This window comes from Paracoccus marinaquae, assembly GCF_018860165.1.
GTDB classification, from domain to species: Bacteria; Pseudomonadota; Alphaproteobacteria; order Rhodobacterales; family Rhodobacteraceae; genus Paracoccus; species Paracoccus marinaquae.
The window spans coordinates 1-54,645 of record NZ_JAHKNG010000024.1 but is presented as its reverse complement, the minus strand read 5'-3'; the positions used below and the strand labels follow the sequence as shown (position 1 = coordinate 54,645).

Here is a 54,645-nt window from a genome sequence, read left to right as displayed (position 1 = left end):
CGTCGGCGATCGCCTCGAGGAAGGCGGCGCGGGCCTCGCGGCTCAGGTAGCCATAGCTCCAGAAGGCGTCTTCCGCCGCCTCGCAGGCGCGGTTCACCAGATCGACCGTGCCGACCGAGAATTCATGTACCGGGCCATGCGCCGGCTCGGAACGGAACACCGCCCCGCCGCCGACCCACGCGCCCGCGATCAGATGCTTGCCATGAGGGGTGAAGGTCATCATTGCCTCTCAGAATTCGAATGCTTCAACAGTGTTGCGGCGCCCCAGCGTGAAGGCGTCGGCAACCAGCACCATCGGTGCCAGATCGACCTCGGACGCGCCTGCGCGCACCAGCCGCGCCATCTGCGCGTAAAGCGCGGGATATTCGCCCATGATGCTGTCCTCGCCCCCCGCCGCCGCGCCGTCGATTTCCAGCAGGTTGCCGCCCATGCGCAGCGCGAGTCTGCCCGCATCGGTGACGAATTCCATGTCCCAGGTCTGCCTGCCTTCCTGCCGGAAATCGAAATCGGCGCTGATGCCTTGGGCGAAGTCCAGCCGCGCGGCGATCGGCGCCTGACGGTTGGCGGGGAAATCCAGATCCGCCTCGGCCAGATGCACGGGCATGGGCAGAATTTCGGTCAGGATCGACAGCGCGTTGATGCCGGGATCGAAAACGCCCATGCCACCGGCCTCGAAGATCCAGTCCTGACCGGGATGCCATTTGCGCACATCCTCGTGCCAGATGATCCGGCCCTCGCGGATGGTCCCGCCCGCCAGCCAGCGTTTCGCGGCGGCGACCGCATGGGCCATGCGCGAATGCCATGTGGCATAGAGGCTGACGCCCTGCGCGGCGGCCAGATCGGCCAGCGCGTGAACCTCGGCCAGCGTCGCGCCGGGAGGCTTTTCCAGCATCAGATGCCGCCCTGCCCGCAGCACCGCCTGTGCGGCGGCGAAACGCGGCAGCGGCGGCAGGCAGAGGCTGACCGTGCCGATCTCGGGGCGCGCGGCCAGCATATCCTCGATCCGGGTGAAGGCCTCGACGCCCTCGACCCGGCCCTGGCGGGATACGGTGGCGGCCAGATCCCAGTCCGGGCTGTCCGCCAGCGCCGGCACGTGCTGGTCCAGCGCGATCTTACCGATGCCGACAAGCGCGAGTTTCATCAGTGGCTGTCCTTGCCGACCGGGTTGCCGCGGCAGCCCTTGAGGAAATCCAGATCGGCGCCGGTATCGGCCCCCATCACATGGGCCTGATGCAGCCACGCGTAACCGCTGTCGGGGCGTTCATGGCTGGGTTTCCATTCCGCCAGCCGGGCAGCCAGATCCTGATCGCTGATCTCCAGATTCAGCCGGCGGTTCGGCACGTCCAGTTCGATCATGTCGCCGTCGCGGACCACCGCCAGCGGTCCACCCGCCGCCGCCTCGGGCGAGGTATGCAGGACCACGGTGCCATAGGCGGTGCCCGACATGCGCGCGTCCGAGATGCGCACCATATCGGTGATGCCCTTGCGCAGGACCTTGGGCGGAAGGCCCATATTGCCGACCTCGGACATGCCGGGATAGCCTTTGGGGCCGCAATTCTTCAGCACCATGACGCAGGTCTCGTCGATATCCAGCGCCTCGTCCTCGATCCGGGCCTTGTAGTCGTCGATATCCTCGAAGACGACCGCACGGCCGCGATGGGTCAGCAGATGTTCGGACGCAGCCGAAGGCTTCAGCACCGCGCCATTCGGCGCCAGATTGCCGCGCAAGACGGCGATGCCGCCATGATCGGTCAGCGGCTGGTCGGCCGGCAGGATCACGTCCTCGTTGTGGTTGATGACATCGCGCACCTCGTCCCAGATGGTCTGGCCGCTGACGGTCAGCGCGTCCTTGTGCAACTGCCCGCCCTCGCCCAGCCGTTTCAGCACCACCGGCAGGCCGCCGGCATAGAAGAATTCCTCCATCAGGTATTTTCCCGAGGGCATCAGGTTCACGATGGTTGCCACGTCGCGGCCACAGCGATCCCAGTCGTCCAGCGTCAGATCGACGCCGACCCGGCCCGCGATCGCCAGCAGATGAATGACCGCGTTGGTCGAGCCGCCGATGGCGCCATTGGTGCGGATCGCGTTCTCGAAGGCCTGTCTGGTCAGGATGTCCGAAGGCTTCAGATCGTCCTTGACCATCTGCACGATGCGCCGCCCCGAAAGCTGCGCCATCACCCGGCGGCGGCTGTCCACCGCAGGGATCGCGGCATTGCCGGACAGCGCCATGCCCAGGGCCTCGGCCATCGAGGCCATGGTGCTGGCCGTGCCCATGGTGTTGCAGGTGCCCGAGGACCGGCTCATCGACTGTTCGGCTTCAAGGAATTCCTCCTGCGTCATCTCGCCGGCCTTCACCGCCTCGGAGAATTTCCACAGATGGGTGCCCGAGCCGACACGCTCGCCCCGGAAATAGCCGTTCAGCATCGGCCCGCCGGTCACCACGATCGACGGAATGTCGGTCGAGGCCGCCGCCATCAGCAGCGAGGGCGTGGTCTTGTCGCAACCGACCAGCAGAACCGCACCGTCGATGGGCTGGCCGCGCATCTGTTCCTCGATGGCCAGCGCGGCCAGGTTGCGGAACATCATCGCGGTCGGGCGAAAGGTGTTCTCGCTGGCCGAAAACACCGGCACCTCGACGGGAAAGCCGCCGGCCTCCCAGACACCGGCCTTCACCTTTTCGGCCAGTTCGCGCAGATGGCCGTTGCAGGGGGTCAGGTCGGACCAGGTGTTCAGGATGCCGATGACCGGGCGGCCGTCGAACAGGTCATGCGGATAGCCCTGATTCTTCATCCAGCCGCGGTGATAGATGGTGTCGCGCGAGGTGCCGCCATACCATTCCTGCGAGCGCAGCCTGCGCGGCCATTCGGCGGGTGTGAAGGACATGGCGAACCTCAGAGGGCTGCGACGGCGACCGGGGCCGCGTCATTGGGTTGTTGGGTCAGCAGATTGCGCAGCGGCAGGCCGAAGGCGTCGCAGGCGATCTCGAATTCGTCGCCGGGACGGGTGGCGATGCCATCGGCGAAAGACAGGGTGGCGGTGCCGAAGAAATGCACATGCACGTCGCCCGGCTGGCGGAACAGGTCATATTTGAAATGGTGATGTTCCAGATTGCCGAGGCTGTGGGACATGTTGGCCTCGCCCGACAGGAACGGCTTTTCCCAGATCACCCGGCCATCGCGGATCACCCGGCTGGCGCCCTCGACATGGCCGGGCAGATCGCCCAGCAGCATCTCGGGGCCGAAACTGGCCGGGCGCAGCTTGGAATGGGCCAGCCACAGGTAATTGCCGCGCTCGGTCACATGGTCGGAAAACTCGTTGGCCAGCGCAAAACCCAGCCGGAAGGGGGTGCCGTCGGGGCCGATGACGTAGAGGCCCGCGATCTCGGGCTCTTCACCCGCGTCCAGCGCGAAGCCCGGGCTGGTCAGGGCGGCACCCGGCGCCACGGCGGCATGGCCATTGCCCTTGTAGAACCATTCCGGCTGGGCGCCGATCTGGCCCGCGCCGGGCTTGCCGCCCTCCAGCCCCATGCGGAACATCTTCATCGAGTCGGTCAGATCCTCGCGCGCCTGTTCCTTCTGGTGCATCGCGTCCCGCGTCGCGGCCGAGCCCAGATGCGTCAGCCCGGTGCCGGTCAGGTGCAGATGCGCGGGATCCGGGTGATCCAGCGGCAAGAGCAGGCGGCCTTCGGCAAGCGCCGCGGCCAGATCGACCGCCCGGCCCTGCCCCCGCGCCTCGACCTCGTCGGCCAGGCTGCGGCCCGCGGCGATGGCCGCCAGGGCCAGATCGCGGGTGCTTTGGGCGCCGGGGACCAGATGGGCGGCGCCATCCTCATCCGGACGTGCGGCGACTGCCCGGTCGCCGCCGGAAAGCGTCAGTTGCGACAGAAACATGGCTCAGGCTTCCTTGTTCTTGTTGTAGACGTCGAAGAACACGGCGGCCAGCAGCACCAGACCCTTGATGACCTGCTGATAGTCGATGCCGATGCCAAGGATCGACATGCCGTTGTTCATCACCCCCATGATAAAGGCGCCGACCACCGCGCCCACGATCTTGCCCGATCCCCCGGCCATGGACGCCCCGCCGATGAAGACGGCAGCGATCACGTCCAGCTCCACCGCGAAACCGGCCTTGGGCGTCGCCGTGTTCAGCCGCGCGGCATAGACCAGCCCGCCGAGCGCGGCCAGAAAGCCCATGTTGACGAAGGTCAGGAAGGTCAGCCGCTCGGTGCGGATGCCCGACAGTTTCGCGGCCTTGGCATTCCCGCCCACGGCATAGACCCTGCGGCCCAGCGTGGTGCGTTCGGTGATGAACACATAGACCACGGTCAGGATCACCATCGACAGCATCACGTTCGGCAGGCCGCGGAACCATGCCAGTTTCCAGGTCACGAACAGCAGGGCCGCGGCGACGATCGCATTGCGCAGCACGAACAGGCCGAAGGGTTCATCCTCGATCCCGTAGCGGGCGTTTCGGGCGCGGGTCCGCAGACCCAGCCACAAAAGGATCAGAACCGTGACCACACCCACCGCCAGCGCCAGCACATTCGGCTTGCCGACGCCGAACAGGTCGGGGATGAAGCCATTGGCCAGCGACTGGAAGCTGGGCGGAAACGGCCCGACCGACTGCCCGGCCAGCAGCCACAACGACAGGCCCCGGAAGACCAGCATCCCCGCCAGCGTGACGATGAAGGACGGGATCTTCCAATAGGCGACGAAATAGCCCTGCGCCGCACCGATGGCGGCGCCACAGGCCAGACAGGCGATCATCGCGACAAAGACCGGCAGGTCCCAGCGGACGATCATCACCGCCGCCAGCGCGCCGACAAAGCCCATGACGGATCCGACCGACAGGTCGATATGGCCCGCCACGATCACCATCAGCATGCCCAGAGCCATGATGATGATATAGCTGTTCTGCAGGAACAGGTTGGTGATGTTCACCGGTCGCAGCAGCACGCCGCCAGTGACGATCTGGAAGAACAGCATGATCGCGATCAGCGCGAACAAGAGCCCGTATTCGCGGATATGCTTGGCGATATAGGCTCCGATGCCGATACCGGTGCTGGCCTGCTCGGTCTGTTCCATGACCTTCCCCCTATTCCCTGACGATCAGCGACATGATGGCCTCCTGGCTGGCCTCGTCGGCCGTCAGTTCGCCGACAAAGCTGCCCTCGTTCATCACATAGATCCGGTCGCACATGCCCAGCAGCTCCGGCATCTCGGACGAGATCATGATGACGGCCTTTCCGGCCGCGCTGAGTTCGTTGATGATGCTGTAGATTTCGTATTTCGCGCCGACGTCGATGCCGCGTGTCGGCTCATCGAGGATCAGGACATCGGGTTCGGTGAACAGCCATTTGGCCAGCACCACCTTCTGCTGATTGCCGCCCGACAGGTTCATCACCTTCTGGAATACCGACGGCGTGCGGATCCGCAGCGTGCGGCGATAGTCCTCGGCCACCTCGGTCTCGCGGCTTTCATCGACGACACCGCGCCGCGCGACCGCGCCAAGATTGGCCAGAACCGTGTTGCGGCGGATGGTTTCCTCGAGGATCAGGCCCAGCGTCTTGCGGTCCTCGGTGACATAGGCCAGCCCCGCCCCGATCGCGCGGTCCACGGTCGAGACATCGGCCCTCTGCCCCCGCAGCAGCACCTGACCCGAAATTTTGCGCCCGTATGAGCGGCCAAAGACGCTCATCGCCAGTTCGGTCCGGCCCGAGCCCATCAGACCCGCGATGCCCACCACCTCGCCGGCGCGGACATTCATGGACAGGTCTTCGATCACCTGCCGGTCGGCATGTTCGGGATGCCAGACATTCCAGTTCTTCAACTCGAACATCGTCTCGCCCGCCCGCCTTTCCCGTTCGGGATAGCGATGCGCCATGTCGCGGCCGACCATGTCGCGCACGATCCGGTCCTCGGTCAGATCGCCGCCGCGCGCGTCGATGGTCGAGATGGTCGCGCCGTCGCGGATCACGGTCACGCTGTCGGCGACGCGGCGGACCTCGTTCAGCTTGTGACTGATGATGATCGAGGTGACGCCCTGCGCCTTCAGTTCCAGCAGCAGCTCCAGCAGCGCCTGGCTGTCGGATTCCGACAGCGCGGCGGTCGGTTCATCCAGGATCAGCAGGCGCACATTCTTCGACAAAGCCTTGGCGATTTCCACAAGCTGCTGCTTGCCCACGCCCAGACTGTCCACCTTGGTGCCCGGCGCCTCGCGCAGCCCGACCTTGGCCAGCAGCCCTTCGGTCAGGCGGAAGGTCTCGGGCCAGTCGATGACGCCGCCCTTGGCGCATTCATTGCCCAGAAAGATATTCTCGGCGATGGACAGAAGCGGCACGAGGGCCAGTTCCTGATGGATGATGATGATGCCGCGATCCTCGCTGTCGCGGATGCCGCGGAATGCGGCGGTGCCGCCGTCGTAATGGATCTCGCCGTCATAGCTGCCCGTCGGATAGACGCCGGACAGCACCTTCATCAGCGTGGATTTTCCGGCCCCGTTCTCGCCGCAGATGGCGTGGATCTCGCCCTCGCGGACCGACAGGCTGACATTGTCCAGCGCCTTCACGCCCGGGAATGTCTTGGTGATATTGCGCATTTCCAGAAGCGCGGTCATGGCGGCATCTCCGAAACGGGGGCCGCCCCGCGCGGGGCGGCCCGGTTTGCGCGCTTACTGGACCTGCTCGGCGGTGTAGTAACCCGAGCCGATCAGGATCTTCTCCCAGTTCGAGGCATCGACGCCCACCGGCTCCAGCAGGTAGGAGGGCACGACCTTGACGCCGTTGTCATAGGTTTCGGTATTGTTGATCTCGGGCTCACCGCCTTTCAGCATGGCATCGACCATGCCGACGGTGACGCGGGCCAGTTCGCGAGTGTCCTTGAACACGGTCGAATACTGCTCGCCCGCGAGGATCGACTTGACCGACTGCACCTCGGCGTCCTGGCCGGTGACGATCGGCATCGCCATGTCGCCCGAGCCGTAGCCCACGCCCTTCAGCGAGGACAGGATGCCGATCGACAGCCCGTCATAGGGGGCCAGCACGCCATGGACCTGCTTGTCGGTGTAATTCGCCGACAGAAGGTTATCCATCCGCGCCTGCGCCACGGCGCCGTCCCAACGCAGGGTGCCAACCGTGTCCATGCCCATCTGGCCCGAGACGATCTGGATATCACCGGAATCGATCAGCGGCTGGATTACCGACATGGCGCCGTCATAGAAGAAATAGGCGTTGTTGTCGTCGGGGCTGCCACCGAACAGTTCGACATTCCACGGCTTCTGGTCGGGGAAGCGTTCCTTCAGCCCGGCGACCAGCGAACTGGCCTGCGTGACGCCGACCTTGAAGTTGTCGAAGGTGGCGTAATAGCTGACATCCGGCGTGTCGCGGATCAGCCGGTCATAGGCAATCACCTTGATGTCCGAGGCCGCGGCATTGGCCAGCGCGTTCGACAGCGTGGTGCCGTCGATGGCTGCGATCACCAGAACGTCGACGCCCTTGGTGATCATGTTCTCGACCTGGGCCAGCTGGTTCGGGATGTCATCCTCGGCATATTGCAGGTCGGTCTCGTAGCCCGCTTCCTGAAACTGCTTGACCATGTTGTTGCCGTCGTCGATCCAGCGCGCCGAGGATTTCGTCGGCATCGAGATACCCACGGTTTCGGCCATCGCACCGGCAGCAAGCCACGATGCTCCGATCGCCAGCGCGACCGCGGCGGTTCTGATTTTCATGCTGTTCCTCCCTGTGACGGCACATCGCCGCCGTATTCTTCTGTCGCCGCCCGGCAAGGGGCCGCAGCAAAACCCTAGCAAGTCATCTGCATGATGGTAAAATGAGATCTGTCATAATCTGCATACCGGAATAGATATGCCGAATACTCCCGCCCGCCTGATGCTGAAGCCCGCGCAGCTGCGGCTGATCCATGCCATCGGTGAACACGGCCAGCTGCAGATTGCCGCGCAGGCCTGCGCGATGACCCAGCCCGCCGCCTCGCGGATGTTGGCCGAGACCGAGCGTCAGGTCGGCGCGCCGCTGTTCCTGCGCCAGCCGAAGGGCATGGAACCGACCGAGATCGGGCGCAACGTCCTGCGTCGCGCGCGGGTGATCCTGCGCGAGATGTTCAGCATGGCCTCGGACGTGACCGCGCTGCGCGGCGGTTTCGCCGGATCGGTGCGGATCGGCGCGGTCACGGGCCCGGCGGTCGGCTATCTGGTCTCGGCCATCCGCAGGATCAAGCAACAATCACCCGAGGCCGATATCACCGTCGATGTGATGCCCTCGCGCGAGCTTCTGGGCCATCTTGCGGCGGGCGAGATGGATTTCGTGCTGGCCCGCATCCTGCCGGAATTCGAAAGCCGCGACCTCGACATCCTGCCGATGCAGGACGAGAAGGTCAGCTTCCTGGTCCGCGCCAGCCACCCGATGGCGCGCGCCCATTCGGTCACGCTGACCGAGATGTGGGAATACGAGTGGATCATGCAACAGCGCGGCGCCCCGATCCGCGAGGCCACGCTGGGCGCCTTCGCCGCCGTCGGGCTGGCCGAGCCGCAAAACATCGTCAACAGCCCCTCGCTGCTGCTGACCATCGCCTATCTGGCGCATACCGATGCGGTCGCGCCGCTTTCGGACGAGGTTGCGCAACTGTTGAAGCAACCACCGGTCAGTGCCGGCTTCGCAACGCTTCGCATGGCCCGCGACATCCGGGTGCCGCCCTATTACCTGCTGAGCCTGCATCGGCGTCCTCTGTCGCCGCTGGCCCAACGCCTGCGCGGCGCGGTGGTCGAGCGGCTGCGCGATGGCGCCGCCAGCACCTGGCATGAACTGGGCTGACCTTGCGGCGCCCGACTGCCGCTTACCAGCCCTGCACCTGACTGCCGACCACCGGGGTCCTGACGGGTTTCGCCAGACCGAAGAACACCACGAAGCCGTTGCCGCCGCAGCGAGTCGAGACGGTCTCGTCCGGGGTCTGCGTCAGGCAGACCTCATCCATCAGGTCAATGTTGTTGGCCGCCCAGACGTTTCCGGCCGGATCCACCGCGACGCCGGTGAGGAACTGCATCCCCTTTCCGGCATAACCCGTCCCGGGCGGAGAGATCGTGTCGCCGGTCTTCGTGCCGGGGGGACAGGTCTCGATCCGTACGCCGCAGAGTTCGGTCAGCGTCTTTCCAAATCCGTTCGCGACCCAGACATGGTCGTTGCCATCGACCGTGATGCCCCAGGGGCCGCTGACGCTTCCACCACCGTTGAAGGGAGAGCCGGGCGCCTGCGTGCCGTCCGGACGTATCATGCTGACACTGCCCCCGGGGAATTCCTCGATGATGCGGACGAGGGCGATGAACTTTTCGACCGTCTCGTCTCCGGCGCTGGCCGAACCCAGCCTGCTTTCCAGTTCGCTCCTGATCTTGGTCCGAAGCAGTTCCAGCTTCTCCTTGGTGCCGGGCTCACCCAGGGTATTTGCAACCCAGGCATTGCCCTGGCTGTCGATGGCAATGGCGTGCGGGCTGTAGCCGACCTGCAGCTCTTCGGCCTTGCCGGGGTCATCCGCCGGGAAGCGCGTCACCGTGTTGGAATTGGCGTTGGAGACCAGAACCCGCCCCTGCAGGTCAAAGGCGACATGGAACGGCCCCTTCACCTGGCAGGTGCCGTCAACCGGCTTGTCGTCGACGGTGCGGCAGAGGATGCGCGCCCTGGCCGGATCGCCATCCGGCAGGTGGACGATCTGGCTCTTGCTGGAATCCAGTGCCCAGACATCGCCGTCGGGCGTCGTGTTGATGCCCTGCATGCCGCCAAGCTGCCCGTCCAGATGGTAGCCCGTTGACGGGGACAGAGGCTGTCCGGCCGGGTCGAAGACCGAGATCGTCCTGCCCTCGATGCTTGTCACCCAGACCTTGCCGTCGCCCGCGACCGTCAGACCCCAGCCGGGGAAATCCACGCCGCCGCCGGTATAGCCGGCGGTCATCGGCGAAAGGGGCCGGCCATTCGCCGCGAGTTCGGAAAGCGTCCCGCCGATCCCGCCGTACATGGTCGATTGCGAACCCGCCATCTGGTTGTTTGCCGCCCAGGCATCGCCATCCCCGTCAATGGCAATGCCGCCAAGGCCGCTCAGGCCGCCGCCCGCATAGCGCAGCGCAATGGTCCAGCTGCCCGGAGCGAAGGAAAGATAGGGCCGGAACGGAGCGCTGCGGGAACCGGGCCCCTGCGGGGCCGGATAGAGGTGATCAAACACCGCGAACAGATCCGCGGGCCTGTTCCAGGGATGCAGCGCGATCGCCTGCGCCGCGGTCAGGGTGTCGGACGGGGCGGGTCCTCCGGGTGGCGTGGACGCCTCGAACAGCCTTTCGCAGGCGTCAGGCTGAACGCGAGTGATGCACCCCGCCAGCAGGTTTCCGACCGTGGTCATCGTGGCCATCGAGGTGGTCTGGGTGCTGTTCAGGGGGTCCTGGATCACGGGGCCCAGCCCCCCGGTCGCGATCTCGACCAGATTGGGCACATTGCCGGCGGCAATCTGCAATCCGAGGGCATGTCCGCTGAAGGCATCACCCTGCAGAAACTGCGCGCCCGCCCAGACCGATGCCACGGTGGTCAGCTCGTTGATCGTCACCTCCGTTGGGGCGGTGGCGCCCAGCACTGCCATCAGCCCGATCGCCGGATTGTCCGCCTGCACCGCATCAAGCCTGGCTTCCCCGCCTCTGGCCGTCAGGTAGAGCACGCCACCATGCGTCGTCCCGGCATCAAATTCGAAGCGGAAGGCGCCGTCTTGATCCGTAGTCGCTTCGGACAGCTTTGCAGGCTCTGCCTCACCCGCGACCCACAGCACCACCGATGATTTCGCAACGGGACCGCCACCGCCAGTGACCTTGCCGACAATCTGCTCGGCCGAGGCGACCTGTCCAAGGGTCAGGGCTGCAAGAAGGGCAGCGGGTAACGGCAGGCGCATGCTGGTATCCTCCACAGGTGCGCCCAACAGCGCACACTCTTCCCAGGGCAGGCAGCATCAAGCGCCCACGCGCGAAAGCGATGAGTAACATCCTATCACTTCTCATCACAATCACGGCAATAATTTTGCCGGAAGGAGCGTCAGGACGATGGCCTTGAGCGGAGGCAGCCAACCCCACCTGCCGGTCAAGGATTTCGGGCGCACCGACCAGGCGCGGCGGTCCGTCGCCGAAGTGATCGACAGTCACGCCGACCCGCCAATACCGTGCATAATGACGTGTGCGCCCGGGCGATCCCGGGCGCACAAGGGCCGTTTCGTGCATCTACTTCGATGGACGCGCCACGGGGGTATGACTGCCCCTCAGGCCGCGACCTCCTTGCCGCCCGTCTGGTGGTCCGAGGCCGCAGCCTTCGCTGCAGGCAGAACCTCGTCGAGGAAGGCCAGTTGCAGGGAGATGTTCCGCTCGAACGCCTCGCCCGAGTGGAGTTCGAAATGATCGGTATCCAGCAGGGCGAAGCGCCCATTGGGGATACGTTCCGCCGCGATCCGCGCCGAACGGGCGGGAACGATGGTATCCCGGCTGCCGGCAAGGATCAGTGTCGGCGCCTTGATCCGGCGGACATGACGGATCGGACTGTAGAACGGCAGTTCAAGAAAGACGCGGGCACGGGCCCGGTTCTCCCACGGGGCGCCCTCGGGAACCATGCCGACATAACCCTCCCATGCGCCCGGCGCGCTCAGCGCGGCGACATCGCCCGGGCGGCCGACGGTCGCGGCATAATGCGGCTTGCCGAAGGCCCCGCCGATCAGGTCGCGGATCCCGGCCAGCGACAGGCGTGGCAGCGTCAAGGGCGGAACCTGCGCGATGCTGGCCGGCCCGCTGACATGCGGAACCTGGGCGATCACCGCGCCCACGCCGTGATCATGCGCCGCCGTCTGCAGCACATGCCCGCCCGAGAGCGAGACCCCCCAGAGGACCAACCGCTCGCCATCGACCTGCGGCAGGGCGCGGACATGCGCGATGGCCGCAGCCCAGTCCTGCAATTGCCGGCGCGGGCTGACCCATTGCCGCGGCTTACCTTCACTATGGCCAAAGCCGCGATAGTCAAAGGCATAGACGGCGTAGCCGCTGGCCGAAAACCTTTCCGCGAAAGCCTGCAGGCCGACATCGCGGATGGCGCCGAAACCATGCGCCATGACGATGACCGGAGGCCTGCTGACGCCCTTGGGCAGCCACAGGCTGCCGTCGCAGCGGTCGCCCTTGCTGATGAACCGGGATTCCACGGTTTCGATCTCGTAGCTGTTCATGATCGTATCTCCTTGGAAAAGAGGCGCTGCCACCGGGGCCGCGCCCGAGATTCAGGCCGCCCGCGACCATTCCAGCGCCGTGTCATCCACCGGCTTGCCGAACATCTTGCGGTCCTTTTCGAGGTGATGAACCACCTGCCAGTTACCGCTGCGCCCCTGACGCGGCATGACCGCCTCGCCGCGCTTGACATATCCGGCCTGAAGGCTTGCGACGATGTTCTCGTCAAGCATTTCACCGTCGGGCGCCCGGGGCGTGACCACATCGACCCCGCGCTTGTCCATCTCGTTCAGCTCGCGGCAGACATAATCCGCGGCCATGTCGATCTTCAGCGTCCAGGAGATGTTGGTATAGCCGAATAGCCAGGCGAAATTCGGCAGATCCTGCGCCAGAACGCCCTTGTAGGTCAGCCGGTTGCCGATCGGCGAGGGTTGGTGATCGATGGTCAGTTCGGTCCCGCCCAGCATCTGCAGTTCCAGCCCCGTCGCGGTGATGATGATGTCCGCCTCGAGCTCGCGACCGGATTTCAGCAGGATACCCTTTTCGGTGAAACGCTCGATATGGTCGGTGACGACCGAGGCCTTGCCCTCGCGCAGCACCTTGAACAGATCGCCATTCGGCACCGCGCAGAGCCGCTCGTCCCAGGGCATGTATTTCGGGGTGAAATGCTGCATGTCGAATTCCGGACCGACCTGCTTGCGCACCGAGCGCAGCAGCATCTTGCGCATGGTCTGCGGGAAACGGCGCGACAGCTTGTAGATCGAACGCTGGACGAGGATGTTGCGGCGGCGGGCGAACCTGTAGATCCAGCTTTCCGGCAGGACTCGCTTCAGCGCGCCCGTCATCTTGTCGATGGCCGGCAGCGTATAGACATAGCTGGGCGAGCGCTGCAGCATGGTGATCTCAGCCGTGTCATCGGCCATCGCCGGGATCAGCGTCACCGCCGTCGCACCGCTGCCGATGACCACGACCCGCTTGCCCTTGTAGTTCAGGTCTTCCGGCCAGTGCTGGGGATGGATGCAGAGGCCCTTGTAATCCTCGACCCCGGGGAATTTCGGCAGATAGCCCTGGTCGTGGTTGTAGTATCCGGTCGCCGAGACGAGGAAGTTGCAGGTATAGACCCGCTCTTCGCCGCTTTCCTCATGAACGGCCGTCACCGTCCAGCGGCGCTCGGCGCTGGACCAGTCGGCACCGGTGGTCTTGATGCCGAAGCGGACATGCTGGTCAAGGCCGAAGTCACGGGCGGTCTCGTTCACATAGGTCCGGATCGAGGGGCCGTCGGCCAGGATCCGGGTGTCGGTCCAAGGCCGGAAATCATAGCCGAAGGACATCATGTCGGAATCCGAGCGGATGCCGGGATAGCGGAACAGGTCCCAGGTCCCGCCGATGGCCTGCCGACGCTCGAGGATCGCGAAGCTCTTGCCGGGGCATTCGCTTTTCAGGTGATAGGCCATGCCGATGCCGGAAATGCCGGCGCCGATGATCAGGACGTCAAAATGGTTGTCGGTGTTGCTGGTCATCTGTTCCTCCCCAAACCGCATTCTCAAGGAGGCAATGTAGCGTTTTGCCGCAGCTTCATCTTGACGCTGCGGGACAAACATTTAACGTTTCGGGACATGAATTCCATGGTACGTTCTGCCGGGTTGCGGGGATACGAAGAGGTCATGCGCAGCCTCGGCGTTGATCCCGCGCCCTTGCTGCAGCGCCATCGCATTCCACCGGGGGCAATTCAGGATGACGATGCACTGCTGCCGCTGGGCACGGTGGCGCAGCTTCTTGAATCCAGCAGTACATCGGCCGATTGCCCCGATCTCGGGCTGCGCATCGCCGAGAATTATGACATCGCGAATCTGGGCGCATTAGGTGTGATGGTCCAGGGCGCCGAAACGGCCCGCGACGCACTGGAACTGGCATCGCGATACCTGTTCATCCACAGCCCGGGGCTGGTGCTGTCGATCCACGACCACAGCCCGCTGATCGAGGATGCGATCGAGCTGACCCTCGAAATCCGGTTGCCCGGCAGTCCCCCGCAGCGGCAGATGATCGATCTGACATTGGGCGCGGCGCACAAGCTCTTCGAGGTGCTGCTGGGCAAGCATTACGATCTCAGGCTCGCCACGCTGCCGCATGATCCGGTCGCCCCGCTCGGCCGCTATCGCCGTTTCTTCGATGCTCCGGTGGCCGCGGATCAGGCAGGCGCGACCCTGCACCTGATGGCGGCCACGCTGAACGCATCCCTGCCCGGCGGCAACCCGGCCCTGAAGCAGATCACCGCGGACTATCTGTCGCGCCATTTCCGGGTCCCGGGCGACAGGGTCAGCACCCGGGTGCGGCTGGCGTTGCGTCGTGTTCTGGGCACGCAGAAGGCCAGTCGCGAGGCCGTCGCCGAGATGCTGGCCATTCACCCAAGGACCCTGCATCGGCGGCTGAAGGAGGAGGGCACAAGCTTCGAGGAGATCAAGGAGACCCTGCGCAAGGATCTGGCGCTGCAATTCCTGACCGAGACCCAGATCCCCCTCAGCCAGTTGTCAGGGCTTCTGGGTTTTCCCGAACAGTCGGGGTTCACCCGATCCTGCCGGCGCTGGTTCGGCCGGACACCATCGTCGATCAGAAAGGGCAGCTGACCGGCCAGCGCAGGGCGGCCGTCCGCCGGGGCATTCACGGCTTAATGCAGCAGCCGGGCCTTCACCATCGGCCCGACGCTGCCGAAATCCATCTGCCCGGCATGACGCGCGCGCAATTCGGCCATGACCCGGCCCATGTCGCGGATGCTGGAGGCGCCAAGATCGTCGATGACCGCATCGACCGCCGAGACCGTCTCGGCCTCGTTCAACTGCCGGGGCAGGAATTCCTGGATGACGCCGATCTCGTCCATTTCCTTCTGCGCCAGTTCCAGCCGCCCGCCCTCTTCATAGGCCTTGGCCGATTCCATGCGCTGCTTGACCATTTTCGACAGGATCGCGATCAGGTCCATCTCGGTCAGTTCGCTGTTGTCGCCGTCGTCGCCGCGCGCGGCGATCTCGCGGTCCTTGACCGCTGCGCCGATCAGGCGCAGCGTGGACAGGCGCGCGCTGTCCCGTGCCTTCATGGCGTCCTTCGTGGCGGCTTGCAATCTGGCTCGCAGGTCCATGGGTCCGTCTCCCGGGGTTGTCCCTTGGGCGGGGCGCCGGTGCGGCACCAGCCCGAAAGCCCGCGATGTAGGCCCGCAGGCCGATGGAATCAAGCAGTGCGCTGAATCGCCCGCGGCACCCGCTGACGGCTTGACCTCGGGCGGAGCGCCCCCTATTGACCGGCTGATTTCAGACAGAGGTGCCGACATGGCCACAAAACCGACCGCCTGCCTAGCGCTTGCCGACGGGACCGTCTTCTACGGTCAGGGCTTCGGCGCCCCTGGTGAGGTGGTGGCGGAACTGGTCTTCAACACCGCGATGACCGGCTATCAGGAGATCATGACCGATCCCTCCTATGCCAGTCAGGTGGTCACCTTCACCTTCCCCCATATCGGCAATACCGGCATCACCCCCGAGGATGACGAGGCGACCGAGCCGGTCGCCAGCGGCATCGTCGTACGCTGGGATCCGACCGAACCCTCGAACTGGCGCGCGGCCGGCGAGCTGTCGGACTGGATGAGCCGGCGGGGCCGGCCCGGCATCGGTGGCGTGGATACCCGTCGGCTGACCCGTGCGATCCGCCAGCTGGGCGCGCCGCATGTCGTGCTGGCCCATGACCCGGACGGCAATTTCGACATCGAGGCGATGATCGCCCGCGCCCGCGACTGGCCAGGGCTGGTCGGGCTGGATCTGGCCCGGGAGGTCAGTTGCCGGCAAAGCTATCGCTGGGATCAGGGATCCTGGGAGTGGAGCAAGGGTTTCGGCCCCGCCACCGAGGGCAAGCCGTTCCGGGTGGTGGCACTGGATTACGGTGCCAAGCGCAACATCCTGCGCTCGCTCGTGGCGCATGGCGCCGATGTGACCGTGCTGCCGGCCACCGCCACGGCCGATGAGGTCCTGGCCTATGAACCCGAGGGCGTCTTCCTGTCCAACGGCCCCGGCGACCCGGCGGCGACCGGCGACTATGCGGTGCCGATGATCCAGGCACTTCTTGCGCGCGATCTGCCGATCTTCGGCATCTGCCTCGGGCACCAGATGCTGGCGCTGGCGCTTGGCGCGAAGACCGTCAAGATGAACCACGGCCATCACGGCGCCAACCATCCGGTCAAGGACATGGAAACCGGCAAGGTCGAGATCACCTCGATGAACCATGGCTTCGCCGTCGATTCGCAGACCCTGCCCGAGGGCGTCATCGAAACCCATGTCAGCCTGTTCGACGGCAGCAATTGCGGCATCCGGGTCGAGGACAAGCCGGTCTTTTCGGTCCAGTACCATCCCGAGGCCGCACCCGGCCCGCAGGACAGCCTCTATCTGTTCCGCCGCTTTGCAGAATCGATGCGGGCGCGGCGCGACTGACAGCCGGTGTTGCGGGCGCCGGCACGCTTAACCTCTTGTTAACCTCCGCCATGACAACACTGGGCCTTCCCGAGAGGAATCGCCCATGGCCGAGCCCGCATTCCAGCATCCGCCGCTCCTCCTCAGCGACGAGGACACACCACCGCGGGGTTCCGCCCTCGCCCCGCGCAGCAGGCTGCCGCTGGGGCAGATTCTGCTGGAGGACGGCGCGGTCGACCCCGGCAACCTGCTGAAGGCGGTGGTGATGCGGCAGCGCCAGAAGGTGCGGCTGGGTCAGATCCTGATGGCGCATAACTGGGTCACGCCCGAGGCGCTGACCCGCGCGCTTTCGCGGCAATGGCGGACGGCGGTTGTCGATCCGGCCATCACCCCGGGCGATCCGCGCCTGATCGACGCGGCAGGCGCTGGCTTTTGCCTTGCCAACGGCATCCTGCCATGGCGCCGGATCGGCGGTGTCACCTGGGTCGCCACCGCCCGGCCCGAGCAATTTGCCGATCTCTGCCCGAAACTGCCGGCGGAATTCGGGCATATCCAGATGCTTCTTTGCGAGGAGGAACAGGTCCGGACGGCGGTCCTGAAGACGCGGTGCAGCGCCATGATCCGGGCCGCTGAACTGAGCGTCCGGCCCACGGAAAGCTGCCGCACCCGTAACGAGCGGCGCAGCGGGGGGCTGGCCCTAACACTGATGGCGGTGCTCGCGATGGGCCTCTGGCTGATGCCGGTCATCCTGCTGACGGTGCTGAGCGTCTGGGCGGCCCTGACACTGGTCGCACAGACCGGGTTGAAACTGCTGGCCTTCGCCGCCAGCCTGCGGATTGCATCCGAACGGCGCGCGCTGCGGCGATCCATACCTGAGGGGCAACCGGCCGCATCGCAGATGAATGTGCCGCTGCCGGTGATCTCGGTCATGGTGCCGCTGTTTCGGGAAAGCGACGTGGCCGGCCGGCTGCTGTCGCGGCTGGCGCGGCTGGACTATCCGCGCGAACTGACCGACATCCTGTTGGTGGTCGAGGCCGGGGACAGCGTGACGCGACGGGCGCTGGAGGGAGTCAGCCTGCCCTTCTGGCTGCGGATCATCGAGGTGCCCGCGGGCCCGCTGCAGACCAAGCCCCGCGCGCTGAACTATGCGCTGAACTTCTGCCGCGGAGAGATCGTCGGCGTCTGGGATGCCGAGGATCGCCCCGATCCCGACCAGCTGCACAGGATCGCCCGCGGCTTTCACCATGCGGCGGCGGATGTGGCCTGCCTGCAGGGGGCGCTGGATTACTATAACCCGCGCAGCAACTGGCTGGCCCGCTGCTTCACCATCGAATACGCCGCCTGGTTCCGGGTCCTGCTGCCCGGCATCGCGCGGCTGGGCCTGATCGTGCCGCTGGGGGGCACGACGCTGTTCTTCCGCCGCGAGGCTCTGGAAGCCGTCGGCGCCTGGGACGCCTGGAATGTCACCGAGGATGCCGATCTGGGTGTGCGGCTGGCGCGTCGCGGCTGGCGGACGGAACTGATCGACACGACCACCGACGAAGAGGCGAATTGCCGCGTCCTGCCCTGGATCAGACAGCGGTCGCGCTGGCTTAAGGGCTATGCGATGACCTGGGGGGTCCATATGCGCGATCCGCGCGGGCTGTGGCGCGATCTTGGCGCCCGGCGCTTCTGTGCCTTTCAGGTCCAGTTCTTCGGCACCTTGTCGCAGTACCTGCTGGCCCCGGTGCTGTTGAGCTTCTGGCTGCTGAGCCTTGGCCTACCGCACCCGTTGCGCGAACCGCTGGCGGCTGTCTGGGGCGGTCACGCCATCGCGGGGCTGTTCGCCCTGTTCGTCTTTTCCGAGGTTGTCAGCATCACGGTCGGCCTATGGGCCGTGCGGGGCGCAAGGCACCGGCATCTGCTGGGCTGGGTGCCGACGCTGCATTTCTACTTCCCACTCGGCTGCCTTGCCGGATGGAAGGCAATCTATGAGGTCGTGGTCAGGCCGTTCTACTGGGACAAGACCGAGCATGGCATCTTTGACGACGCGGACATTACGGCGATCCCCGAGACTGCCGATGACGGCACGGTGCGGTTGCCGCTTTTCGGATCGATCGGCGGCCGCTCGCTGGCCGATCTCGCCGGTCAATCCGGCGACCGCCCCGATGCCCGGGGCGCGGGCTACGCGGCGAGGCCGCCGGTAACCTCTCATGCGGCCTCGGCCTGATCGGCCAGCCGGTGCGTCAGCCGCACAGGCGCCGGATCACCACCGCATCCGTGCCGGCAAGCCGATGCGTGTCATAGTCAAGCGCCGGCCAGTCAGTTGACGGCAGGCTGACCCGGTCGAAGGCCGTCATCAGCCGCGCCCGGGTGCAGTCGGCACCGCAGAGCTTCAACGCCTCGACCAGCGCCGTCGCCGCAATGCGGCCATAGCGGGACAGGGGGCGCTCGGACGAGGGCGGGGCCGGCCTCGGATCGGCGGCACTGACGCAGCCCCCGATCCCGTCCGGCAGCCGCGCCAGATTGTCCACCGTCGCGTAGATCGCTGCGGCCTCCGGCGGCTTTGCCAGCCGCGCGGGATCGAGGATCATCACCGCGCCACCGGTTGCCGGCGGGTCCGAGGGCCCGGAAAACCTGACCTCCGCACCGACCAGAAGCGGCGCCAGACGCAGGGCCATGTCGGGATCGGCCAGCACCGACACCGATCCGGCATCGCTGGCCACCGCCCGGACCTGAGCCGCGACGGTCGCGAATGCCCCGCGAATATCGGCGGGATCCTCGTCACCCAGCAGCGGGATCAGCGGAAAGAGGTCCGGCCGCCCCGCCTCGTCGCCGAGGCTGGTCGCGCCGATCGTGGCGAAAGCCGCCGCCTGCCCGGTCAGTGCGATCCGGCGCCCGAACAGGCCATGGGGCGCCTGCCGCGCGATCTGCGCCTCGAAGGCCTGCCAGAACGGCGCCGAGGCCGGGTCATTGTTGCCGCGGTGGAACAGGATCCTATCCTCGCCCAGTCCGCTTCGCTGCAGGACCGCGACCGCACCCAGATAGGCTTTCAGCGCGACGGGATCGCCCGGATCGGCAAGACCGAAACGCGGCATCGCGCCGCCCAGGCGGGTGCCGTCCGGCCGGACCCCCTCGGTCAGCACCCGGACCAGATCGGCCGTGCCGTAACCTTGCGCGGACAGCGTCTGCCAGTCGATCGCGGGCCCTGACTGAACCTCGGCCCCGCCGCCCGCATCCCGGCCATGACAACCGGCACAGGAAATTCCCCGGGCCGGAACCTGCCGGTTGCCGATCGCGACCGTCAGGCCGCTTTCGCCGGCGCCCTCGAACAGCGCCCGGCCGCGTTCCAGAACCTCATCGGCCGCGGCGCCAGACGGCATGACAAGCAGGGCTGCAAGGCCGACCAGGCGTCCCGTGCACCCCATCCGCGGCCTACCGCGTGAAATCCGAGGCCAACCGGAAGATCCGCTCGGGCAGCCAGGGATCGGCCTCCAGCCGCACCATCTGCTGCCGGCCCGCATGGCCCACGATCACGAACAGCTTGTGATCCTCCAGCGGGCTGCCGTCCCAGGCGCCCAGCCGGACCAGCAAGGGCAGGATTTCGGCGGGATCGCCGGTCAGCCGCAACCACCCTTCGGGGCTGCCGAAATCCTGATGGCGCTGCAACAGGTCCTGCGGCCGGTCACGCGCCGGATCCAGCGTCAGCGTGACCAGCCGCACCGGCGCGGCCAGTTCGTCGCGCCGGTCGTCGATATCGGTCAGGTAGAGATCCGCCATGCCGCACAGTTCGGTGCAGCGGGTATAGGTGAAATTCAGCACGAAGGCCCCCTCGCCCACCGCCTCGCGGAACCGCATCCGGTTGCCGAACTGATCGACGACATCGGCATCGGGCAGCAGCCCGTCGGCCGGGTCGATCAGGACACCCGAGGAATCAAAGATCGCGGCAGGCTGCGGTTCGGCGATCGCGGGACGGGATGGCGCGATGGCAACGGCGGCCAGCAGGATCGCCGCGAGGCAGGGGGAATGCGTCATCTGGAAACCTCGATCGTTGCGGGGGTGATGCTGATCCCGGGCGGCAGCCTGCGATCAAGCGCGATGCTGACCTGTCCGGCCGGCACCCCGCCGATCACGACGCGATGCCCGCCCGTGGCCTGCGGCCGGGCCACCACCCGGTCGCGCCAGCCCGTCTCCAGCGATTGCAGGATCAGCGGCAGTTCGGCCGGCCAGCGCTGCGTCAGCCCCGCCTCGTCCACGATCTGCAGATCCAGTGCCAGCCGGTCGGCCCCCTGCGGGCTGGTGCTGGCCCGCAGCCGCAGCGCCAGCCCGGCCGCCACATCCCCCTGCACCTCGAACCGGGCGCAGGCGGTAAAGCGGCCCGGCCCGGCCGAAACGACCAGTTCATAAGGGCCGCCATAGGCCAGAACGGTGGTGGCGCGATAGTCGCCCGGCGCCACCTCGCGCAGGCCCCCGGCCAGTTCGGCCAGGGTCAGGGGCCGCCCGCCGCGGATGCGAAAGCCGTTCATCGGCGCGGTGGCGTTGCCGCTGTCGCGCATGACCGGGAAGGCGCTGGACAGATCGGGATGCAGCGCCAGAACGGTGCCGCCACTGTGGCCGCGCGCGGTTTCGATCAGGAACGGACCCGAACCGGGTGGCAGGTCCGTGACCGGCGGGCCGATGCGGACGGCACGCACCGCCGCCGGCTCGCCCCGCTTTGCCAGTTCCAGATCGACGACCATCACGAAATCCAGCCGCTCAAGCAGAAGGAAGGCGCCGTCCTCGGCAAAGGCCACCTCGCGCACCGGCTGGGCGACCGGCGCGCGGTTCAACTCGATCGCCTGAACCACCGAGGCCGTCGCCACCTCGACGATGGAAACCGCCGCTGAATCGGGCGACCATGCCAGGGCCAGCCGGCCATCCGGGGCAACCGAGATGCGCGAGGCGGGCGCCGGCAGCGGCGCGATGATGCGCCGCGATCCGCCATAAACCACGGTCAGCCGGTCGCTGCCATCGGCGAAAAGCACCGCATCGGCGACCTCGGCATAACCCGCCGAGATGGCCTTGTCCGGACCCCTGACGGGCGTGCGTGGCGCCGCCTCGTCCTGCCGGACCGGCAGCGCCAGCCCGGTCTCCATCAGAACCAGAACCCCGTCGTAAAGGCCCTCATCGACATCGGCGAAGGCGGGTTGCAGGGCCAGGACGGTCGCGGGCAATTGCGGCGCGGCGCTGCCATCCGGCCGGATCAGGGTCCGCTCGCGCGCCATCCAGCCATTGGCCGCGACGACCATCGCACTGTCGCCGTCCAGGTCCGGCAGCGCCCGGGCCTCGGTGCCCTCGGCCGCGACGATCTGCACCCGGCCGCCTTGCCCGGTTGGCGCGGCGAAGGCAAAGGCCTCGGGCTGCGGAACCAGCGGGCCGGGCGCGCCGGACAGCCTGACCATGGCGAGGATATTGGCCGAGGCCAGCGAATGTTCCCAGTCGACGATCGAGACGGTGTTGTCCTCGTGCCGGATGCCATAGAGGGATCGGCCCAGATCGGTGCTGCCGCGCGGCAAAGCCCCCTGATTGACGAAATAGGACCGCGCCGCGTCGCGGCAGCGCGTGTTCGAGGCCTCGACCGGGCGGATCCAGCCGCTGAGATGCTCATCCTCGACAGGACGGCCGCTGTCGGGATCGCCGAGCCGCACGGTGACCCGGAACGGCACCCCGGCGGCCGGCCGGTCAATCGGGGCGCCCGCAACATCGCTCAGCGCAAGCTGGACCCGGGCGCCGCCCCCGAAATCGGGATCGGGGGCCTGCGCCGCCGCCCCGGCAACGCTGGCGGACAGCGCCGCGGCCGCGATCAGTCGAGGAACCCGCATGAGGTCCGGCCCCCTTCGGTCAATACGTCCAGAAGGCCCCAGGCGCCCGCCGCCTCGATCTCGCGCGGGCCATCGGTCCACAGATAGCAGCCCGACCGCACCGGTGCCGAGAGGGCCGCGGCAAGCGACTTGCCCGGCGTCACGAGGCCCGAATGCGGGAAGCCGAAGCCCGGGAACAGGTCGTCATAGTCGTTCCCCACGGTCACGAAGGCGCGCTGCCGCGCCCGGCCGCCGGGATGAACGATCCGGACCACCACCTCTTCGCCCGGCCTTGCCCAGAGCCGCAGCGAATTCGAGGACAGCGAATCCTTCTGCGCCCGGAAGGCCGGGTCGAACGCAAAGGCATTCAGATCCATATGTGCCTCGACAACCTCGTTCTGCGCCTGCCGCAGGCGGCGGTGGAAGGCCGGCGCCAGATAGCTGACCGCCTTCTCGCCCAGGTCATAGGTGTCGTCGCAGACCAGACAATCATCGACGATGGGCAGGAACGGCCCGCTTTCGGCGACGCCATAGGGCCACCAGCGGTTGCGGCTGCCGCTGTCCCACAGGTTCAGCCCGTCCTGATAGAACAGCACGAACTCGCGATAGCCGCGGCTCATGTCATCGGCATCGGTAAAGCTGATCCATGTATTCGCGCCGCGACCGCGATGCGCCAGACCCTGCATGCCCGGCGCGGCCGGGGTGAACTCGCCCGATCCGTCCGGCGTCTGCGGACGGCCGGGATAGCGGGCACCCTGCGGCTCGACCACGAGGGCGCCGAACAGGCCGTGCGGCAACTGGTTGAACAGGTCGGCCGTGGGCTTCAGCGGCACCGCCCCGAAGGCATAGGGGATGGCACTGACCGGCCTTGCCTCGGGCTGCGGGAACGAGGATTGCCCGGCCAGATCCGCGCCCAGCCCCGGCGCTTCCAGCAAGGCGGCGGCGCAATTGACCGTCATCTGCGCGACATTCTCAAGCGTGCCCCCCGGCAGCGGCCGGGTCTGTTGCCGTTTCTGCTGGACATGGCCCCAATAGGTCTTGCCCATGACCGTGATCGGGAACCGTCCCGCGCTGAAGTCACGGGCGGCGCCATCCTCGGAGGTGAGGACGTAATAATCCGGATCCGCCCCCGACAGGATCGCCCGGGCCGCCCCGACCGCCGCCGGCTGGCTGCCGTCGATCTCGGACGGCTCGATGTCCAGTCTGCCGCATTGCTGCAGGGCGTTGCTGCTGTCCAGATCGACCGGATCCGTCAGGTCCGGGTCCGAATTGGCCATCAGATACTCGATCAGCCGCCAGTCGATCCGCAGCAGACCCATGTAGTAGTCACCGCTCTGCACCCCGCCCGGCGGCTCGGAGGTGGTGCGGTTCACGCCGAAGGGCAGATGCGCCGCACCTCCGCGGGTCAGCATCGAAAGCGGCGTCGTGAAGGCGATACGGGCCGAGGGCCGGATGTCGATCCGGTCGACCTGATGGCGCCGGCGCGGCCCGGTCTCGGCCTCATCGACCTCGGACCATGATGGCTCGACATTCAGGCTGACGATCTTTGGCATCGGCGCATCGCCGAGACAGTCGGCCATCGGCCCCGGATCGCCGTTGCCGGCATGTCCGCAGGCCTGCATGGTCGGATCCACGCCCGCCGTCGGCTCGGGTGAAGTCAGGGCGTTGACGACCGACAGACGCAGGCAATCGCCGGCATTGGCCCGGATCACCATCGGCTCATCGCGGAAATAGGCCCCTGCGGCGGCGCGCAGCGGTGCGATCTGCCCGGCCGGAACGCCAGTCGCCAGCCAGGGCGCCACCAGATCCTTGGGCACATGCACCAGCGCCAGCCCGTTCGGATCGCGGAACCCGTCCCGCCACGAGGCATATTGCTGCCCGCCGGGCAGCGGCATGGCCACGGCATAGGCCTCGATCCGGGGAGCCTGCAACGGACATTCCATCGCCTGCCGCACCGCGATATCGAGGGGGCCGCGCCCGGCGACCTCGGCCGCCCGGCCGGGGTCCAGCGGCAGCAGCGCGTCGCCGACCACGCAATCGCCCGCGTTGCCCGAGGCAGCCCCGGCGCAGGGGCCGGAACCGTCCGAAAGTTCCTCGATCCGGCGCGTCTCGTCGCGGGCGGCAATCGATTCGTAGACCCGCATCAGCCCCCAGGCCCCGTTCCAGATCGCGTCCTGCGACCCGAAATGGAACATGTAGTCGAGGCTGGCCGTCGTATCGGTCTTCGCCGCACCCTCCTCTCCGGCAGGCTTCACCTCGCGGAACTGGACCGCGTATTTGCTGGGCGCGGCGGGAATCTCGAAATGCTCGGATATGCCGACCTCCTGCGCCGAGACGAAGGATTCGAGATTGTCGCACAGCGCCACCAGCCGGTTGTGACGATCCCAGTAGGCAAGGTCGTCGCCCGCCTTCAGCGTTCCGTCGCGCCAGCGGTCGTGCTGGCCGGCAATGCCGTCGCGGCCGGCGCGGCTGCAGCCCTGCCACCAGGTCTGCTGCGCATAATCCTCGTCCAGCAGCATCGAGGCGGCCGGATATTTCTGGTCGATCTGCCGGCGCCATTGCAGCCCTTCCAGATTGAAGGTGTGCTGCACCTCCTGCGCCCCCTGGATCAGCCGGATCTGGATCCGTTCGTCCGAATAGGTCTCAAGCAGCGGGGTCGCGGGGTCGCCATGGCCGCGATTGCGGATCAGCCCCTTGGCCTGCGCCAATGCCTCGTCCCGAAGCCCGGCCGGAACCGGTTCGGCATGATCGGCACCCGCCGGCTGGACCTCGTCGTCGAAGAACTCCGAACGATAGGCATGGGCCAGATTGCCGCGCGGATCGGGCGACTGGCGGTCGATGCTGCAATCGGGTCCGCCCGCGGCCTCAGCCAGATCCTGTTCCAGCGCGGAGTCGTATTCCGGCTCGATGCCCGGGGGCACCAGCCCCGAGCCGTCCGGGCCGGGCTGCGCCGGATCGCGGCGGCTGAACTGGGCCAGCATGTCCGGGGCCAGATCGCGATAGCAGTCGAAGGCCGTCTTGCGGCTGGCGGATGCGGAGCCGGGTTCGTCGTCATCCTCGTCTTCCACGAAGGCTGCATCGATCGGTTGGGCGGCGGCATCATCTTCATGCGGCGGATCATCCGGCCCATCCGCCTCATTGCCGCCGGCTTCGCCGATCCGCAGGGGCACCGGCTCGCCGCGATAATTGACCAGATAGGGATCGTGGTGGTCGGTCGAGATCGCCTCGGGCCGCTGCGGACCGCTGACCGGACGGGCGAAACCCTCGCCCAGCCCCGCGCGATAGCGGACGAAGGCGAAATGGCGCCGCAACTCCTCGACCTCGTCCTGTTCGATCAGGTCGCGCGCCACCATCGCCGGCGGCACGTCCGCCGCCTCGACCGGCACCAGCAGCCCGGAGATGACCTCGCGGGTCACATTGCTGTTGCAGAGTTTCTCGATGGCACTGTCGGCATTGACGGTTAGCGCGCTGGCACGGTGTTCGGCCTCGCAGACCAGCGTCGCCAGCCCCTGTGGCGAGGCCTCGCCGGCCGGCGGGGCCGACAGGACGCCGCCTTTGGGCAGGGGGCCGGCCGCCGCGACCAGATCATCCCTGCTGGCATCGGTCGGATCGTAAAGCAGGGCGAAATCGGCGATGGCCAGGGCAAACTCGCGATAGTCGGGATGCAGTTCCGGATCGCCGCCCGAGGTGACGATCTTGTGGGTGCCGACGCCCCCCGGCCCGCCTTCGATGCGGCCATTGGCATCGGCCGTCTGTTCCATGCAGGGGCGCCCGTCGCCGCTGTCGCCGGGGCAGACCTCCTTGCCCGCCGGCTCGATCACCAGCGCCGAATAGAAGCCATGCTGCTGGATCGAGGACGGCCCGAAATGGTCATGGCTGAACACCGTTCGCATGGTCCGGTCGGCCTTGTCGTCCGGATCGTCCTGATCCTCGATCGACAGGATCGGATCGGCGAACCAGCGCTGCACGGTGGTCTGGAACAGGAAGGGGAAGCGGCTGCGTTCGAGGCTCCAGAGACGATGGGTGGCGACGGGGTTCCATTCGCAGAAGGACATCGCCTCGGGGAATCCGGCCAGTTCCTCGGGCGTCAGCACGGCCCGGATGGCGGCCTTCAATTCGGTCATGATCTGTCCTGCGCGCGCATCGCCGGTCGTATTCCAGGCACAGAGCCGAGTGGCCAGTTCATCGGCGGCGAACGTACCGTCCTCATAGTTCCAGCCATTGCCCGAACCGTCGCCCGAGGTGACGTCGAACTTCACCAGATGAATGTGCTGGCCGATCGTGTCGGTGGGCGTGCGGACCTGGAAATCGTCCAGTTCCAGATCCTTCGGCAATTCGTTGGTGTGGCGGAACTCGACGCATTCGCCGGAATAGGCGCGAAAGAAGAACGGCTCTTCCCGCGCACTGGGGCCCAGCGACTTGTAGCGGTCGGACTCGCTGGTCAGCACGTTGATGCGGCCCTGCGGATCGTGCCAACCGGCCTTGTTGGTCACGATATCGACCTGCACGGCCGAGGCGGCATAGCGGCGGAACCCGCTGAGCGCCGGATCGGGCACGAGCGGCAGAAGATAGGGCGCGAAGGGATCGGTGCGCGAGGCCAGCGGAGCGGTCGGGGCACCGCCGTCAGGATCGGACGGGTCGAGCCCGGCATAGGAATCGGGCGCGCCGCAGGGATCGGCAAAGGGTGCCCCCGGTTTCGGCGGCGCCCCATTGACCGCAAAGCGCATCGGCGCGTCGCCCGTGGCCGCATTCGGCGCCGCGCTGACATAGCCGCCGCGCGTGGCATCGAAATCCGTCTCCTCGCCATAGGCGTCGCGCAGCTTCAGCTTGCGCCCCGGTTCGGGCGCGCCATTGTGGTGAAACGCCATCGCCGCGCGTTCCAGCGGCTCGCCGGCATTGTCCAGCGGCTTGATCTCGGCCTTGGTCAGCGCGCCCGAGAAATCGCCAAGCGCCAGCATCTTGGCCGTCACCCGATAGAGGCTGTCCTCGACCTTCCTGCGGTCCTGCGGGCTGGTCGCATCATCGATGGCAAGATCGCCGGCATCGGCGCTGATCCCCAGCTTGCGCTCGGCCCCGCCCGAGACGACATGCCGCGGCAACCCGCCATCCAGCCATTCGGCGCCGGTGTCGTCGGCTGCGGCCAGATCCAGCGGCGCCTGCGGGGCACGGTGGCCGGGCTGGCCGGCGACAAAGAAGGGAAAGCCCGGCACCGCCTCGTCGGCTGCGACCTCGGCCTCTCCCTCGCCGCCGACATAGGTCGGCAAGAGCGGCGCTGCCATGTCCGGCAGCGGCACCAGCGCCGGGATCGGCGTGCCCTCGGCATCTTCGACAAAGCGGCCATCCTCGTCCACCGAACCCCGGCGCGGCTTGATCGCGGTCAGCCGCCCGGCCGGGTCGCGCTCCAGAAGTTCCGTCGAAAGCCCCGGTTCAGCCTGTCCGTCGGGCAGCTTGCGCGAGCCGTCCTCCAGCACGTCATGGACCCGCCACAGCTCCCACATTCCCTGCGCGAAATGCGGGTAAAGATGACAATGGAAGATCGAATCCCCCACCGTCCGGTTGCGGTTGCCCGAGCCGAGACTGGCCCACCAGCCCTGCGGACCCGCGGGACTGTCTCCGGGCCGGTAGTTGTTCAGCCCGCCATTATAGATCCGGTAGGTGAAGCCCTGCCGCGGGGCGACGGTCTGCGAATCCAGGTAACTGCCCCGCCCGCCATCGTTCCCGCCGAACCACTGATGCGCATGCAGGTGAAAAACATGCGTCTCTTTCGGTCCGGCATGATAGTTCCGAAAGACCACCGGGTCGTTCAGATAAGAATGATGGACGTTCGAGGGATCGTCGCCATAGCCCTCCAGCAGGGCCGGATCGCCATTGGCCCAGCTTTCAAGAAAGAACTCTTCGTAGAGGCATTCCATGCAGTCGGCGGCGGGGCCGATCCCCTTGCGGTTGGCCAGTACCATCGCCCCAAGACCGCTGGCACCGTAATTGATCGCAAAGCCATCACGCACCCCGGCCAGTTGCGGAAAGCGGGCAAGCTCCTCGAAATTGCGGGTGTAGAAGCTTTTCAGCTCGTCATGAAAGACGACGGTGAATTCGCGGAAGGCCGGTGCGCCTGCCGCACGGATGATCGCGTTCAGCGCGTTGTGGACGATCTCATAGCGCCCGCCGCCCAGCGGCTTGAGGATATTGAGAACCGGCAGTTCCTCGCCATCGACCAGCACCATCTTCTCGTAATCCAGCGGCCCTGCCCGGTCATGCGGGCCGGGGCTGGTCGTGTCCGGGGTCCAGGCCGCATCAAAGGCCGCGCGCGAGGTCTGGCTGCGATACCATTGCGTGGCCGGGGCTTCGGCCGCCTGCGGCTCGACCGCGAGGCTGCCGAACAGCCCATGGGTCAGCGACCCGCCATCGCCCTCGCCACCCGCGGCGGCAGCAACCGAGTTGATGAAATAGGGGCCCTCGCGCTCGGCATGCCAGAAGCAGTCCACATAATCGGCCCCCGGCGCCAGTTGACCCAGACCGATGCAGGCGTCATCCACCCGGCCCGTGGCCGGATCGCGCAGCGGCCTCAGCCCGTCGATCACGAATGAGATCCCGCGCGTGCGCGGCCAGTCTGTCGCCTCGGGACCCTGCGCCAGTTCCGGCGCCTTGCCGCGCGTGTCGGCGGCACATATCGCCTCGACCAGCCGGTCACGGCCGTCCCTGTCAGGCCCAGCGTCGACATAGGGCTCACTCTCCGGCTCCGGGCCATATTTCGTTCCTTCGGACACCAGGTCGCGAATGCCATACTGGTCGATCCGAGGCCCATCGCCGCCGTCGCGGCAGAAGGTCTCGGAATAGCCGGGACGCCCATCCGCTTCATCCGCGCGCAGATAGTTGTAGAGCCGGACATGCAGCACATCACCGACATTCGCCCGCAGCGTCAGCGGCCGCGGCCGCTTGCAGTCATTCAGCCGCACCTCCCCCGCCGCCAGATCTTCGGGCCGGCGATGCATGCCCAGATCCTCGCGGCAATCGCCCTGAGGGGAGGATGCCGGCACCAGATCCCGCATCAGTGCGAAAATCTCTCCGAATGGATTATGCGAGCCGAAACGATTATAGACCAGCATCTGATCCAGCGCCGCAACCTCGGCACAAACCACCCGCCTTGCCCGCTGATCGTATTCCTCGATTTCGGTAAAGGCATTTGCTTCGAGACTGCAGAAATCGTCCCCCGGCGCCGCCGATGCAACCGAAACGCCCCCAATCGAGACAAGAATAAATACAATGAATACAGCAAATCTGGTCATCGTTCTGCTCCGGATAACGGATACGAGACTCAGAGAGGGTAACTCTTGCCAAGGGATTCGCGCAAGTTTTTTGAATTTTGCGGAACGCCGGTCGTAATTAATTGGAAATGATATCAATATAATAATAATATTTGCCTTGAGTGATTAAATTGGGCAGACTGAAGGGATCATGCCGGGCTTTCCGGAAACTCGCATCCCGAGGTGCGCGATGGCAAATCGTCTGCAGAATATCCCCGACTATCCCGTCTTCCGGACAGGCGCCGAGATCGAGGCGTTCTTCCTGCGGGCCGAACCCTTCATCGACTCGACGCGGCTGCAGGTCGAACTCGATCTTGGGCCGGACCTGTCCCGGCTGGGAAGCTTCCGGCGGCTTCTAGAAACCGCCGGGGATCTGGGCGCCACCTACGAGATCTTGGGCGAGTTGGAGCGCGAAACCTTCGGTGCCGGAAACGGACTGCCGCATCTGGCGCTGCTGCCGTCGGGCTGGGTGGCGCTGCTGCGCCATCCCGATGCCGGCGCGGATGGCGGAACCGCCCGGATCCGCCTGATGATCTGCCCGGCCGAACCCGAGGATGGCGAACGGATCTGTGCCAGCCTCGCGCAGCTTCTGCTGAGCCTGCAGGATGCGGTCGGCGGCGACAGCAGCCGCAGACGCAAGACCCCGCCGCTGCCGGGCCGGAATGAGGCCGCCTGGCCCGAGGCGCTGCAGCCGCTGTTCAGCCGCGATACGCTTGAAGAGGCCTATATCGCATTGCTGGCGCAGCGCGGCACCGACGAGGACTCGAGACCGCGCCCTTCACGATCCGACCTGATCGACCAGTATCTGCGCTGGCTGGCCGCCAGCCGGCCGACGGGCGATGCACTCGGCCGCGACCACCGGGCGGCACGGGGGCCTGCCCTTGTCCCGGCCGAGCCTGTGGATCTCAAGCACCACGTCATCAACATGCGCTTTGGCGAGTTGTCACAGGACGGACAGTTCCAGACCTCGCCCTCGGATGTCGCGACGATTGCCGAACGCGCCCGGGCCTGGATCGGCGCGGGTCGCGACCGCCGGTTGGCGATCTATGCCCATGGCGGGCTGGTCAGCGAGCGCAAGGCGATCGAATATGCCCGCGCGACGGCGCCCTGGTGGATCGGCAATGGCGTCTATCCGGTCTTCTGCGTCTGGGAAAGCGATGCGCTGACCACCTTCCTGCAACTCATCCGCGAGACCCTCGGCGGCATCCGCCGCGGCCCCTTCGATCTTGACGAAATGCGCGATGCCGCGGTCCAGCGGCTTGTGCATATGCTTGGCACGCCGGTCTGGGACGGGATGAAGCGCAGCGCCCGGCGCTGTTCGGCACCGGGCAACCAGCACGGGCTGACACTGTTTCTGGCCGAGTTGAAGCGCGCCTTCGGCAACAAGCCCCCGCCGCTGGACCTGGTCGGTCACAGCGCCGGCTCGATCCTGCTGCTGCATCTGCTGCCGCGGCTGAAGGCGGCAGGTCTGCCCGCGCGCAGCTTCCAGAGCCTCGCCCCGGCCGCGACCACGGCGCTTTTCCGGGCCGGGCTTGCCGGCCAGGCGGGCGACAAGCTGGCCTGCCGCATCTATACCATGACCGATGCCGCCGAGCGCGACGACAATGTGGCCCGGATCTATGGCAAGTCGCTTCTCTACCTCATCAGCCGCGGCTTCGAGCCGGTCTTCGGCGAAACCATTTCGGGGCTGCAGAAGGACCTGCTGGCCGACCCGGTCATGCTGTCGCAACTGACCGAATGGTCGGGCGGCGTCACGCGCGAGGCATTGGTCTTCTCGCCCACGCCCGCCGATGCACCCCGCCGGCTGCAATCCAGATCCGAAACCCATGGCGGCTTCGACAACGATCCGGCGACAATGTGGTCGGTGATGCGCTTCATCCGCGGCCCCGGCGACGAGGACCGGATCACCCCCTTCCCCGCCGACGCGGTTGCCGGCCAGCGCGGCGGTGCGGGCGAGATGGACATGGACCTGCCGGAAGAGGTGCGAACCTACCTGACCGTCGCCCGCGGCGGGGGCGGCGCCGGGGCCGCGCCGCCGGCTTCGGTGATCGCCACGGCGTCCGCCGTCCCGGCCTCGGCCCGGCAGCCGGCGCGGCTGGCCCTGACCATCGGCATCGACGAATATGCCAGCGCCAGCCGGTTGCAGGGCTGCGTCCGGGATTCGGGCACCTGGCGCGACCTGCTGGCCGAGCGCGGCTTCGACGTCACCCAATTCATCCGCCCCGAGGAAACCGGCCGCGACCAGTTGATCCGGCATCTGCGCGATTTCGTCGCCCGGGGCGCGGCCGGCGACACACTGGTCTGGCATTTTTCGGGTCACGGCATGGAGATCATGCCGGAATTCGGCAGCAGCAGCGATTTCGAGACCACCGGCCGCGATCAGGCCATCGTCGCCTCGAATGCCAGCGAGGGGCTTGACGCCCAGGTCGCGCATGCGCTGATCGACGACGATCTCTTTACCATCCTGCAGGAGGTGCATCCGCAGACCTCGCTCTATGTCTTCCTCGACAGCTGCTATTCGGGCTCGGCCACGCGGCTGTCGCTGCCCGGGCGGCCAAGGACCATGGGCACGCTGCAGCGCGCGGGCTATGTTCCCCACCGACACACGCTGACCGCGCCAAGCGCGCGCTCGGACAACGTCTACGAGGGCGCCCGGCATGTGCTGTTCAGCGCGGCCTCGGCCACCCAGCCGGCGCTTGAGAACGGCGCACCGCCCGAAGGCGTCTTTACCCGCGCGGTGCGCGAGGTGCTGGGCAGCCGGCCCGGGCCGATGACCAATAGCGAATTCCGGCTTCGCCTCCGCAACCAGATCACGGGCAACGACCAGACCCCGGGGCTGCATTGCGATGCGGCCCTGTTCAACCAGCCCTTCCCGCTGGCTTGAGCCATGGCCGGCCTGCCCCGCTGCATCATCCCCGACAGCATCGGCCGCGAGGCCGGCGTCGCCAGCCGCTGCTATCCGCTGAAGGGCAACCAGCCCGCGCGACTGCGACGCGGCGATGTCTTTACCGTCGACACCTCGATCCGGCTTTGCGACGGTGCGCTGTCGAACCTGTCGATCCCCTACGAGCCCTTGCTGCCCGGCCCCGCCGGCACATTGTTCGAGGTCGATGCCACCGATTGCGTCACCTCGGTCAGCCGCGGCCGCCCCGATCTGGATCGGCGCGGCCCGGATGATTTCGCCTTCGATCAGGGCCAGAACGAGACCCATTGCCGCAATGTCTATTTCACCGCCATGGCGACCTACGAGTCGTTCCGCCGCGCGCTTGGCCGGCCCGTGGCCTGGGCCTTCTGGCGCGAGGGATCTTACCCGCCGCTGCGGCTGATGCCCTTCGCCCAGCAGGCGCTGAACGCCTATTACGACCGCAGCGAGGCCGCCATCGGCTTCGGCTACAGCCCCGCCGGCGGGGACAGCGATCTTGCCGACCGGCGGCTGATCCGCTTTACCGCCCTGTCCAGCGACATCGTCGCCCATGAGGTGACGCACGCACTGATCGACGGGCTGCGCCCCGATTACGACATGCCCGTCCATCCCGATGTCTTCGCCTTTCACGAGGCGCTGGCGGATGTGGTGGCGCTGCTCTCGCGGTTCGAGCGGCCGGGCTATCTGGCCTATCTGCTGCGCGAATCCGGAATGACCTTCCTGCAGGGCCGATCGCTGATCAGCCTGGCGCCCGAACTGGGCAGGCTGGTGCGCGAATCCGGGCTGCGGTCCCTGGACGTGGACTGGACCTCGGCCGGCACCGACCAGCCCGGCAAGGATCTGCCGCGCTATGCCGACGCGCCGGATGCGCCGCATGCGCGGGGCGGGTTGCTGTCCTCGGCGGTGTTCGAGGCGTTTCTGGGCGCCCTCGACCGCCGGATCGGCCCGCTGATCCAGCTGGCCGCGCCGACCGGCAGCTCGGTCGGGCGCTATCTTCTGGAACAGGTGCAGGAGATCGCAGCCCGCACGGCCGAACATTTCCTGGCAATCTGCGTGCGCGCGCTGGACTATTGCCCGCCCGCCGCGATCCTATTCTCCGATTATCTTCGGGCCATGATCACCGCCGACCGGCTGCTGGCGCCGCGGGATCGCCACGGCTATCGCGAACAGCTGATCGACGCCTTCCGCCGCCGCGGCATCTATCCCGAGGGCATCGACGTCGTGTCCGAGGGCGAACTGGCCTGGAAGCCGCCCGAGGTTCCGGTCTATCCGATCCCCGGCCTCGCCCTGTCGGAACTGCGCTATGATATCAGCCCGATCCTGCCGCTGTCGGCGGCCGAGATCCGCCGCCAGGCGCGGGCGCTGGCCCTGGCCATCGACGCCGATCCGCGGCTGGCCCGGGAACTGGGCCTGCGCGACCCCGGCCTTGCCGGACCGGGGATGCAGTTCTCGGCGCCCGAGATCACATCTGTCCGCCCGACGCTGCGGGTCGGGCCGGAAGGGTTCATCGACTTCTCGATCATCGCCGAGGTCACCCAGAACTGCGATATCCGGATCGACGACCAGAGCGTCGTGCGGCATCGCGGCGGCGCCACGCTGATCCTCGATCCGCGCGGCACCCCCGCCCTGATCGTCCGCCAGCGCATCGACAACACCGCCCGCCTCACCGCCGAGACCGAATATGTCCGCAAGGCCATTGCCGAACGCCGGATGATGGTCGAGGATGGCCGCTATGTGCCCGACCGGGCACAACGTCGCGGGCTCTGCGCCGGACATTGACGCCGCGAGCCGCGCAACACCCGCCTGCCCTGCCTTTCGCCGGCCCTTCCATCCGCATCCTGTTTGCGCTACAGCCGCGCGACCGCATGGAAAGGATTCCCGAAGATGGGCTATAAAGTCGTCGTCGCCGGCGCCACGGGCAATGTGGGCCGCGAAATGCTGAACATCCTGGCCGAGCGCCAGTTCCCGGTCGACGAGATCGCCGCTCTGGCGTCGCGTCGCAGCCAGGGCACCGAGGTCAGCTTTGGCGACAAGACCCTGAAGATTCAGGATATCGAACAGTTCGACTTTACCGGCTGGGACATGGCGCTGTTCGCCATCGGCTCGGACGCGACCAAGAAATACGCCCCCATCGCCGCCAAAGCCGGCTGCGTGGTGATCGATAACAGCTCGCTCTATCGCTATGACCCCGAGATCCCGCTGATCGTGCCCGAGGTGAACCCGGACGCGATCACCGGCTACAAGAACAAGAACATCATCTCGAACCCGAACTGCTCGACCGCGCAGATGGTGGTGGCGCTGAAGCCGCTGCATGACCGCGCCCGGATCAAGCGGGTCGTGGTTTCGACCTATCAGTCGGTCTCGGGCGCCGGCAAGGACGGCATGGACGAGTTGTGGGACCAGACCAAGGGCATCTATGTCCCGGGTCAGGAGGTCGGGGCGAAGAAATTCCAGAAGCAGATCGCCTTCAACGTGATTCCTCAGATCGACGTCTTCATGGAAGACGGCCAGACCAAGGAAGAATGGAAGATGGTCGCCGAGACGAAGAAGATCGTCGATCCCAAGATCAGGGTGACGGCGACCTGCGTGCGCGTCCCGGTCTTCGTCGGCCATTCCGAGGCCATCAATATCGAGTTCGAGGATTTCCTCGACGAGGACGAGGCCCGCGACATCCTGCGCGAGGCGCCGGGCATCCTGGTCGTCGACAAGCGCGAGCCGGGCGGCTACACGACCCCGGTCGAATGCGTGGGCGATTACGCCACCTTCATCAGCCGTATCCGGCAGGATTCGACCATCGAGAACGGCCTGAACCTGTGGTGCGTCAGCGACAACCTGCGCAAGGGCGCGGCGCTGAACGCGGTGCAGATCGCGGAACTGCTGGGCAACCGCGTCCTGAAAAAGGGCTGACGCGCGGGCGTGCTTGACTGGATCGCCAGTTTCATCGAGGGCGGCGGGGCATGGGCCATCGCCGCCCTCATGCTGCTGGAGAATGTCTTTCCGCCGATCCCGTCCGAACTGATCATGCCGCTGGCGGGGTTCAACGCCGCACGCGGCGAGATCGCCTTGTGGCTGGCCATCGCGGCAGGCGCGGCCGGTTCGATGGCCGGGGCCTATCTGTGGTATCTGGTCGGGCTTGCCTTCGGGCAGGACCGCCTGCGCCGCGTCGTGGCCCGGCATGGCCGCTGGCTGACCATGACCCCGGCCCAGCTTGACCGGGCGCAGCGCTGGTTCGACCGTCATGGCAGCGCGGTCGTGTTCTTCGGCCGCTTCATCCCGACCGTGCGCACGCTGATCTCGGTCCCGGCGGGCATCGCGCGGATGCTGTTGCCGCGCTTCCTGCTCTATACCGCGCTCGGCAGCACGATCTGGTGCGCGGCGCTGGCCTTGGCCGGGTACTGGCTCGAGGACCGCTATGAAGAGGTCAGTTCATGGCTTCATCCGGTCTCCAATGCGATCATCTTCGGGCTGATCGCCCTCTATCTGTGGCGGGTGATCCGCTGGCGGCCCGCTCGCTGAGAAGTGACCGCGACGCGCGCCAAGCCCCTTGCCGCAACCGCGCAGCGCGCCAAACTGCCCCGGACAGGTATCGCACGAGGGCATGATGACGGTTCGCATTGTTTTCCCGGTTCTTTTCGCAGTTTTCGCGGTGCCGGCCCTGGCCGAACGGATCGAGGGGCAGGCGCGGACCGAGCATGTCACGGTCTTTCCGCAGGGCGCCGCGATCCGCTGGCAGGTCGATCTGGAAGCCGCTGCGGGCACACATGAACTGATCCTGCCCGATCTGCCGCAAGGCCTCGACCCGGCCAGCCTGCGCGTCGAGGCCGAAGGCGCAAGGATCGGCTCGGTCTCGCTGCAGACGGCCCGCGCATTGCCCGGCGAGGCGCCCGAATCCGCCGCCGTGACCGAGGCCCGCACCCGGCTGGGCGACGCCCGCGACGCCCTCATCCGCTTTGATGCCGATGTGGCGGCGCGTCGGGCCAGCGCGGAAGCCTGGCGCGAGCGGGCCGGGATCACCCGCGACCTGATGCGCGGCGACAGCCGGGTTGATGCCGACGATCTGCAGGCGATGGTGGATGAGGCCGGCGGCATGGTCGCCGACTATCTGGCCCGCGCCGCCGCCGAGACCCGCGACGCCGATCTGATGGCGAACCGCCGCGACGACGTCCTGCGCGGCGTCGAACAGGCCGAGCAACATCTGGCCGCGGTCATCGACGAGGCCGAGGCGCATGACACGCTGCTGGTGGCGCTTGAGGTCGCGCAGTCACCCGCCCGGCTGACCCTGACCGGATTTACCGGCGCGGCCGGCTGGCAGCCCGCCTATGATCTTCGGCTGGACCGGGCCTCGAACCGGCTGCTGCTGGAACGGGGGGTGATCGTCCAGCAATCCAGCGGCGGCGACTGGCGGGACGTGACGCTGACCCTGTCAACCGCGCGCCCCTCGGACCAGTCGGCCCCGACCGAGGTCATGCCCTGGTTTCCCCGGATCGGCGATCCGGACCAGATCGCCCGGCCCCGGCTGCAAAGCAGCATGGGCCGGGCCGCGGACGATATGGCGGAGGCGGCGATGTTCGATGCCGAGCTTGCCGCTCCGGTCGTTGTCGAGACCGCCATTGTCGACACCGGCGGCCCGGCCGTGGTCTATGACTATCCGGCACCCGTCACGATCCGGAACAACGCCGATGCCCTGCGCCTGAAACTGGATGAAAAGACCCTCTCGCCCCGGGTCTTTGCCGAGGCCACGCCGCGGTTCGATCAGACCGCGTTTCTGATGGTCGAGGGAACGAACACCCTGAACGAGCCAATCCTGCCGGGCACCGCCACGCTGCACGTGGATGGCACGATGATCGGGCAGACCTATCTGGACCTGATCGTGCCCGGCGACGACCTGCGCCTCGGCTTCGGCGCGCTGGACGGTCTGACGGCCGAGTTGCGCATCCCCGAAGCCAGCGAGGGCGATCGCGGCATCATCCGCCGCAGCAACCAGCAGACGCGGACCGAGACCCTGATCCTGCGCAACCTGACCGGCGAGGACTGGCCGCTGCGCATCGTCGATCGCATCCCGGTCGCCACGCAGGAGGATCTGACCGTGACCTGGCGGGCCGCGCCGGAACCGAGCGAAACCGATCCCGACGGCCGGCGCGGCCTTCTCTACTGGCAGCAGGATCTCGCGGCCGGAGAGACCCGTGAAATCATCCTGACGACGGAACTGCGCTGGCCCGAGGGCATGGTCCTGCTGCCCTGAGGATCAGACCAGAGCCCAGCGTCGGCCGCCATCCTCGGCCTGCCACAACGACCCTTCGCGGATGTCATGGACCAGCCCGTGCAACGACATCTCGCCGCTTTCGACGGCGGTCTTGACGAAGGGGAAGGTCATCAGGTTCTCGATCGAGATCATCACCGCCTCGCGCTCCAGCGCGGTGATCTGCTGATCCTCGGGCAGGTCCTTGATGCGCTCGTAGCCGGGGCGCAGGATATCCATCCAGCGGCCGACAAAGCTGGACTCGTCCTCCAGTTCGGGCGCCTTGCCCGAACACATCGCATGGCAGCCCGCCACCCCGCCGCAGCTGGTGTGGCCGACGACGATCAGATGCGCCACCTTCAGCGCCTCGACGGCATATTCCACCGTGGCCGAGGTCCCGTGCGGCTCGCCATCGGGCAGATGCGGCGGCACCAGATTGGCAACGTTGCGGTGAATGAAGAACTCGCCGGTATCGGCGCCGAAGATGCTGGTCACATGCACGCGGCTGTCGCAGCACGAGATCACCATCGCCCGCGGTCGCTGTCCGTCATCGGCCAGACGGCGATACCATGCGCTGTTCTCGGCATAGGCCGTGGCCTTCCAGCCGTGATAGCGGCTGACCAGATATTGCGGCAATGGGCGGACGTGATGCATGGCTGACCTCGCGTGTTCCCTGCTTGATAGGCGGGGATTGAGGAAAATTCGAGGGGTTTCTTGCGTCCGGATCAAGCCTTTCTTCACCGCCAGCGGTCATCTTGTCCCGACCGTGTGGGGACACGATCCGTTGGAGGTGCAGGATGGCACAAATCACGGCCCTGGCCGTATCCGAACCCGTGCGCGTCGATGCGCGGCGCGTCGGCGACATCATCGGCGAGCTGGGCGAGACCGCGGCGCAGAACGTCATCGGCCTGGCGCTGGAACAGCTGGCCGGGACGCTGACGGCCACGGATGCGGCATTGGAGGCCGGCGATCTGGCACAGGCCGTGGCCCATGCCGACCGGCTGTCGCGTCTGGCATGGCAGATCGGCCTTCTGTCTCTGGCCGGGGTGGCCATGGACCTTGGCAGTTGCGCCGAACGCCGCGACATGGGCGCGCTGGCCGCCGTCCGGGCGCGGCTGATGCGGGTAGGCAACCGTTCGCTGACGGCGATCTGGGACCGGACCGGGCTGGGCTGACGGGGCCACGCCGGCCGCCCTTGCAGAGCAGGGCGCAAGCTGTAGTCTGGCGCGGCGAACAGCCAAGGAGCGAGACATGATCCCCGAATTCGCCGCCGCCTCGGACGACGCGCTTCCCATCTGGCCGGTCTGGAAAGGCGACGCGCCTCCGGCCGAGGCGAATGCCGGGGGATGGGCGGATGCCTGCGAGTTCACCGCGGCCGCCGGAGAGATCTGCCTGCTGCCCGATGGCCAAGGCGGGCTTGCCGGCGCACTGTTCGGTCTCGGCGATCGCGCCCGTGCCGGGCGTGACCGCTTCTGCTTTGCCCGCGCGACCGCCTTGCCCAAGGGCATCTGGCGGCTGGCCGCCCGGCCCGAGGGGTTCGATGTCACCGAGGCCGCACTGGGATGGCTGCTGGGGCAATACCGATTCACCCGCTACAAGGGCAGCCAGCCCGACTGGCCGCGTCTGGTCGCCCCCGACGGCATCGATGCCCCGCATCTGCAGGCGATCGCGGCGGCTGAGTTCCTGACCCGCGACCTGATCAATACGCCTGCCGGCGACATGGGACCGGAACAGCTGGAAAGTGCTGCCCGGTCGCTGGCCGGCGAAATCGGTGCCGAGATCCGCGTCACCTCGGGTGCGGCCCTGCTGGACGACAAGCTGCCGATGATCCATGCCGTGGGCCGCGCCGCCGCCACCGAACCACGGCTGATCGACATCCGTCTGGGCGAGACGGGTCCGCAGCTGACCATTGTCGGCAAGGGGGTCTGTTTCGACACCGGCGGGCTGGACATCAAGCCCGCCACATCCATGGGTCTGATGAAGAAGGACATGGGCGGCGCCGCCACGGCGCTTGGCCTGCTGAAGATGCTGGCCACGACCGGCGCGGCCGAGGGGCGGCGGGTCCGGGTGCTGATCCCGGCGGTCGAGAACAGCATTTCCGGCAACGCCTTCCACCCCGGCGACGTGCTGACCAGCCGCAAGGGACTGACAGTCGAGGTCAACAATACCGATGCCGAAGGCCGGCTGGTGCTGGCCGATGCGCTGGCATTGGCGGCAGAGGAACGGCCCGATCTGATGATCTCCTTCGCCACGCTGACCGGCGCGGCACGGGTGGCACTGGGCCCCGACATTCCGCCCTTCTATTGCGATGACGACGGCACCGCGCAGGCGATCTCGGCCGCGGCCATGTCGGTTGCCGATCCGCTGTGGCGGATGCCCTTCTGGGAGCCTTACGAAAGCAAGATCGAGCCCCAGATCGCGGATCTGGACAACGCCCCCGCGGGCGGCATGGCCGGCTCGATCACTGCGGCCCTGTTCCTGCGCCGCTTTACCGAAGGGGCGGGTCGCTATGTCCATCTGGACATCTATGGCTGGCAGGCCAGTGCCGCACCCGGCCGCGCCAAGGGCGGCGCCGGGCAGGGCGCGCGCGCGATCCTCGCCGCGCTGCCGGCGATCCTGCCGTGAGCCTTGACCGCCGCCTGACCCCGGCCACCGACCGGGTCGCGCTTGACAGCCTGCGCGGCATCCTCGACCGCCCCGCCTATACGCCCGGATACCCGGCGCGGCTGGCCGTGCCGCTGGCCGATCTGATGACCGCGCCCGATGGCCGCCGCGACCGGCAGGTGAATTTCGGCGCCGATCTGACGGTGATCGAGGAACGCGGCGACTGGGCCTTCGTACAGGCGGCACTGGACGGCTATTGCGGCTGGCTGCGCGGCACCGCGCTGACCGAGGATCTGCCGCCGATCACGCATTGGGTCAGAGCCGCGGCCACCCATGTCTATCCCGCCGCCGACATGAAGCGTCACCAGCTGCATGCACTGTCGCTGGGCGCGCGTCTGTCGGTCGCGGGGATCGAGGGAAATTTCGCCCGGCTCGCCACCGGCGGCCATGTGCCGCTTCAGCATGTCAGCGAAAGTCCGGCCAGCGATCCGGTCGAGATCGCCGAACTGCTGCTTGGAACGCCCTATCTCTGGGGTGGCAACAGCGACTGGGGCATCGACTGTTCCGGGCTGGCGCAGGCCGCGCTGACCGCCTGCGGGATCGCCTGCCCCGGCGACAGCGACCTGCAACGGGGCGCCTTCCCCGAGACGGCCGAGATCAGCCGCGGCGATTTGCTGTTCTGGCCCGGCCATGTCGCGCTGGCGGCTTCGCCCGACCTGATGATCCACGCCACCGCATGGAAGATGGCCGTCATCCGCGAAAGCATCCCCGACGCCATCGCCCGCATTGATGCAGCCGGCGACGGCCCCTTCCTCGGCGCCCGCCGCCCCCGTCCTACAGGTTGAAGACCCGTTCGGGCTGCACGGTTCCGCCCTGATAGCGGCCGATGCAGAGCGGCCCCGTGGCATCCGTGACCCAGACCAGTTCGCCCCATTCCGCGCCGCCCGTCACCTCGCCCGGATTGCCGTTGCGGATCCGCGTCGCCCCCTCCGGCGTCGCCCGCAGCATCGGCAGATCGGTCAGCGCGGCCTGCAACGGCAGAAGCTGCGCCTCAAGCCAGTCCCCGGCATCGCGGTCGACACGATCAAAGGCAACGCCATCCTCGACATCGAAGGGCCCCGACCAGGTGCGGCGCAAGTCCGCGACATGACCGAGACAGCCCAGTTCGCGCCCCAGATCACGGGCGATCGAGCGCACATAGCCGCCCTTGCCGCAGACCATCTCCAGCCGCCCCGTCCCGGCGCCTGCCTCCAGCAGCGTCAGGCTTTCCACCCACAGCGGCCGCGCCGCCAGTTCGGGCGCCTCGCCCTCGCGCGCCAGATCATAGGCCCGCTCGCCATCGACCTTGACCGCCGAAAAGGCCGGCGGCACCTGCATGATCTCACCGGTGAAGCCGGGCAGTGCGGCCTCGATCTGTGCCCCTGTCGGGCGCATGTCAGACCGGCGGAGAACCTCGCCCGAAGCATCGTCGGTCGTGGTCTCGGCGCCCCAGTTGACCGTGAAATCATAGCATTTCAACGCATCGGTCAGGATCGACACGGTTTTCGTCGCCTCACCCAAGGCCACGGCCAGAACCCCGGTCGCATCGGGGTCCAGCGTGCCGGCATGACCCGCCTTCTTTGCGTCCAGCGCCCAGCGGACCTTGTTCACCACCGAGGTCGAGGTGATGCCGGCCGGCTTGTCCACGATCAGCCAGCCGGTGATGTCGCGGCCCTTCTTGCGTGCCATGGAACCCTCATGAAAATCGAAGCCGGGCAGATAGCCCGCGCGCAGGGAACCGTCAACAGGCAGGCGTCATTCGGCCCGCGTCACCAGCCCGATGATCGGCCCCAGCGAGCGGCCGAAATCGGCCCGGTTCACCCCCGGCGCGTAAAGCCGGCTGATCGAGCCGTCGAAATACAACGCATCGCGCAGGCCCAGACCGTCGCGGAACAGGCGCCCGAATTCGTAGAACGTCACCGGCCGGTCCGAGATGGCGAACCACGCCGTCTGCCCGTCGGGTGCCACGCCGACGCCGTTGCGGATATAGCGGCTGTCGGAATCGACCAGAAAGCGCGGATGCAATTCACCGTCGATGACCAGCATCGGCCCGGATTGCGTGGCCAGCCGGCAATCGGGCTGCGTGCGGGCGAATGCGCGGCTTTCGATCACCTGGAATGGCCTCGCGCCGCCGGTGCAGAAGACCCCGTTCGGCAGCATGCCGAAATTGCCGCCGCCGGCATTGGGATTCAGCGGATGCCGTTCCTGCCCCTCGATCACCAGAAGGCCGACGGGCCGGTAATCGGGATGGAACATCCCCGCATTCATCGCAAAGGACAGGTTTTCACCCTGCCCCAGACCCTTGCGGATATTGCTGAAATTGTTCAGTGGCTGGCCGTCATCGCCGTCCTGCCACAGCCGCAGCGCCGGCTCCTGCGCGGCCTCGACCTGACAGACCACATAGCCCTGCCCGTCATGCTCGATCCGACCGCAGCCCTCCGAGGTCGCGGGCTGCACCATCGCAAAGATCATCCCCAGAGCGACGCCCAGTTGCCGCTGCAACTCAAGTATCATCGCCGTCATGACCCTCATCCGCCGCTTCGACATCGCGGCGCACGCGCTCATCCGCGAACATCCGGCGGGTGTCGTCGAGGCGATCGAAGGTCTCGTCCAGCTGGAAGCGCAGTTGCGGCGCGTATTTCAGCGTCAGCCCCTTGGCGACCAGATGGCGCAGCTCGGGCGCATTGCGGCGCAGCGCGGCCAGCGCATCCTCGGCATCATGCCCGCCCAGCGGCAGCACATAGGCCGTCGCCACCTTCAGGTCGGGCGAGGCGCGGACCTCGCCCACGGTGATCGAATGGCGGTTCAGATCCGGGTCATGCACATCGCCGCGCAACAGCACGTCGGACAGGGTGCGGCGGATCAGCTCGCCCACGCGCAACTGGCGCTGCGAGGGGCCTTGGCCGTGGGAAAAGCGGTTCTGTGCCATGCGTCCCGATGTAGGGGGTCGCGGCCCGCGCCGCAACGGGATATGAGGCGGGAAAGCACCGGGGGTGACGGATGAGTGATTTTCAACAGACCGCAACGGGTGACCTGCCGGGCATCGTGGTGACCGGCGCCTCGGGCCGGATGGGGCAGATGCTGATCCGGCTGATCCTTGACAGCGATCAGGCCCGTCTGGTCGGCGCCTTGGAGCGGCCGGGCCATGCCTGGATCGGCCGGGACCTGGGCGAGGCGATGGGCGGCGCGGCCTGCGGCGTGCCGGTCAGCGACGATGCCGTGGCGGTCATCGCGCAGGCGCAGGCGGTGATCGACTTCACCGCACCCGCCGCCACGGTGGCTTTCGCCGAACTGACCGCGCAGGCCCGCGCCGTGCATGTGATCGGCACGACCGGGCTGGAGCCGGCCGATCTGGCCAGACTGGCCGCCGCCGCCCGCCACGCCCCGATCATCCGCGCCGGCAACATGAGCCTGGGCGTCAACCTGCTGGTCGGCCTGACCCGCAAGGTCGCCGCCGCCCTAGGCGAGGACTGGGACATCGAGGTGGTCGAGGCACATCACCGCATGAAGGTCGATGCCCCCTCGGGCACCGCGCTGATGCTGGGCGAGGCCGCAGCCGAGGGCCGGGGCGCCCAACTGGCCGATCTGCGCACCCCCGCCCGCGAGGGGATCACCGGCGCGCGCACCGCCGGCAGCATCGGCTTCTCGGCCATTCGCGGCGGCGATATCGTCGGCGAACATGACGTGATCTTCGCCGGCACGGGCGAGCGGCTGATCCTGCGCCACGTCGCCACCGACCGCGCCATTTTTGCCCGCGGTGCCATCCGCGCCGCGCTCTGGGGGCAGGACAAGGGGCCGGGCGAATACGACATGGCCGATGTGCTGGGGCTTTCCTAAGCGGCACCGGAGGGACGGATGATGACCGAGACCTGCCTGTTCTGCCGGATCGCGGCGGGCGAACTGCCCGCCCACAGGCTTTACGAGGATGAGGCGATCCTTGCCTTTCTGGACCTGCATCCGGTCCGCGAGGGCCATGCGCTGGTCATTCCGAAGGCCCATCACGTCTGGTTCGAGGACCTGCCCGTCGATCTGGCGACCCGGGTCACGACCTGCGCCCAGACCCTTGCCCGGGCGATGAAGCGGCTTTACGGCGTGCCGCGCGTGGCGATGGTCTATACCGGCATCCACGTGCCGCATGCCCATGCCCATGTCGTGCCGATGCACCATGTCCATGACGTGACCTCGCGCGCCTATCTGAACGACGGTCTCGACGGGTTCTCGGCCCCGCCACAACTGCCGGCGGAACGCATGGCCCAGATTGCCGACGGCCTGCGGGCCGCGCTTTAGGAGGCCTGCGTGCGGATGCGTCTTGCGGTTGCAGTCACGATCCCCTGCCCCTCATTTAGGTCAGATGCGGACAGTCATCACTGGACGATCTTTCGGGTCTGATCGACTGACCGCCGACCTCGGGCCGGCTTGCGGATATGCCCGGCGCCCTTTCCGGCCACCCCTCGCCTTGGCTACAGATCAGGAACCCGGGCAAGTTTTGTCATGGTTCCCCATCTATGCGACAATGACTTCGGCAGTGGGCAGATGCGGTGGAGGGCGCAGTTGGTCAGGCAGTATATCCAATCACAAGCCCTCACAGGACTGGCTGAGGTTGCCCCCCGGTGGAAGGGGGACGCATCGGCGGCGTTGAAGCAGGTCGGGCTCGATCCGAAACTGATGCGCGACCGCGAGGTCAGGATCGATTTCTCGCAGTATTGCGAGCTTCTGGAATATTGCGCCGAACACTGGAACCTGCCCGATCTTGGCTTTCGCATGGCGCCCTATCAGCACCTTGAAATCCTTGGCCCGGTGGCGCTTGTCACGCGGATGGAAGCGAACCTGCGCGATGCCGTGCAGGCGATCCTGCGCAATCTCGTCGTCTATACGAATATCCTCGTCACGGCCATGGAAGAGCAGGAGGATGTCGCCGCGATCGTCCTGTCAGTGCAGCATCAGGCAGTTCCGACCCGGCAATACATGTTCCTCGCGCTGGCAGTCGCCAAGAACGTGCTGGAGCAGGCCGCGCGTACGCCGATCCGGTTTCTTGAGGCAAGCTTCAGTGAAATCGACAGCGGCACGGGACGGACGGCAGAGGCGTGGTTCGGCTGTCCCGTCCGCTTTGGCGCCGCACGCACCGCACTCTATTTCGACCGCGCCGTGCTGGACCTGCAGCTTGAACGACGGGATGCAGCCTATCATTCGATCATTCAGCGCTATCTGTCGACCGCGCGTGATGAGGCCGGCCTGAACATCACCGACAGGGCGCGCAACGAAGTCGCGCGGCAGATGGAGCTTGCGATCTGCACGCTGGAAAGTGTCGCCCATGCATTGCGGATCGAACCGCGCGGCCTGCAAAGGCGATTGAAGGCCGAGGGAACATCGTTTCGGGATCTGGTCGATCATTGGCGGCGGGACCGGGCGATGTCGCTGGTCACGATGACCCGGATGCCGCTTTCCGATGTGGCCGATGCGCTTGGCTATGCGCATCAGGCCGTGTTCACGCGCGCCTTTTCCCGCTGGCACGGCAATACCCCGCTGGCCTGTCGGCAGAAGGCAACCGGAGCGGAGCGGCGGGCATGACATCCCTGCCGCTGCCGCAGATTCAGACGGACGCCGCGACCGGCCCCCGATAGACCCCCGCGATGGCCCGGTTGCCGGAACGGCGCAGCAGGCCGGGCGCGAAGCGCGAGAGCTTCACCCCCGCACGGGCCATGCCGGTCGGAACGATTTCGTAGCGGTCGGTGTCGAGCCCCTTCATCACGCCGGTGACGATTCCGTCCAGCGTGGCCTTAGGGATGGTCAGGACATGGGCGCGGTTCTCGGGCGTGCGGGTCTTGTCCAGCTCATCGACCATGGGGCTGTCGAATTCGGCCGGGCAGATCAGTTGCACGGTGATGCCCATCGGCTCAAGCTCGTAGCGCAGGCAGGAGGTCAGCCCGACCAGTGCATGTTTCGAGGCGCAATAGGGGCTGTAGCCGAAGGCCCCGACCAGACCCGCCATCGAGGCCACATTGATCAGCCGGCCCTTTGAGCGCTGCAGATGCGGCAGGGCGGCGCGGGTGGCGTTGAGGACGCCGAAATAGTTGATCTCCATCACCTGACGGAAGACCTCCATCGGGACGTTCTGGAAATAGCCCTCGCGCAGGATGCCGGCATTGTTGATCAGCGCGTCGATGCCGCCCTGCGCCTCGGCCGCCGCGTTCATGGCCGCCGCGGCGGCTTCTTCGTTGGTGACATCCAGAGATTGCGTGTTGACCACTGCGCCGGGATAGGCGGCGGTGATCTCGCCCGCGGCGCTGGCCAGCTTGTCAGCATCGCGCGCCATCAGTGTCAGCCGGGCGCCCTGGCCCGCCAACGCCTTGGCGAGCGCGAGGCCGAGGCCGGAATTGCCGCCGGTGACGACGACATGCTTGTCCTTGAAGCTCAACTTGCTCATGTGAACTCTCCTCCCTGTGGGATCTGCGGGAAAGATGAATGCATCCGCTTCACGCGATGATGGCGCTGCGGCGCAGCCCCGGTTCAGGCCGCCTCGGTGTCGCGCAGCACGCCGTTCTGCAGGGCGGCAAAGCGTTCGGCCATGGCGGTGATGGTCAGGCTGGGATTGACCCCGATATTGGCCGGAATGCTTGAGCCATCGACGACATAAAGACCCGGCGCGCCGTGAACCTCGTGGTTCGCGTCGATCACCGAATCCTCGGCCGATCTGCCCATCGGGCAGCCGCTGAGGATATGGGCCGTGGTCGTGGTGCCGGCCAGCGATTCCGTCAGGAAGTTCATCGGCTGACCGCCCGAGGCCCTGGCGAATTCGCGCGCCACCTCATTGGCCAGCGGAAGATAGCTGGGCAGGCCCGCGCCCGGCAACTCGTCCGAGCCGAGAACCGGCTTGAAGGGTGAGAACCAGCGTTTGCGATAACGCAGCTTCACCGCATTGTCGTGGTCCTGCATGACGGTGAAGATGGTGATGCGTTCTTCCCAGTTCCTGGCAAACAGGTTGCCAAGCATCAGGCGCGGGCTGGTCAGGATTTTCCACACTGTCTTCAGGGCGCGGCGGCCCGGCTTATGGCCGTCCACCAATGGACCCATATAGGACTTCATGAAGCGATAGCCCCGGTCAAAGCGGTTCTGCGTGATATGGGTATGCTTGTCGGCATAGAAATCGCTGGAGATCGCGGTGCCGTCGATCATGTTCTGCCCCTTGGGGTGCAGCACGGCAGTCAGCGCCTCGGAATTGGTGCGCACGATGCCGCCCAGTGTGTCCGAGATCCCCGGCAGCGTGCCGAAATGATCGCGGTTCTTGAACAGCAGTTCCACCGTTCCGACGACGCCGGCCGAAATGATGACCCTGCGTGCCGTGATCGTGTCGATGGCCTTGCCGCGTGCCGGATCCACGAAACTGACGCGATAGCCGCCGCCCGGCAGGACCTCGATCCGGTCGGCCTTGCGGTCGGGCATGATCTTCGCGCCCTTCTTCTCGGCCAGATACAGATAGTTCTGATCCAGCGTGCTCTTGGCCCCGGTCGGGCAGCCGGTCAGACAGCCGGCGCAGAAGTTGCAGCCGGTGCGTTTCGGACCCTCGCCGTTGAAATAGGGATCCTCGACCTCCTTGTCGGGTTCGCCGAAGAACACCGCGTTCGGGACCGGGCCGAACGTGTCTTCTGCCCCCATGGCGCGGGCCGCCTGGCGCAGATAGCCGTCCTGCTGGGTCAGATGCGGGTTGACCGAAACGCCCAGCATCCGGCGCGCGGTTTTCAGATGCGGTGCAAGTTCGCCGCGCAGATCGATGCCCAGACGCTTGACCTGCGGGTCGTCATAGAATTCGTCCTTGGGCGGCAGCATGACCGCGCCCCAGACCAGACTGCCACCGCCGACACCGACGCCGCCGACCACGTTCACATGCTTGAACATGTGCTGCACGAAATAGCCGCGCATCCGCAGCGCCGGCATCCACAGCAGCTTGAACATGCTTTTCTTGGCGGCCTTGATGTCGTCCAGTCCGATCCGGCGACCCTGTTCGGTCACCGCCACGCGCCAGCCCTTCTCGGTCAGCCGCAGCGCCGAGACGGAGCCGCCGAAGCCGCTGCCGATGATCAGATAGTCATAGTCGTGACTGGTGCTGGCCGATGTGGCGGCATCCGGTTTGGTGATATCTGCCTGAATGGTGGTCATGTCTGCTCCTCCCGCCGGCGGTGCTTCACCCCGGCCTCTGTCTTGCGATTTGCTGGATGGGGCCGGGGTGGGAAGTTCCCGCCCCGGTGCCGCTCAGCGGCGTTTCAGGAACTTGGCGGCCGAGTTGGCCAGTCCGCCCCAGGGCGGGCCCATCTTCTCGAACCCGTTGATGAAGCCGACCTTGTGGACGGACCGGGCATGGCTCAGGCGGCGAAAACCGTCGATGCCGTGATAGGCGCCCATGCCGCTGGGGCCGACACCGCCAAAGGGCAGCGTGTCCTGACCGACATGCAGGACGGTGCCGTTGACGGTGACGCCACCCGAGATGGCGCCGTTCAGCAGCTTTTCCTCGACCGCCCTGTCCTTGGTGAAGACATACATGGCCAGCGGACGATCGCGGTCGCGGATATAGGCCAGCGCGTCGTTCAGCGTGTCATAAGGCTTGACCAGCAGGACCGGGCCAAAGATTTCCTCGTTCATCAGCACGCCGTCCTTGGGCGCGTTGATAACCACGGTGGGGCCGATCTTGCGGGCCTGGCCCATGCCCTCATCCTCATGCGTCAGCACGGTCGCACCTGCGGCACGGGCCTCTTCGATGGCATCGACCAGGCGCTGGCGGTGCCGCTCCGAGATCATCGAGGTATAGTCCGGGTTCTGCGCCACGGTGGGGAAGGATTTCTTCGCCTGCGCAATGACCGCCCGGGCGAAGGCCTCGACCTTGGCGCGCGGCACCAGCGCATAATCGGGCGCGACACAGATCTGGCCCGAATTGGAGAACTTGCCGAAGGCGACGCTTTGCGCAGCCTGTTCCAGCGGATATTCGTTGGCCACGATGACGGGCGACTTGCCGCCCAGTTCCAGCGTCACCGGAGTCAGGTTCTTCGCCGCCGATTCCATGACCTTGCGACCGACAGCGGTCGAGCCGGTAAAGACCAGGTGATCGAAAGGCAGGGAGCTGAACCCCTGCGCGACCTCGACGCCGCCGGTGATGACGGTCAGTTCGGCCTCGTCGAAATACTTGGCGACAAGGTTGCGCAGCAGTTCCGAAAAGCGCGGCGTGAATTCCGAGGGCTTGATCATCGCCCGGTTGCCGGCGGCCAGCGCATCGACCAGCGGCGTCAGCGCCGTCTGCATCGGAAAGTTCCACGGCGCGATGATGCCGACCACGCCCAGAGGCTCATGGCGGATGCGGGCCGAGGCCGGCTTGAAGGCCAGATCGACCGGGCGGCGTTCGTCACGCATCCAGCGCTTGAAATGCTTGCGGGTATGGCGCAGCGCGTTCAGCACGGTGACGATCTCGAAAAGCTCGGTCTCGTGGTTCGAGCGGTTGCCGAAATCCGCGTTGATCGCCTCGACAAGGGCGGTGTCGTTCTCGACCAGCATCTTGCGCAGCCGGTCAAGCCGGTCGCGGCGCAGCTCGTAGCCGGGCGCGGGTTCATCGCGCGAGGCGCGGTGCTGAATGTCGAACAGCCGGCGCGTTTCGTTTTCCGGCTGCGGAAGCGTGGCAACAACAGTGGCCTGCATGGTCAGATCCTCCAGATGCATTATGTCCGATTGTGCTCAGAATAGGTCAGGCCAGGATGTATCGCTTGACGCCTGAGCACAGATTTTTAGCTTTGCGCGACAGGCCCCGGAGAGATGCGAGCGATTTCGGGGCCCCGAGCTGCGACAGTCAACAATGACCCGTCGCCCTCATCAGTCAGGCCATCGCCGAGAGCTCAGGGTTCCCGGCCGCGCGGCCCAGACTGGCGGCAGTTTCAACCGGGCGGGTGACGACATTGGCCCCGCGCCCGGTTCGTCAAAGCCGGTTGCCGGACCGGGTCTGCCCTGCTTCAGGTCAGGTCGCGCAGTTCGCGGCGCAGGATCTTGCCGACATTGGATTTCGGCAGCGTGTTCAGGAAAGTGACCTGCTTTGGCACCTTGTAGGCAGCCAGTTCCTTTCGGCAATGCGCAATCACATCGGCCTCGCTGAGATCCGCGCCCTTGGCGCGCACGGCATAAACCCGCACCGTTTCGCCGGATTTCTCGTTCGGAACGCCGATGCAGGCGCATTCGGCAATACCGTCGCAGGCGGTCACGGCAGCCTCGACCTCATTCGGATAGACGTTGAAGCCCGAGACGAGGATCATGTCCTTCTTGCGGTCGACGATCTTCAGAAAACCACCCTCAATGAAGGTGCCGACATCTCCGGTGCGGAAATAGCCGTCGGGGGTAAAGGCGGCCAGATTGGCGTGGTCGTTGTTCCAGTAACCGCGCATGATCTGGGGGCCGGCGGCGCAGATCTCGCCCTCACCGCCCTCGGGAACCTCGTTGCCGTCATCGTCCAGCAGCTTGATATCGGTCGAACAGACCGGCAGACCGCAGGTCTCGGTGAAGTCGGCGACGTTCATCGGGTTCAGGCACAGGACCGGAGAGGTCTCGGACAGCCCGTAGCCTTCCTTGATGTGATGGCCTGTCAGCGCCTTCCACTTCTCGGAGGTGGCCCTGATGACCGCGGCACCGCCGCCGATGGCGACCTTGTAGCCGGACAGATCGACCTCGCCGATGCGCGGATGTGCGGCCAGCGCCTGGAACATCGTGTTGACGCCCGGAATGACCGAGAATTTCGTGTCCCTGATGGCGTCGATGAATGCGTCCATGTTGCGCGGGTCGGGGATCATCACCTGTTTCGCGCCCGAAGCGATATAGGCGATCATCACCATCAGCCCGAAGATGTGATAGAGCGGTAAGGCCAGCACGACGATTTCTTCGCCTGTCTCGTGAAGCTCGGGCATGAAGCTGGCGAACTGCGCGCTGTTGGCGACGATATTGCGATGCGTCAGGACCGCACCTTTCGACAGGCCCGTGGTGCCGCCGGTATACTGAAAGAAGTTGATGTCCTCGCCGTTCAGATCGACCGGAATGAAGTCCTGATCGGCCCCTTCGGCCAGCACATCGGCAAGGCGCGTCGCGCCGGTCAGCCGCGCGTCAACGCTGGGGGAAGGAATGTCCAGGCCCGCCCCGTCACCCAGGTCGATGGTCACGATATTCCTGATCGGGGTGCTTTCGAGGACCTCGGCCAGCACCGGGGTCGAGCCGGAAAAGATCAGGATCGTCTCCGCGCCAGCATCGTTCAACTGATGCCCGAGTTCGCGGGGCGTATAGAGCGGGTTCACGTTCACCTGCGCGGCGCCGGCCCGCAGAATGCCCAGCATGGCGACGGGAAAGGCGAAGATGTTCGGGCACATCAGCGCGATCCGGTCGCCGCGCCTGACCCCCGCTTTCTGAAGCCATCCCGCAACGGCGCGCGAGGCGCGGTCGATCTCGGCGTAGCTCATCGTCGTGCCAAAGCACTCGAAGGCGGGCTTGTCAGCGAACCGCGCAACCGCCTCGTCGACGATCGCAATGGTCGAAGGAAAGGCGTCCGCGTCGATGTCCTGCGGAACGTTCTTGCTGTAGGTCGAAAGCCATGGCTTTGTCATCGAAGGAATTCTCCCGGATTTGAGGTCGATGATCCGCGGGTCAGGCCCCGACACGACCATCAGATGAAAAGGAAAGTCAGGCGGCCTTCTTCGGCAGATGGTGCAGCGGCGCAGCCACCTCCCCGGATTTCACGCATGCTTCATCGACGAAGCCCGTCGCGCGAGTGCCCCAGATCTCGATGCGCTGCTGCGGATATACCGCCCGCATTTCCGCGACTTCGCGCAGGCTCCCCGCCCTGAGCCATGTCCGCAAACGACCGCCGGCCTGGCTCACCACTACGTGCCCAACACCACCGAGCGTGCTGCCCAACGATCGAACATCCGGATCATGGGCGCGGCCACTGTCGGTAATCGCTGCGCCAATATCACCTGCCGCATGGATCGATCCGCACGATGCCCCCGCTGCTTTCGCCGCGATGCCGTCGGGGATCCCGGGCTTTTCACTCTGTCCGACCATGGTGATCACGCCTTCTGTCCTGATCAGCACATAATCCGGATATTCCGGGCAGCTTTCTTGCCCCTGGACGATATGATTTTACCCTTGGACGACAGGTAATCCTCCCCCAGTGAAGTGGTCCGCCGGGCTTTGATGATGGGTTGGGTAGCCCCTCCTGACGGCACTTGTATGCCATAGTGATCCAGACAGGATCAGGAGGAACAGGCTATGAAGGAAGTCCCGATCATCGGCGTTGACCTGGCGAAACAGGTCTTTCAACTGCACGGAGCGACAGCAGAAGGCGATGTCGTGTTTCGCAAGAAGCTGTCGCGTAAGCAGTTTCTCACGTTCATGCAGGCGCACCCCGGGTGTATCGTCGCGATGGAGGCCTGCGCCACCGCTCACCATTGGGCCCGGACCTTGTCGGCCATCGGGCATGAAGTGCGCCTGATCGCCCCGAAGTTCGTCAAACCATATGTGAAGAGCCAAAAGAACGATATGGCGGATGCCGAGGCAATCGCGGAGGCGGGCAGTCGGCCGACCATGCGTTTCGTCGAGGTGAAGACGCCGGAGCAGCAGGGCCTCGGCATGATCTTCAGGTTGCGGGATCTGCTGGTCGGGCAACGGACACAGGTGATCAATGCCTTGCGCGGGCATCTCGCCGAGTTCGGGCTTGTCACCGAAAAGGGGCGGGAGAACGTGGACAAACTGCGGACCGTTCTGGAGCCGGACGAAGGGTAGGACGATCTTCCTGGGGTGGTCCGCCACATGGCGCAGCTTTGCTTTGATCAGATCGACGGCCTGTCGCAGCGGATCACCGAGCTTGATACGCCGATCGCGGCGGCCAGCAGACGTTCGCAGTTCTCGGCCCGACTGCAGAAGATGCCCGGCATCGGGCCTATTTCCGCGATGGCACTGGCGGCTTTCGCACCACCGATGGGCAATTTCCGTCAGGGACGGGATTTCTCGGCCTGGCTCGGCCTCGTCCCGCGACAGCATTCCAGCGGCGGGAAGCAGAGGCTCGGCCGCACGAGCAAATCCGGGCAACGCGATATCCGGCGCTTGCTGATCATTGGCGCCACGGCGGTGATCTCCGGGGCCAAGACCAGACCGCCTGCGGAGAACTCCTGGCTGGGACGGATCCTGGCGCGCAAGCCCCGGATGCTTGCGGCCATCGCGCTGGCGAACAAGATGGCCCGTATGCTGTGGGCCATGATCACGAAGAACGAAGAGTTTCGAGAGGGACCGCTGATGGCGAACTGACAAGGTCAGCAGCGTCGCCTCGAAAATGCGGGAGAAGCTGAAGCTTGTATGAAATCGATCGGACAGATCGGAGTTGGGGAAACCAGTGTTACAGCGTGAGCCTTGAGCTCGTTTTGATGTTTTGACCACAACCCGCGGATCCCATACCGGCCGTAGAGTATAGCGCTCCGACAAAAGGCCTGACACATGGACGCATTCGACCGTATGATACCGGCCTAGGCAACAGCCCGCTAAAACCGGGGCTACCCACACATGCTGTAACCGCCCCCCCGACGGCATCTGTGTGCCAACGTGGGTCTGCAACGATCCACAAAGGAGAGCGGTCATGTCGGAGATTATCACGGTCGGACTGGATCTGGCGAAAAATGTGTTCCAGGTCCACGGCACTGACGCCAGAGGCGGCGTAGTTTCGCGCGAGAAGCTCAGAAGGACCCAGGTGGAGTTCTTCGCCAGGCTGCCGCCCTGCCTCGTCGCGATGGAGGCCGGGAGTGTCAGGAACTCTGTGTATCTGATCCGGCCCATGCAGTTTCAGATACTCAAGCGGCGAAGCGCTCGCCGAACATTATGGCGAACTGGTTGCGGGCCGCAAACCATTCTCGGACGTTTCGGCCGTCTTTCTCGAAGCTGCGGATCGCCAGATAGATCAGCTTGGTCGCGGCATCGTCCGTCGGAAACGATCCGCGCGTCTTGATGGATTTCCGGATCACGCGGTTCAGGCTCTCGA

38 protein-coding genes and 4 pseudogenes are annotated in these 54,645 nt (G+C 66.4%); 17 read left to right on the top strand and 25 right to left on the bottom strand.

Features of this window, described 5'->3' with window-relative positions:
- From KNW02_RS13425 to chvE, 7 genes and pseudogenes are all read right to left on the bottom strand, one after another.
- A pseudogene (locus KNW02_RS13425) lies at positions 1–220 on the bottom strand (aldehyde dehydrogenase (NADP(+))); the annotation flags it as partial.
- Between the two features lie 9 nt (positions 221–229).
- Entirely contained in the window at positions 230–1,141 is a 912-nt protein-coding gene (locus tag KNW02_RS13420) for a Gfo/Idh/MocA family protein (RefSeq protein WP_216033790.1), read from the bottom strand.
- Positions 1,141–2,883: an L-arabinonate dehydratase gene (gene araD, locus KNW02_RS13415; protein ID WP_216033789.1), complete on the bottom strand. Its 1,743-nt coding sequence runs from the start codon at positions 2,881–2,883 to the stop codon at positions 1,141–1,143. The genes KNW02_RS13420 and araD overlap by 1 nt, the downstream gene beginning before the upstream one ends.
- Positions 2,884–2,891: 8 nt before the next feature.
- Positions 2,892–3,890: an AraD1 family protein gene (araD1, locus tag KNW02_RS13410; RefSeq protein ID WP_216033788.1), complete on the bottom strand. Its 999-nt coding sequence runs from the start codon at positions 3,888–3,890 to the stop codon at positions 2,892–2,894.
- Positions 3,891–3,893: 3 nt separating this feature from the next.
- Entirely contained in the window at positions 3,894–5,084 is a 1,191-nt protein-coding gene (gene mmsB, locus KNW02_RS13405) for a multiple monosaccharide ABC transporter permease (protein ID WP_216033787.1), read from the bottom strand.
- A 10-nt stretch (positions 5,085–5,094) separates the two neighbouring features.
- A complete protein-coding gene (gene mmsA, locus KNW02_RS13400) occupies positions 5,095–6,615 on the bottom strand; it encodes a multiple monosaccharide ABC transporter ATP-binding protein (RefSeq protein ID WP_216033786.1) in 1,521 nt (506 codons plus the stop codon).
- Between the two features lie 54 nt (positions 6,616–6,669).
- On the bottom strand, positions 6,670–7,725 hold the full coding sequence (gene chvE, locus KNW02_RS13395) for a multiple monosaccharide ABC transporter substrate-binding protein (protein WP_216033785.1): 1,056 nt from the start codon (positions 7,723–7,725) through the stop codon (positions 6,670–6,672).
- 136 nt (positions 7,726–7,861) lie between these two features.
- On the opposite strand from chvE, the gene KNW02_RS13390 reads away from it, so the two are divergent.
- Entirely contained in the window at positions 7,862–8,824 is a 963-nt protein-coding gene (locus KNW02_RS13390) for a LysR family transcriptional regulator (protein ID WP_216033784.1), read from the top strand.
- Between the two features lie 22 nt (positions 8,825–8,846).
- On the opposite strand, the gene KNW02_RS13385 is transcribed toward KNW02_RS13390, so the two are convergent.
- The 3 genes from KNW02_RS13385 to KNW02_RS13375 form a co-directional block, all read right to left on the bottom strand.
- Complete coding sequence (locus tag KNW02_RS13385) at positions 8,847–10,931, bottom strand: NHL repeat-containing protein (RefSeq protein ID WP_216033783.1); 2,085 nt, start codon at positions 10,929–10,931, stop codon at positions 8,847–8,849.
- A gap of 360 nt (positions 10,932–11,291) precedes the next feature.
- Positions 11,292–12,239, bottom strand: coding sequence for an alpha/beta hydrolase (locus KNW02_RS13380; RefSeq protein WP_216033782.1), 948 nt, complete (start codon positions 12,237–12,239; stop codon positions 11,292–11,294).
- Between the two features lie 51 nt (positions 12,240–12,290).
- Positions 12,291–13,757, bottom strand: coding sequence for a flavin-containing monooxygenase (locus KNW02_RS13375; protein ID WP_216033781.1), 1,467 nt, complete (start codon positions 13,755–13,757; stop codon positions 12,291–12,293).
- 105 nt (positions 13,758–13,862) lie between these two features.
- On the opposite strand from KNW02_RS13375, the gene KNW02_RS13370 reads away from it, so the two are divergent.
- On the top strand, positions 13,863–14,861 hold the full coding sequence (locus KNW02_RS13370; RefSeq protein WP_216033780.1) for an AraC family transcriptional regulator: 999 nt from the start codon (positions 13,863–13,865) through the stop codon (positions 14,859–14,861).
- A 41-nt stretch (positions 14,862–14,902) separates the two neighbouring features.
- Here KNW02_RS13370 and KNW02_RS13365 read toward each other — a convergent pair whose 3' ends face one another.
- A complete protein-coding gene (locus KNW02_RS13365; protein ID WP_216033779.1) occupies positions 14,903–15,367 on the bottom strand; it encodes a GatB/YqeY domain-containing protein in 465 nt (154 codons plus the stop codon).
- A 187-nt stretch (positions 15,368–15,554) separates the two neighbouring features.
- On the opposite strand from KNW02_RS13365, the gene carA reads away from it, so the two are divergent.
- Together carA and KNW02_RS13355 are read left to right on the top strand one after the other, a co-directional pair.
- On the top strand, positions 15,555–16,703 hold the full coding sequence (carA, locus tag KNW02_RS13360; protein ID WP_216033778.1) for a glutamine-hydrolyzing carbamoyl-phosphate synthase small subunit: 1,149 nt from the start codon (positions 15,555–15,557) through the stop codon (positions 16,701–16,703).
- An 85-nt stretch (positions 16,704–16,788) separates the two neighbouring features.
- Complete coding sequence (locus KNW02_RS13355; protein WP_216033777.1) at positions 16,789–18,891, top strand: glycosyltransferase; 2,103 nt, start codon at positions 16,789–16,791, stop codon at positions 18,889–18,891.
- Between the two features lie 16 nt (positions 18,892–18,907).
- On the opposite strand, the gene KNW02_RS13350 is transcribed toward KNW02_RS13355, so the two are convergent.
- The 4 genes from KNW02_RS13350 to KNW02_RS13335 are packed head-to-tail and all read right to left on the bottom strand — an operon-like array spanning position 18,908 to position 29,784.
- On the bottom strand, positions 18,908–20,044 hold the full coding sequence (locus KNW02_RS13350) for a cytochrome c family protein (RefSeq protein WP_216033776.1): 1,137 nt from the start codon (positions 20,042–20,044) through the stop codon (positions 18,908–18,910).
- Positions 20,045–20,096: 52 nt separating this feature from the next.
- Positions 20,097–20,696, bottom strand: a complete 600-nt coding sequence (locus KNW02_RS13345) for an SCO family protein (RefSeq protein ID WP_216033775.1) — start codon at positions 20,694–20,696, stop codon at positions 20,097–20,099.
- Complete coding sequence (locus tag KNW02_RS13340; RefSeq protein ID WP_216033774.1) at positions 20,693–22,522, bottom strand: hypothetical protein; 1,830 nt, start codon at positions 22,520–22,522, stop codon at positions 20,693–20,695. The genes KNW02_RS13345 and KNW02_RS13340 overlap by 4 nt, the downstream gene beginning before the upstream one ends.
- Positions 22,504–29,784 carry a cupredoxin domain-containing protein gene (locus tag KNW02_RS13335; RefSeq protein WP_216033773.1) on the bottom strand — a complete coding sequence of 2,427 codons (7,281 nt, stop codon included), beginning with the start codon at positions 29,782–29,784 and terminating at the stop codon, positions 22,504–22,506. Before KNW02_RS13335 ends, KNW02_RS13340 begins: the two co-directional genes overlap by 19 nt.
- 208 nt (positions 29,785–29,992) lie before the next feature.
- Between KNW02_RS13335 and KNW02_RS13330 the strand changes: the two genes are divergently transcribed.
- The 5 genes from KNW02_RS13330 to KNW02_RS13310 all read left to right on the top strand — a co-directional run bounded on the left by KNW02_RS13330 (position 29,993) and on the right by KNW02_RS13310 (position 37,967).
- Positions 29,993–32,686, top strand: a complete 2,694-nt coding sequence (locus tag KNW02_RS13330; protein ID WP_216033772.1) for a caspase family protein — start codon at positions 29,993–29,995, stop codon at positions 32,684–32,686.
- Between the two features lie 3 nt (positions 32,687–32,689).
- Complete coding sequence (locus tag KNW02_RS13325) at positions 32,690–34,504, top strand: gluzincin family metallopeptidase (protein ID WP_216033771.1); 1,815 nt, start codon at positions 32,690–32,692, stop codon at positions 34,502–34,504.
- 105 nt (positions 34,505–34,609) lie between these two features.
- Positions 34,610–35,632 carry an aspartate-semialdehyde dehydrogenase gene (locus tag KNW02_RS13320; RefSeq protein WP_216033770.1) on the top strand — a complete coding sequence of 341 codons (1,023 nt, stop codon included), beginning with the start codon at positions 34,610–34,612 and terminating at the stop codon, positions 35,630–35,632.
- 9 nt (positions 35,633–35,641) lie between these two features.
- On the top strand, positions 35,642–36,241 hold the full coding sequence (locus tag KNW02_RS13315; RefSeq protein WP_216033769.1) for a DedA family protein: 600 nt from the start codon (positions 35,642–35,644) through the stop codon (positions 36,239–36,241).
- 85 nt (positions 36,242–36,326) lie between these two features.
- Positions 36,327–37,967 carry a DUF4139 domain-containing protein gene (locus tag KNW02_RS13310; protein WP_216033768.1) on the top strand — a complete coding sequence of 547 codons (1,641 nt, stop codon included), beginning with the start codon at positions 36,327–36,329 and terminating at the stop codon, positions 37,965–37,967.
- Positions 37,968–37,970: 3 nt separating this feature from the next.
- Here the strand turns inward: KNW02_RS13310 and KNW02_RS13305 are convergent, their stop codons facing one another.
- On the bottom strand, positions 37,971–38,618 hold the full coding sequence (locus KNW02_RS13305) for a carbonic anhydrase (RefSeq protein WP_216033767.1): 648 nt from the start codon (positions 38,616–38,618) through the stop codon (positions 37,971–37,973).
- A 143-nt stretch (positions 38,619–38,761) separates the two neighbouring features.
- Here KNW02_RS13305 and KNW02_RS13300 point away from each other — a divergent pair, with 143 nt between their 5' ends.
- The 3 genes from KNW02_RS13300 to KNW02_RS13290 all read left to right on the top strand — a co-directional run bounded on the left by KNW02_RS13300 (position 38,762) and on the right by KNW02_RS13290 (position 41,413).
- The gene (locus tag KNW02_RS13300; protein ID WP_216033766.1) at positions 38,762–39,139 is read left to right on the top strand and encodes a hypothetical protein; all 378 of its coding nucleotides are present in this window, start codon (positions 38,762–38,764) and stop codon (positions 39,137–39,139) included.
- Positions 39,140–39,215: 76 nt separating this feature from the next.
- Positions 39,216–40,589: a leucyl aminopeptidase family protein gene (locus KNW02_RS13295; protein ID WP_216033765.1), complete on the top strand. Its 1,374-nt coding sequence runs from the start codon at positions 39,216–39,218 to the stop codon at positions 40,587–40,589.
- Entirely contained in the window at positions 40,586–41,413 is an 828-nt protein-coding gene (locus KNW02_RS13290) for a C40 family peptidase (RefSeq protein ID WP_216033764.1), read from the top strand. Before KNW02_RS13295 ends, KNW02_RS13290 begins: the two co-directional genes overlap by 4 nt.
- On the opposite strand, the gene truB is transcribed toward KNW02_RS13290, so the two are convergent.
- The 3 genes from truB to rbfA all read right to left on the bottom strand — a co-directional run bounded on the left by truB (position 41,403) and on the right by rbfA (position 43,536).
- Positions 41,403–42,296, bottom strand: a complete 894-nt coding sequence (gene truB, locus KNW02_RS13285; RefSeq protein ID WP_216033763.1) for a tRNA pseudouridine(55) synthase TruB — start codon at positions 42,294–42,296, stop codon at positions 41,403–41,405. The genes KNW02_RS13290 and truB overlap by 11 nt on opposite strands.
- A 66-nt stretch (positions 42,297–42,362) precedes the next feature.
- The gene (locus tag KNW02_RS13280) at positions 42,363–43,121 is read right to left on the bottom strand and encodes a phosphodiester glycosidase family protein (protein ID WP_216033792.1); all 759 of its coding nucleotides are present in this window, start codon (positions 43,119–43,121) and stop codon (positions 42,363–42,365) included.
- Positions 43,111–43,536, bottom strand: coding sequence for a 30S ribosome-binding factor RbfA (gene rbfA, locus KNW02_RS13275; protein ID WP_216033762.1), 426 nt, complete (start codon positions 43,534–43,536; stop codon positions 43,111–43,113). Before rbfA ends, KNW02_RS13280 begins: the two co-directional genes overlap by 11 nt.
- Positions 43,537–43,607: 71 nt before the next feature.
- On the opposite strand from rbfA, the gene dapB reads away from it, so the two are divergent.
- The 3 genes from dapB to KNW02_RS13260 all read left to right on the top strand — a co-directional run bounded on the left by dapB (position 43,608) and on the right by KNW02_RS13260 (position 46,175).
- Positions 43,608–44,444, top strand: coding sequence for a 4-hydroxy-tetrahydrodipicolinate reductase (dapB, locus tag KNW02_RS13270; RefSeq protein WP_216033761.1), 837 nt, complete (start codon positions 43,608–43,610; stop codon positions 44,442–44,444).
- Between the two features lie 18 nt (positions 44,445–44,462).
- Positions 44,463–44,894 carry an HIT family protein gene (locus KNW02_RS13265; RefSeq protein WP_252733849.1) on the top strand — a complete coding sequence of 144 codons (432 nt, stop codon included), beginning with the start codon at positions 44,463–44,465 and terminating at the stop codon, positions 44,892–44,894.
- A gap of 204 nt (positions 44,895–45,098) precedes the next feature.
- On the top strand, positions 45,099–46,175 hold the full coding sequence (locus tag KNW02_RS13260) for an AraC family transcriptional regulator (RefSeq protein WP_348524731.1): 1,077 nt from the start codon (positions 45,099–45,101) through the stop codon (positions 46,173–46,175).
- Between the two features lie 22 nt (positions 46,176–46,197).
- Here the strand turns inward: KNW02_RS13260 and KNW02_RS13255 are convergent, their stop codons facing one another.
- From KNW02_RS13255 to KNW02_RS13235, 5 genes are all read right to left on the bottom strand, one after another.
- The gene (locus KNW02_RS13255; protein WP_216033759.1) at positions 46,198–47,031 is read right to left on the bottom strand and encodes an SDR family NAD(P)-dependent oxidoreductase; all 834 of its coding nucleotides are present in this window, start codon (positions 47,029–47,031) and stop codon (positions 46,198–46,200) included.
- 83 nt (positions 47,032–47,114) lie between these two features.
- Positions 47,115–48,761, bottom strand: a complete 1,647-nt coding sequence (locus tag KNW02_RS13250; RefSeq protein ID WP_216033758.1) for a GMC oxidoreductase — start codon at positions 48,759–48,761, stop codon at positions 47,115–47,117.
- Positions 48,762–48,854: 93 nt separating this feature from the next.
- The gene (locus KNW02_RS13245; RefSeq protein WP_216033757.1) at positions 48,855–50,285 is read right to left on the bottom strand and encodes a coniferyl aldehyde dehydrogenase; all 1,431 of its coding nucleotides are present in this window, start codon (positions 50,283–50,285) and stop codon (positions 48,855–48,857) included.
- 308 nt (positions 50,286–50,593) lie between these two features.
- The gene (locus KNW02_RS13240; protein WP_216033756.1) at positions 50,594–52,222 is read right to left on the bottom strand and encodes an AMP-binding protein; all 1,629 of its coding nucleotides are present in this window, start codon (positions 52,220–52,222) and stop codon (positions 50,594–50,596) included.
- A gap of 76 nt (positions 52,223–52,298) precedes the next feature.
- A complete protein-coding gene (locus tag KNW02_RS13235; RefSeq protein WP_216033755.1) occupies positions 52,299–52,688 on the bottom strand; it encodes a hypothetical protein in 390 nt (129 codons plus the stop codon).
- 198 nt (positions 52,689–52,886) lie between these two features.
- On the opposite strand from KNW02_RS13235, the pseudogene KNW02_RS13230 reads away from it, so the two are divergent.
- Together KNW02_RS13230 and KNW02_RS13225 are read left to right on the top strand one after the other, a co-directional pair.
- Positions 52,887–53,921, top strand: a pseudogene (locus KNW02_RS13230) (IS110 family RNA-guided transposase).
- A gap of 325 nt (positions 53,922–54,246) precedes the next feature.
- A pseudogene (locus KNW02_RS13225) lies at positions 54,247–54,405 on the top strand (IS110 family transposase); the annotation flags it as partial.
- 52 nt (positions 54,406–54,457) lie between these two features.
- Here KNW02_RS13225 and KNW02_RS13220 read toward each other — a convergent pair.
- Positions 54,458–54,645: pseudogene (locus tag KNW02_RS13220) on the bottom strand (IS256 family transposase); the annotation flags it as partial.

Bases quoted from the DNA above. Each gene is read 5' to 3' on its own strand.
- KNW02_RS13420 (WP_216033790.1), bottom strand. From the start codon at position 1,141: ATGAAACTCGCGCTTGTCGGCATCGGTAAGATCGCGCTGGACCAGCAC.
- araD (WP_216033789.1), bottom strand. From the start codon at position 2,883: ATGTCCTTCACACCCGCCGAATGGCCGCGCAGGCTGCGCTCGCAGGAA.
- araD1 (WP_216033788.1), bottom strand. From the start codon at position 3,890: ATGTTTCTGTCGCAACTGACGCTTTCCGGCGGCGACCGGGCAGTCGCC.
- mmsB (WP_216033787.1), bottom strand. From the start codon at position 5,084: ATGGAACAGACCGAGCAGGCCAGCACCGGTATCGGCATCGGAGCCTAT.
- mmsA (WP_216033786.1), bottom strand. From the start codon at position 6,615: ATGACCGCGCTTCTGGAAATGCGCAATATCACCAAGACATTCCCGGGC.
- chvE (WP_216033785.1), bottom strand. From the start codon at position 7,725: ATGAAAATCAGAACCGCCGCGGTCGCGCTGGCGATCGGAGCATCGTGG.
- KNW02_RS13390 (WP_216033784.1), top strand. From the start codon at position 7,862: ATGCCGAATACTCCCGCCCGCCTGATGCTGAAGCCCGCGCAGCTGCGG.
- KNW02_RS13385 (WP_216033783.1), bottom strand. From the start codon at position 10,931: ATGCGCCTGCCGTTACCCGCTGCCCTTCTTGCAGCCCTGACCCTTGGA.
- KNW02_RS13380 (WP_216033782.1), bottom strand. From the start codon at position 12,239: ATGAACAGCTACGAGATCGAAACCGTGGAATCCCGGTTCATCAGCAAG.
- KNW02_RS13375 (WP_216033781.1), bottom strand. From the start codon at position 13,757: ATGACCAGCAACACCGACAACCATTTTGACGTCCTGATCATCGGCGCC.
- KNW02_RS13370 (WP_216033780.1), top strand. From the start codon at position 13,863: ATGGTACGTTCTGCCGGGTTGCGGGGATACGAAGAGGTCATGCGCAGC.
- KNW02_RS13365 (WP_216033779.1), bottom strand. From the start codon at position 15,367: ATGGACCTGCGAGCCAGATTGCAAGCCGCCACGAAGGACGCCATGAAG.
- carA (WP_216033778.1), top strand. From the start codon at position 15,555: ATGGCCACAAAACCGACCGCCTGCCTAGCGCTTGCCGACGGGACCGTC.
- KNW02_RS13355 (WP_216033777.1), top strand. From the start codon at position 16,789: ATGGCCGAGCCCGCATTCCAGCATCCGCCGCTCCTCCTCAGCGACGAG.
- KNW02_RS13350 (WP_216033776.1), bottom strand. From the start codon at position 20,044: ATGCCGTCTGGCGCCGCGGCCGATGAGGTTCTGGAACGCGGCCGGGCG.
- KNW02_RS13345 (WP_216033775.1), bottom strand. From the start codon at position 20,696: ATGACGCATTCCCCCTGCCTCGCGGCGATCCTGCTGGCCGCCGTTGCC.
- KNW02_RS13340 (WP_216033774.1), bottom strand. From the start codon at position 22,522: ATGCGGGTTCCTCGACTGATCGCGGCCGCGGCGCTGTCCGCCAGCGTT.
- KNW02_RS13335 (WP_216033773.1), bottom strand. From the start codon at position 29,784: ATGACCAGATTTGCTGTATTCATTGTATTTATTCTTGTCTCGATTGGG.
- KNW02_RS13330 (WP_216033772.1), top strand. From the start codon at position 29,993: ATGGCAAATCGTCTGCAGAATATCCCCGACTATCCCGTCTTCCGGACA.
- KNW02_RS13325 (WP_216033771.1), top strand. From the start codon at position 32,690: ATGGCCGGCCTGCCCCGCTGCATCATCCCCGACAGCATCGGCCGCGAG.
- KNW02_RS13320 (WP_216033770.1), top strand. From the start codon at position 34,610: ATGGGCTATAAAGTCGTCGTCGCCGGCGCCACGGGCAATGTGGGCCGC.
- KNW02_RS13310 (WP_216033768.1), top strand. From the start codon at position 36,327: ATGACGGTTCGCATTGTTTTCCCGGTTCTTTTCGCAGTTTTCGCGGTG.
- KNW02_RS13305 (WP_216033767.1), bottom strand. From the start codon at position 38,618: ATGCATCACGTCCGCCCATTGCCGCAATATCTGGTCAGCCGCTATCAC.
- KNW02_RS13300 (WP_216033766.1), top strand. From the start codon at position 38,762: ATGGCACAAATCACGGCCCTGGCCGTATCCGAACCCGTGCGCGTCGAT.
- KNW02_RS13295 (WP_216033765.1), top strand. From the start codon at position 39,216: ATGATCCCCGAATTCGCCGCCGCCTCGGACGACGCGCTTCCCATCTGG.
- truB (WP_216033763.1), bottom strand. From the start codon at position 42,296: ATGGCACGCAAGAAGGGCCGCGACATCACCGGCTGGCTGATCGTGGAC.
- KNW02_RS13280 (WP_216033792.1), bottom strand. From the start codon at position 43,121: ATGATACTTGAGTTGCAGCGGCAACTGGGCGTCGCTCTGGGGATGATC.
- rbfA (WP_216033762.1), bottom strand. From the start codon at position 43,536: ATGGCACAGAACCGCTTTTCCCACGGCCAAGGCCCCTCGCAGCGCCAG.
- dapB (WP_216033761.1), top strand. From the start codon at position 43,608: ATGAGTGATTTTCAACAGACCGCAACGGGTGACCTGCCGGGCATCGTG.
- KNW02_RS13265 (WP_252733849.1), top strand. From the start codon at position 44,463: ATGATGACCGAGACCTGCCTGTTCTGCCGGATCGCGGCGGGCGAACTG.
- KNW02_RS13260 (WP_348524731.1), top strand. From the start codon at position 45,099: ATGGTTCCCCATCTATGCGACAATGACTTCGGCAGTGGGCAGATGCGG.
- KNW02_RS13255 (WP_216033759.1), bottom strand. From the start codon at position 47,031: ATGAGCAAGTTGAGCTTCAAGGACAAGCATGTCGTCGTCACCGGCGGC.
- KNW02_RS13250 (WP_216033758.1), bottom strand. From the start codon at position 48,761: ATGACCACCATTCAGGCAGATATCACCAAACCGGATGCCGCCACATCG.
- KNW02_RS13245 (WP_216033757.1), bottom strand. From the start codon at position 50,285: ATGCAGGCCACTGTTGTTGCCACGCTTCCGCAGCCGGAAAACGAAACG.
- KNW02_RS13240 (WP_216033756.1), bottom strand. From the start codon at position 52,222: ATGACAAAGCCATGGCTTTCGACCTACAGCAAGAACGTTCCGCAGGAC.